The sequence below is a fragment of the Bacillus sp. SRB3LM genome, from assembly GCF_015712745.1.
Classification (GTDB): domain Bacteria; phylum Bacillota; class Bacilli; order Bacillales; family Bacillaceae_G; genus Bacillus_A; species Bacillus_A thuringiensis_K.
This window is the reverse complement of record NZ_VWVQ01000007.1, coordinates 229856-287526: the sequence shown is the minus strand read 5'-3', so window position 1 is coordinate 287526 and position 57671 is coordinate 229856. Positions and strand designations below refer to the sequence as shown.

Here is a 57671-nt window from a genome sequence, read left to right as displayed (position 1 = left end):
TACTCGTTTACGAATGGAAACATTATATTGCCCATAGACCGATTCGTCCCGTCACTAAGTTTGGAAGATGGTTAAAAAAACAACATATATTACACCATTATAAAAACGAAAAGTTTTGGTTCGGTGTTTCAAATCCAGTATTCGATTTTATATTTGGAACACTTAAAGACGGAAAAGAGGTTGAGTTAAGCGAAACAGCTCGTAATTTAGAAAAGGAAAAAAAGACAAAAGTAGTGCGTTAAGCACTGCTTTTGTCTTAATGAGGAAAAAATAAGTAAGGTGTCACTTTATGTTGAAAAAGTATATTAAAAATTTAGGGGAAATTGCCGAAAAATGTCTATCAAAAAATCTTTGCATGAATGCACGGATTGTCTACAATAAGTATAAGTTTCTGAATATTTATAAAATTTAGTCTTTAGGTATGCAAGGGGGAAGTGCATTTCAAGTAAGAGAGGGGATCGGTTAATGAAACGAGATGATACGTCAGCACGTAAGTTGCAAAATGAGGTGAATTATACAGAGGTTGTTCAGTCAGAAGAATTTCAATTGCTATTAAATACGAAAAAGAAGTTCATCGTTCCAATGAGTATTTTCTTTTTAAGTTTTTTTATTGCGTTACCTATATTAACATCGTATTCAAAGGTACTCAATACACCGGCATTCGGTGATGTTACGTGGGCATGGGTATTTGCATTTGCTCAATTTATTATGACGTGGTCATTATGTATGATTTACAGCAAAAAAGCGGAATCCTTTGATAAAATCTCACAAAACATTCTGCAAGATATGCAAAAAGGGAGGGGATGACTTTGAATGTAACCGCTTTTGCACTATTTTTAATCATCGTACTTGGTACACTCGTCATAACTTATTTTGCATCGAAGAAAACGAAAAATGCGAGTGAGTTTTATACGGCTGGAGGGGGATTAACTGGTTGGCAAAATGGTCTGGCTATTGCGGGAGATTATATGTCTGCTGCGTCCTTTCTTGGTATAGCTGGGGCGATCGCGTTAACTGGGTTTGATGGGTTCTTTTATAGCATCGGTTTTTTAGTTGCATACTTAGTTGTATTATACTTAGTTGCAGAGCCGCTTCGAAATTTAGGAAAGTACACGTTAGCAGATATGATTGCAGCGCGTTTTGATGCGAAAAAAGTTCGCGGAGTTGCAGCGCTTAATACGATGACGATTTCGATTTTTTATATGATTGCACAATTAGTTGGGGCTGGTGCACTTATTAAATTATTATTAGGAATCGAATATACGACATCTGTTTTAATCGTTGGTACATTAATGACAGTGTACGTTATTTTTGGCGGAATGACTGCGACGAGCTGGGTTCAAATTGTAAAGGCTGTATTACTTATGGCTGGTACATTTATTATTTCTGTTATCGTTTTCGCAAAATTTAATTTTAGTGTGACTGAAATGTTCGCACAAATGAAGACAGCTACACCGTTAAAAGACTCGTTTTTAAACCCAGGAGTAAAGTATAAAGATGGCCTTGATACGCTATCTTTAAATTTAGGACTAGTTCTTGGTACAGCTGGATTACCACATATTCTTGTTCGCTTCTTTACAGTTCGTGATGCAAAAACAGCACGTCAATCTGTAGTATACGCGACGTGGTTAATTGGCGCATTTTATATTATGACAATTTTCTTAGGATTTGGGGCAGCGGCATTTGTAGGGAATGAGGCAATTATTAAAGCAAATCCTGCTGGTAATATGGCAGCACCTTTATTAGCGAAAGCGTTAGGTGGAGATTTCTTATTTGCTTTCGTATCAGCCATTGCTTTTGCAACGATTTTAGCTGTAGTGGCAGGCCTTGTATTAACAGCAGCGTCAGCCTTTGCACATGATTTTTATAATGAAATTATTCGCAAGGGGAAATCAACGGAAAAAGAGCAAGTTTCAATGGCTCGCTATGCGTCTATTGGAGTAGCGGTATTATCCATTATACTAGCGTTATTTGCTCAAACATTGAACGTAGCATTTTTAGTTTCATTAGCATTTGCAGTTGCAGCGAGTGCAAACTTACCAGTTATATTATTCACAATATATTGGAAGCGTTTCAATACAGCGGGTGCCATCTCTGGTATGATTGTTGGTCTCGTATCAGCTATTGTTCTCGTAGCGTTAAGTCCGAATGTTTGGAATCCTGTAGCTGGAAAAGCTATATTTGTTGGAGAAGCGATATTCCCATATACGACACCTGGAATTATTTCGATCCCGCTCGGATTCCTTGCAGCGTATTTAGGGACCATTTTATCTAGTAAGAAAGAAGATGCGGCGAAGTTTGATGAAATTCTTGTGAAATCTAATACTGGTCATGGTATTAGTGATGCGTCTTCACATTAAAAAAGAGGGGCTTTTCGATAATAAGAAAAGCTCCTTTTTCTTTTGTCATTTTATTGTAAATAATACTGCTTTGTAAGTAGGATTTGTCTTAATTTTGTGGAATGAAAATAAGCAGGGAGAAATTTAAATCATCATGGCACCAGCGCAGCTTTTGTGAAAAATAAGTTGTTATGGAAGGTGGAAGAAATGATGAAAACGAAACAGACTGATGAATTATTAGCAAAAGATGAGCAATATGTTTGGCACGGAATGCGTCCCTTTAGTCCAAATAATACAATGGTAGGGGCAAAAGCAGAAGGGTGCTGGGTTGAAGATATACAAGGGAAAAGATATTTAGATGGTATGAGTGGTCTTTGGTGTGTGAATAGTGGATACGGCAGAAAAGAGCTCGCAGAGGCAGCTTATAAGCAATTACAAACATTATCATACTTTCCGATGTCACAATCGCATGAACCGGCTATAAAGCTTGCAGAAAAATTAAATGAGTGGCTTGGAGGAGAGTATGTTATTTTCTTCTCTAATAGTGGTTCGGAAGCGAACGAAACAGCTTTTAAAATAGCAAGGCAATACTATGCGCAAAAAGGTGAAGCACATCGTTATAAATTTATGTCACGTTACCGCGGGTATCATGGAAATACAATGGCAACGATGGCAGCGACGGGACAAGCACAGCGTAGATATCAATATGAGCCATTTGCTTCAGGCTTTTTACATGTAACGCCGCCAGATTGCTATCGTATGCCTGGAATAGAAAGAGAGAACATTTATGATGTAGAATGTGTGAAAGAAGTAGATCGCGTTATGACATGGGAATTAAGTGAAACGATTGCAGCTTTTATTATGGAACCAATTATTACGGGTGGAGGCATTTTAATGCCACCACAAGACTATATGAAAGCTGTTCATGAGACGTGTCAAAAACACGGTGCCTTGCTCATAAGCGATGAAGTGATTTGTGGTTTCGGACGTACAGGAAAAGCATTTGGATTTATGAATTATGATGTGAAGCCAGATATCATTATGATGGCAAAAGGGATTACGAGCGCATATTTACCGTTATCAGCAACAGCTGTGAAAAAAGAAATATATGAAGCATTTAAAGGGAAGGGAGAATATGAATTCTTCCGTCATATTAATACATTTGGTGGAAATCCAGCGGCTTGTGCATTAGCACTTAAAAACTTAGAAATTATAGAAAATGAAAATTTAGTTGAGCGCTCTGCACAAATGGGCTCGCTTTTATTAGAGCAATTAAAAGAAGAAATTGGAGAGCATCCACTTGTTGGGGATATTAGAGGAAAAGGTTTACTAGTTGGAATTGAGCTAGTAAATGATAAAGAGACGAAAGAGCCAATTGATAACGACAAAATTGCAAGTGTTGTAAATGCTTGTAAAGAAAAAGGGTTAATTATAGGGCGAAACGGTATGACAACAGCAGGATACAATAACGTCTTAACATTAGCACCACCGCTTGTTATTTCGAGTGAAGAAATCGCTTTTGTTGTTGGAACGTTGAAGACAGCGATGGAACGCATTTAATGAATGAAGCGAGCTGTAGATTACAGCTCGCTTTTGTTTAGTAGGAGGAGTTTTTTATGGAGAAATATGATCCTAGTCAACATTATCACATCGGATATTATGAAGATGGATATGATTTGGAAGTGACAGCGTACAAAAGAATAAATGAACCAGTTTGGGATGCTTATATTCCGCACTATGAGGCAGACGGTTTTTATAAGAAAGTGGAGGAAATGAAACTAGGCGAATATATAGATGATTATGGCATTAAGGTGTATTCATTTAGTAATGATATCGATGATGAAGAAGCTCGAACTATTTTTGAAAAATGGTTAAAAAAGCACGAGATTGTTTAAAGATAAAACAAAAAGGAGATTGCTATTTTATAAGATAGCAATCTCCTTTTATTATAGTAAACTTATTTACTTGCTTTCATTCATTGCTTTATCTTTAGCACCAAAAGTGTATTTTAACATTGGTGGTGTAATCATTGTAGTTAAAATAACGACAATAACGATTGCTGTAAAGTAATCTTGTGCTAATAGACCTGAAGAGAGTCCTGTTCCTGCGATGATAAGTGCAACTTCACCACGAGAAACCATACCAGAACCGATAATTGCAGAAGACTTTGCATCAAATCCAGTCATGCTTGCACCAACACCACAACCAATTAGTTTTGTTAATACAGCGATTACTGTTAATGCTAGGATGAACCAAATTTGATTGCCAATACCGTCAAATGTAATATTCATACCGATACTAACGAAGAATACTGGAACGAACATAGCGTAAGCAATTGGTTCTACTTTCTTTTCTACTTCATGTTTGTAGTTTGTTTGAGAAATTGCAATACCAGCAGCGAAAGCACCAATAATACCAGCAATTCCTAATAATTCGCCGAAATATGCGAATGAGAAACAGATGATAAGAGCTGCGCTCACGATAGACTCAGATACGCGTAGTGGTGATAACCAACGCATGATCGCTGGTACACCTTTCCATCCAATTAAAATAATAGAAGCGAAGAATACTACTTTCTTCAAGATAATCATTGTTAAGTTAACATCATCAGTGCCTAAGAAGCTCATTGCGAATGCTAATAAAATAACAACAAGAATATCATCAAATACAGCGGCTCCAAGCATCGTCGTACTCTCACGTGTTTTCATTTTACCTAAATCACGAAGTGTTTGAACGGAAATACTAACACTTGTCGCGCACAGAAGTAACCCTAAGAATACAGCGTTTCCTTGTTCCATTCCCATAACAAGACCGGAAACGTAACCACCTACGAATGGAAGAATGATACCCCCGAGTGCAACTGCTAAAGAAGAATTGCGATTTGCGTTTAATTCATCTAAGTCTGTTTCAAGTCCTGCCATAAACATTAAAAGAATAACACCGACATTACTTAATTGTGTTAGAAGCTCTGAATTTTCAATCCAACCTAATATAGCTGGGCCGATAACGATACCGACAATTAATTTACCTAGCACAGAAGGTTGACCTAATCTAACACTAAGATCACCAGCAAGTTTTGTACTTAATAAAATAAGTGCAATTTGAAAGAAAAATTCGAATTCCATCTGATCCTCTCCTCGTCATTTTTAGTTTTATCATACGATTTCTCGGAATTTGCCTAATGAAAATATGTAAAACCCATTAAACAAAAAGGGTCTGATTACAAGTTCTTTTGAACTCGTAATTTGAACATGTAATTAATATATAATAAAATTTATTAAAAATCAATGAAAAAATAGCAGATTTTCATGATGGAATTTGATTTAGGTATGAAGGGAATGGCTATATAATAAGAAGAAATAAGGCAACATTTTTAATGAATTGGAGAAGGAAACATGTTATTAAATAAACGTTTTACAATTGGAGAAATGGCAAAAATGCATAATATCGCAGAATCTACATTAAGGTATTATGATGAAAAAGGAATTTTTCATCCGTCCATTGTTGATCCTCAAACGAATTATCGTTATTATACAATCGATCAATTTTCACTGTTAGATACGATTAAATTTTTACGCCAGTTAAATATTCCGTTAAAGGAAATTAAGAAATATATTGATGAAAGAAATCCAGCATACGCACTCAATTTACTGGAAAAACAACAAGAGATGATGCTGAAGAAACAAAGAGAAATTGAGTATGCTTTGGCGAAAATGGAGCATAGAATTCATTTAATTAAGGAAGCAACAAAAGCAAAAGCTGAACAAATGGTAATAAAAGAGATCCCGCAGCGAAAAATAACAGCTATTGCGGTTGCCCCGAATACGACGGATGATATGTTTGAGTACTACATTCATTCGTTGCAAAAAAATATGAGGCAAATGGATGATAGCTTATTTTCTGGAGATATTGGTGTAACTGTTGCGAAAAAAGGGTTAATGCAAAATGAGTTTCAAGCATATAGCAGTGTATTTATTCTTTTGGATTATATGCCGTATGAAGTGCATACTTCAGATGAAATTAAAGAAGGTTTATATGCTTGTTCTTATCATCATGGACCGTATGAAGAAACAGATGCAACGTACAAGGAGTTACTTACATACATTGATAAAGAAGGTTACGAAGTACATGGAGATTCGATTGAGATTGGATTGATTGATTGGTCTGTAACAGAAGATCCTGAGGAGCAAGTAACAGAAATTCAAATTCCTATAATGAAAAAACAAAGCAATAAGTTATAGGACTCGTATAATTACAAATGAGCATCAAACGCGATAATTAAGTCACCTATTTTTTAATTCTCTATTGACCTTAAAGTTACTTGAAGGTTTAAACTAAGAAAAGAGAGTTGAAAAAAAGGAGCATATTAGAGTATGGAAGCAACAGAAAAATTAAGAGAAAAACCAATTAAAAGTTTATTTATTTCTTATTTAATACCAGCCGTCCTCGGAATGGTATTAATGTCAGTGAATATTGTAATTGATGCGGTTATGATTAGTAGAGGAGTTGGGGCGAACGGTTTAGCAGGAGTGAACGTGGCTATTCCAGCCTTTTCGATTTTCTTCTCTATTTCATTATGGATTGGAATGGGCGGGGCAACGTTATATTCCATTGCATTAGGTGAAAATAAACGAGAGAGAGCGAGGTCTATTTTTACTCAATCAATGACGGTAGCAGTTGTTATCGTAGGTGTTTTAGCAGCGATTTGCTTATGGAGAATAGAAGATTTAGCATACTTATTTGGTGCAAATGAAGTAATTTTACCATATGCGTTAGACTATTTACACGTATTATTAACATTTGGAATGATATACGTTTTAGAAAATATTTTAAGTACATTTATACGAAATGATGGAAATCCTAATTTAGCAATGGCTGGTCTTGTTGTAACGGCTGTATTAAATATAGTGTTTGACTATATCTTTATTTTTATCTTTGGATGGGGCGTAACAGGTGCTGCCTCAGCGACTATTCTTTCGGCAGCGATTGGTTTCCTTGTATTATTAACCCATTTCTTTAGAAAAAGTAGTATTTTAAAGTGGACGAAATTTCATTTTGAATGGGATACTGTCAAACAAATTATGGTGATTGGTTTCCCAAGTTTTACAGCAGAAAGTACGGTTGCAATCGTAACGATTGGTTTTAATATCGCATTTGTCCAATATGCAGGAGAAGTAGGAGTAGCTTCCTATGCGATGGTGAATAGTATTCATGCAATGACATTACTATTATTCTTTGGTGTTGGAGCAGCATTACAGCCAATTGCTAGTTTCCATTACGGGGCAAATTTATCAGAGAGACTTCGTGAAGGATTGAAGTTTGCTGTGAAAATTGCTGTTGTCCTCGGAGGCTTTGCGATAATTGTCGGATTATTCTTTGGGAAATATATCATTGGTTTATTTGATGTTCAATCTCCAGAATTATTGGAGTTAACCTTAACAGGTATTAGTTTATTCTTTATCCAATACGTATTTTTAGGTTATAACATTGTGTATGGAGAGTACTTCCAATCAGTGCGACAAACGAAGAAATCAGTACTTATTATAATGAGCCGAGGATTACTATTTATTATTCCATTGTTATGGATTATGCCGAAATTATTTGGTATAAATGGAATTTGGCTCGTTATGCCAGTTGCAGAAGTAATGACAGCGGTTATCGTATTTACGATGAATCGTATGAAACATCCTGTGCCATTAAATATGGCAGGAGAGAAAGAAGCGATATGATGAAGAAAATCCCCTTAAGCAATTAAGGGGATTTTCTTATTCCTTTAAACTAATCGCAAAAGATCCATCCGTTTCTTGAACAGAAGCAAAGGCAACGTTTTTAATATTTGTAATTCCTTTTTCTTTTAATTCTTTATATAACCATTTTTCATCTTTATGTATTAACTTTAAGTTATCATATTGAATTTGTGAATCGACGATAAGTGCAATTGGTAATCCAGCATACTTAACTTCTATGTTTAAATCTTTTGGAGTTAATGGTACAAGTTCTCTTTTTGGTAAAATACTAATAGCGCCGTTCGCTTCTAAAATAGCGTATTCAATTTCATGAACACTTGGATATCCTGCAACGCGAAGATTAGAAAGCAATTCTGCAATGGGGTATCTACTTTTTTGTAAGTTCTCAAAAATAATATCACCATGTTTAATTAAAATGATAGGGTGTCCGAGAATAAAACGATTTAGTTTGTTGAATAGGCTTAATTTTGTAAGGAGTAAATGTAAACATGTGATAACAACCATACCGAGAAATGCTTGTAAAGCACCAGAGACGGGTATGGCCTGGAAAGCTAAATAAGATAAAAAAATTATAGCCCCAAAATCATGAGGAGTTAGTTGTGCTAACGCGGATTTACCGAGTAACTTAAGCGATAGTAAAAATAAGATGAAAAAGAACGACACGTTACATAAAAAGAGAAGCAATAGAGACACTCCTTCGTGTAAAGTTGTACTTACTATTCCCGAAAGTAATATAAATATTACCTTTCAGAGGATAAATTAGGGTTTATTGGAATTTGTCTGTATACAAACAAATAAATGGATATTATCATGAAGGAAGTAAAAGAAAATAGGAGTATATGAATATGAGAAAGAAGAAAATAATGAAGGGCATTTTAGGTGTTATAATGATTTGCGCCGTGTATGCGGGGTTTTTACAATATCACATTTATAAGCATGGGCATATGAATGCAACCTACGATGCTGATTACATAATTGTACTAGGATCGAAAGTAAATGGGACGAAACCATCTTATTCATTGCAATATCGTATTGATAAAGCAGCTGAATATTTAAAATCACATGAGAAAACAATCGCTATCGTATCTGGAGGACAAGGAAAAGGTGAAGACATTTCAGAAGCATTAGCAATGAAACAAGGATTAATAAAACAAAACATCGTAGAAGACCGCATTATAATGGAGGACAAATCTACGAGTACAGATGAGAATATTACATTCTCAAAACCGTTAATTCCAGCCGATATGAAAAAAGGTATGATCGTAACAAACGATTTTCACATGTTTAGAGCGAAAAAAATAGCGGCCAAACAAGGTTTACAATTAGAAGGTCTTCCGGCAAAAACACCGAAACCAATCATCATTCCATCGAATGTACGAGAATATTTAGCAATTACACAGTATTGGTTTATGAATCGAATATAGTGAAAGTGATCCCGTCTGAAACTCAGACGGGATTTAGTTTGAGGAAAATCTTACAAATATGTCACGTTCGTGAAAGGTAAAGCGATAGTTTCTAGAATGATTTCCTGACATAATGAAGGTAACAAAAAATATTTAGAGGTGAATCGGATGAAAGGAAATAATATTTTATCTTCGTTATGTTATTTTAGTATCTTTTTTGCACCATTTGTACTACCAATTATCGTGTACTTTGTTGCAGAAGATGAAGTGAAGTATCACGCGAAAAAAGCATTTTGGTCACATGTTTTCCCATACGCAATCTTATTTGGAGGATTAGCAGTATCAGGCATGTACGGTTTAGAGTTCAATCAATCTGATGGTGCTGGAATTGGAATGGCTATCACATATGCAGTGTTCATTCTTGTAGGGATTTACTACTTCATTTGGAATATCGTAAAAGGTATTAAAGTTTTGAAAACGGCGTAATAAGATAAGTATAATTTCATTTACCGTATTGATAAACGTTTTAAAAAAGGGCAATTCAAAAAGAATTGCTCTTTTTGTGCTTATAAGTTGTGAAAATTGAAAAAAATATGTTAATTTTTCATTATGAAGAGAAAAAAGGAGTGATTTTCATGAATGAGATCATACATAAGATGGAGCAACATGTTTCAGTTCGTAAATATAAAGAAGAATCAATTCCGAAAGATGTAGTAGAAAAGATGGTGCATGCTGCGCAACATGCAGCTTCATCACATTTTGTACAGGCGTATTCTGTTATATATGTAACAAATCAGCAATTAAAGGCTAAACTAGCAGAGCTATCCGGAAATCGCCATGTGAAGGACTGTGCAGCATTTTTTGTTTGTTGTGCAGATTTAAAACGACTTGAAATTGCATGTGAAAAACATAGTACAGAGATAAAGCATGAGGGAGTAGAAGACTTTATCGTTGCGACGGTAGATGCTTCACTTTTTGCGCAAAACTTAGCATTAGCGGCAGAATCATTAGGATACGGTATTTGTTATATTGGTGGTATTCGCAATAATCCGAGAGAAGTGAGCGAATTGCTTCATTTACCGGATAAAGTATATCCTGTATTTGGAATGACAGTCGGTGTACCAGATGAAGAACATGGAGTTAAACCACGTTTACCAGTAGCAGCAGTTCTTCATGAAAATGGATATGATGAACAAAAATATGATGAATTACTAAACGAATATGATGAAACGATGAACGCGTATTATAAAGAAAGATCATCAAATAAGAAAAGCGTAACATGGACGGAATCCATGAGTTCATTTATGTCTAAAGAAAAAAGAATGCATATGAAAGAGTTTTTAAGTGAAAAAGGATTAAATAAGAAGTGAGTAAGAAGGAAAACCTGACGTATAGGTTTGCCTTTTTTGGAGGAGAAATACCTAAGGCCAGAAAGTTGTTTATTCTTTCTGAACTTAGGTATTTTGTTTGTTATCATATACATAGAAATAAAAATTAATAATCTTTTACAAAAGTGATAGAAAATGAGAATGAAATGCCAATAGTAAGTAAAAGCGGCATAATAGCCGCTTTTTATCGTTTTATTTAGTAATTGATTTGAAATACTTTCCTTATGAAAGAAAGATTATTGCTAATTGTAAACTGTCAATAAAGTTATTTAAGTTTTGATATGGAATACCCCGCCGGAAAATACAGCAATAATTTCGTTTGAACATATCTGTTATTGCACGATCTAAAGCATCTTCTATAACAAGTTCAAACTTTCAATAAGAAGATAACCCCCTGTACAACTTAAAAGAATGTACGTAAATATTTTAAAAATCCGTTGATTAAGCCATTTAAAAATAATTTGACCTATAAACAAACCTAAAAATACAATTGGAATGGCATAAAAACTTGATTCCCAAATGGTTTTGTTTGTGCCAGTAAAGAGTATTTGAGTTACTAGACTAATGAAATATATAAACAGATAAAAAGCTAATGTAGTTGCTCTTAACTTCTCTTTTTCAGTATTAGTTCCTGTAAAATAAAGTAACAGGGGTGGACCTGGCATACCGATACTTGTCGTTAAAAGACCAGATAATCCGCCAACTATGAAATCTCTAGATTGTGTTGATCTAACCTTAACGTTGCATATTAGCAACAATGTTAATAGTAAGAGTAGGATGCTAACTGCTAATTTAAAAGTGTTTATGTTAACGGAAATGAAAATTAAAATGCCAAAAGGAACACCAACTATACTTCCAAAAATAAACCTTTTCAGTAGAACAAAATCAACGTCCATTCTTATTTTCCAAATGAGTGAAATGGAGATAATTAAAGATAAAATAATGTTTATTTGTATAGCTTCTTGTGGTAGAAATAACATAAGTAAGAAAGGGGTTGCCATTATGGAAAAGCCAAAACCTGTACTTGCTTGCAGAATAGAAGCCACTAATATAATACATATGAAAATGAATGTGATACTCAAAACAGCCCTCCTATTTAATCAAGTTTAACTAGTTAAAGTCTATTATTTAAGTGCAATGTTTCACAAACTTATTTGTATTTTAACATAAATATCTAGTTTTTTCTCAAATAGTGTTGCCATATAAGGCTCTTTAATTAAAAAATCTGACTTGTATTTTTAAACAATTTTATTATGGGGAAACAAATAAGGAATGGGATCAAAATGTATTGATTATCATTAAATTATTCACTGAGATCCCCGCGATAAAACAAGAACAGCCATATAAAACTTACAAAAATACAGCATGTAGCTAATAAACAGCCAATCATTTGAGGAGAAAGAATTTCTAACAGCCCTCCTGTAAAAAACATCGATAACTGAATAAGAGATGCGTAAATGGAATAATGGAATGAAAAAACAGCTCAAATATGAGCTGTTTTTCTATAGTTTTTCGTTCATTTGTCAAGGATAGGATATATTAATATCCGTATCCACCGCCACCCCAACAGCTACATCCGATGATGATTAGAAGGATGAATAGTACGATAAGCAAAGCAAATCCACCGCCGAAACCAGCGCAACTTCCACCATAACTCATATGTTTTCCTCCTTTTTAGTAAGTTAATCTATATGGTTCATGGACTACTATATACAGTATGTTTTTTGTATAGAAAACGAGCCAGTCTCATTTATAATTAGACAAATGCCTGTAGATTCATTAGGATTGTATGTTAGTGATTTGTAAATAAATCTTTACGTAATCCGTAATTTAGGCATAGAAAAATAAAAAATTGTAAAAAAAACCATTTTTTTATTTTTTTATGAGAGAATATGTACTATAATTTTACAAGTAATATTATGGGAAAAGGGAGTTTTAGTATAGAGATGGAGATGGGACAATTACAAAATAAAATAGAAAACAAAAAGAAAGAGTTAATTCAACTTGTTGCGAGGCACGGATTGGATCATGATAAAGTTTTGTTATTCAGCCGAGATTTAGATATACTAATTAATAAGTTTATGAATATAAAAGACAAAGTGCATAAATAAAGAATTTATAGTTTTTTATATTAAGATGTTTAACAGAAAGGGGAGGACAGTAATTGGAACATTTACAGGAAGAATTGTATAAACAAATAAAAGAAGAAAAAGGTACAGTTACAATTTTCTTAAAGAGTGGCGTTAGAATAGTAGGAGAAGTTGTTGGAGTGGATAAATTTACAGTTTTAATCTTAGTGGATGGAAAACAACAGCTTATTTATAAGCAGGCTATATCAACAATAATGAAATAAGACACTCTTGTTGAGTGTCTTATTTCATTATTGCTTGCATGCCTCAACATCAATGCCGGCAGCAATTAACTTCTTTTCTCCATCTTGTTCAATAATTTTTTGTAATTTAGATAGGAAAGAATCAAAGTTTGTATGCTTTGCTACTTGGAACGTCATTTTATGTTCAATTGGTAGCCACGTATCAATATCAGCTTCGTTATGTTGGATTTTCACCTCAAGTTTATCGAGTGCATTAGCAACTTTTGCTTCGTACGTTTCTTTCGCTTCAAACTCCATCCATAAGTCATATAATTCCTCGCCGAGAGAACCTGTTAACGTTTGTTTAATATTTAAAATAGCCTCTAGTTCATTTTTTTGTTTTTGTAGCTGTAATTCGTGACTATTCATTGTATCAAAAGCAGGAATATCACCAGCTTCGGCTTCGACTAGGTCGTGAATAATAACCATTTTAAGTAATTTCTCAATACTTACTTTTTGATCCAAATAAGGTTCAACTAAAATGGCCATTAGAGACATACGCCATGTATGTTCGGCAACACTTTCTTGACGCCCGTTGGAAAGCCAGCTATGTCGCATTTCATATTTTAGTTTTTCTGCTAATGCAATGACTTGTAAAATGTTGTGTTCCATCGTCATCCTCCTCATTTATTCATACCATAATTCTAATATAGAAATGAAATGTGTCAATTTCATGAGTATATTGCGATAAACAGATGATAAGCGTATAATACATGTTATATGTGAAAACGTATTATTAAAATAAAAAAATGTTATATAAAAATGGAAAGGAAAGGGCAGAAATATGGGAGAGAAAAATCAAGTATTAGCTAGACCACAAAGAAGAAAAAGGAAGTTTGATATTTCTAGCCCAGTGGGCATTATAGTAGGTTTCATTATAGTGATAGCGGCAATTATGCTTGGCGGCGGTGGAATAAAAGCTTTCAAAAACTTTTTAGATGTTTCATCTATTTTAATTGTCATAGGGGGAACTACAGCGACAATTGTTGTGGCATATCGATTTGGAGAAATAAAAAAATATACGAAAAGCATTTTTACTGTTTTACATAGAAGAGAAGAAGATTTAGAACAGTTAACGGATTTGTTTGTCGATTTTTCGAAAAAGTCTAAAAAGCACGGCTTACTTTCTTTAGAGGTAGATGGGGAGCAAGTAGACAATCCTTTTATTCAAAAAGGAATTCGATTAATGTTAAGCGGTTACGATGAAGATGAATTAAAAGAAGTGTTATTGAAAGATATTGAAACGGAAGTGTATGAGTTAAGAAAAGGAGCAGCATTATTAGATAAAATTGGTGATTTTGCTCCAGCTTGGGGAATGATTGGTACGTTAATCGGTCTTATCATTATGCTCCAAAACTTACAAGATACATCGCAAATTGGTACAGGAATGGCAGTTGCGATGTTAACGACATTATATGGGTCTGTACTTGCGAATATGATTGCAATCCCTCTTGCGGAAAAAGTATATCGTGGTATTGAAGATTTATATACAGAGAAGAAGTTTGTAATAGAAGCAATTTCAGAATTGTATCGTGGACAAATCCCTTCTAAATTAAAGTTGAAACTGGATACATATGTATACGAAACAAAGGTAAAAAAGGTAAAAGGAGCAGCCTAATATTTCAAGGAGTGGTATGATGAGTAAAGGACCGCAAAAGGGATCGCCTCGTTGGATGACGACTTTTACAGATTTAACGATGTTATTATTAACTTTCTTTGTATTACTAGTTGCTACATCAAAGCAAGATGCAGTAAAATTGTCAAAGATGCTTGAAAAGTTTAGTGATACGGGGCAAGTAGATGCAAAAGTAATGGAAAATACAATACCGGATATTTCACATGAAAAAAATGATGAAAAAATGATTTCAAAAAAGAGAATGGATGAATTATATAAGAAGTTAAAAGCGTATGTAGATAATAACGGTATTAGTCAAGTGAATGTATATCGAGAGGATACAGGGGTAAGCGTCGTTATAGTAGATAATTTAATATTTGATACAGGCGATGCGAACGTTAAGCCCGAAGCGAAAGGGATAATAAGTCAATTAGTTGGATTTTTTCAATCCGTACCTAACCCCATTGTTGTAGAGGGACATACAGATAGTAGACCTATTCATAACGAGAAATTCCCCTCTAACTGGGAGTTATCTTCAGCACGAGCGGCAAATATGATTCACCATTTAATTGAAGTGTATAATGTGGACGATAAAAGGCTAGCTGCGGTAGGATATGCAGACACAAAGCCAATTGTACCAAATGATTCACCGCAAAACTGGGAAAAAAACCGTCGCGTTGTTATTTATATAAAAGAGTAGTATATTATTATTTTAATAATAAAATACTAAAAATACGAAAATTCTTTTAAAAAAATATTAAATTTTATCATTTTATTTTGTATAATGAGTGAGAATGATAAGGTGAAATATTAAGATATATTTATACATAGAAGGAGAGAATTAAAAAGAATGGCACATAAAATTTTAGTAGTAGATGATGCGATGTTTATGCGAACGATGATTAAAAACTTATTAAAAAGTAATGCTGAATTTGAAGTTATCGGCGAAGCAGAGAATGGGGTAGAAGCAATTCAAAAGTATAAAGAACTTCAACCTGATATTGTAACATTAGATATTACTATGCCAGAAATGGATGGGCTTGAAGCATTAAAAGAAATTATTAAAATTGATTCAAGTGCAAAGGTTGTTATTTGTTCTGCAATGGGACAACAAGGTATGGTATTAGATGCAATTAAGGGCGGGGCAAAAGACTTTATTGTAAAGCCATTCCAAGCGGATCGTGTAATTGAAGCTTTAACAAAAGTAGCAAATAGTTAATATAGAAGGGGTGCCACAAGGAATCAAAACAGTGATAGCGGATCGACGTGTGGCCCCCTTTTTTCTCATTGTAAAACACTAAATTGTTATACATAAATGAAATGTTTGTTAGACAGGTAGGGGATAAAAATGCAAACAGATCTATTAAATATATTTTTCGAAGAGTCAGAAGAACATTTACAGTCGCTAAATGAAAATGTGCTAGTGTTAGAACAAAATCCTGCTGATATGGATGTTGTAGGAGAAATATTCCGATCCGCTCATACATTCAAAGGTATGTCTGCGAGCATGGAATTTACGGAGATGGCTGATTTAACGCATAAGATGGAAAATGTGTTAGATGAAATTCGTCATGGAAATATAGTTGTAAATGCGGATATTATTGATGTAATTTTTGAGTGCATTGATAATTTGGAGAAGATGGTTGCAGATGTGCAACAAGGTGGAATGGGCAATATTGATGTAGTCTCAACTAAACAGAAATTAGAAGCATTATTGAACGGCAATGTAGAAACTCCTACGGAACATATAGAGCAAAATCATATAGACAACGATGATGCAGTTTCGCATGAAGTGCATATAACAGTTGAACAGCAGGCAATTTTAAAAGCAGTACGTGCCATTATGTGTATTGAAGCATTGCAAAATGTAGGGAATATACAAAAAACAGCTCCGAGTATTGAAGAAATTGAAGCAGATGCTTTCGGATTTGAATTTACAGTATTTATGGATACGGATTGTAGTATAGAAGAATTGAAACAAGTAGTACTTCATGTTTCTGAAATTGAGAAAGTGGAAGTAAAGCAAGGAGAACCTATATCGAAGGAAGTAGCTTCTAAAAAAGTCGTTACACAAGAAGTTGTGCAAGTAGAAGAAAAGCTACAACCAGCTGTGGTTACGCAAGTAAAATCACCGGTAGAGGCAACGAATCAACCTTCAAGTGCTATGCCGGCTAAAAGTACTACAAAAACGAAAAATGCTAAAGTGGAGAATCGTTCAATTCGTGTTCAATTAGAGAAAATCGAAAGATTAATGAATATGTTTGAAGAAAGTGTAATTGAACGTGGGCGCATTGATGAATTGGCTCAAACGATTCAAAACAAGGAGCTAATTGAACATTTAAATCGATTAGGCGATATTTCAAAAGATATTCAAAATGTACTATTAAATATGCGTATGGTGCCGATTGAAACTGTATTCAATCGTTTCCCACGTATGGTACGTATGTTAGCCAAAGATTTAGGGAAAAAAATCGATTTACAAATTACAGGTGAAGATACTGAAGTAGATAAAATTGTTATTGATGAAATCGGTGATCCGCTCGTTCATTTAATTCGAAATGCAATCGATCACGGTGTAGAAACTGTTGAAAAACGACGTGATGCAGGTAAAAATGAGACAGGTACGATTAAATTAGAAGCCTTTCATAGTGGAAATCATGTCGTTATTCAAATTACGGATGATGGAAACGGTATTAATAAAGGGAAAGTATTAGAAAAAGCGATTAAAAATGGCGTTGTAACTGAAGCGGATGCGAATAGATTAACAGATCGTGAAGTGTTTGATCTTATTTTCCAACCAGGATTTAGTACAGCTGAAGTTGTATCAGATCTTTCTGGACGCGGTGTTGGATTAGATGTTGTAAAACATACGATTCATAGTTTAGGTGGGCATTTAATTATTGATTCTGAGGAAGGAAAGGGAAGTACATTTAGAATTGAACTTCCATTAACGTTATCTATTATTCAATCTATGCTTATTCAAACGAATGATAAGCGTTATGCTTTACCTCTTGGAAATATCGTTGAAGCGATTCGAATTAAGAGAGAAGACATCCAATCCTTACAAGGAAAAGATGTGTTAAATTATCGTAATCAAATTATTGAAGTGAAACATTTAAGTACTGTATTTGGTGAAAAAACAGTAGATGAGGCGTTTGCGTCATATGATGGTCAAATGGTTCCTGTGTTAATTGTTCGTAACACACATCGCAGCTATGGACTTATTGTAAACACAATTATCGGTCAAAGAGAAATAGTCTTAAAGTCATTAGGTGACTTCTTTGCAGAGAGTTCTAACTATTTCTCTGGTGCGACGATTCTCGGTGATGGACGAGTGGTCCTCATTTTAAACCCAGAAGGTTTATAATAGGAATGAAGGAAAGCTCCCCACTTGTATACAATTGGGGAGCTTTTTGGCTAATCGTTACGAATCTAATAATGGGAATACATACATATTAACGTTTTATATAATAATTTTGCTAAAATAAAATAAGAGTTTATATTATTTGATAGAAAAACAGAAATGAGGAGGCAGGGAAAATGCCTGAGCAACACACAAAAGGGGATACGAGCACGATTGTGCTAGAAAAAGAAAATGAGCATTTAACGCCCCAAGAATGCGATATTCTTGGCGAAATTGCAAATATATCATTTGGTTCAGCTTCGACTGTATTATCAACAATTTTAAATAGGCAAGTAAGCATTACTGCTCCTCGTATAGAGTTGGTAGATTTATATGATTCAAGAGATGTCGAAGTTCCACATGTTGTATTAAACATTCATTTTACAAAAGGATTAGATATGGAAAACCTTCTTGTTCTTAAGCAAGATGTTGCATTGTCCATTGCTGATTTAATGATGATGGGAACAGGTGAAGTGGAGGACGGAAAAGAACTTGGTGAATTAGAGCTAAGTGCTGTACAAGAAGCGATGAATCAAATGATGGGATTCGCAGCTACATCTATGTCGGAATTCTTCCAAGATACAGTAGATATGTCTCCGCCGACGATTAAAGTTGTAAAGTTATCAGAAGAAATGGAGAAAATCTCTGAAATCGATGGGAATCATACGATTGTTAAAGTATCGTTTGATTTAAAGATAGATAATCTTGTAAACTCTAAACTTGTACAAATTGTTTCAGTTGAGCATGCGAAACAAATGGTAAATAAATTAATGCAATTATCTGGTGGAGTAGAAGAAACAGACGAACCAGCAGAAGTAGTGGAAACTGAGATTGTAGAAGAACAAGTTGAAAAAGAGCATTTAACACAAGAAGAGAAAGATGTTCTTGGTGAAATTGCAAATATTTCAATTGGTTCCGCTTCAACAGTATTGTCAACGCTTTTAAATCAACCAGTTACAATTAGTACACCAAATGTGGAAGCAATCAATGTTCGTCATTATGATGGAGTACCAGTACCATTTGTTATTTTAAATGTCGACTTTGTTGAAGGGCTAAAGAATGAGAATGTATTCGTATTTACGAAAGATGTTGCCTTAACAATGGTAGATTTAATGATGATGGGAACAGGGGAAGTTGACCCAGAAAAAGAGCTTACTGAATTAGAACTGAGCGGTATTAAAGAAATTATGAACCAAATGATGGGTCATGCTGCTACGGCGATGTCAGAAATGTTTCAAGAAAAAATGGACATGACGCCTCCAAATGTTAAATTTGTAACATTAAAAGAAGAAATGGAATATTTGGGAGAGTCAATGGAAGTGGACGAACTCGTTCAAATTACGTTCAATCTTGAAATTGGCGATCTGCTTCAATCGAAGATGTATCAAATTTTGCCAATTTCCGAAGCGAAAGAAATGGTAAGGCGACTTCTGTATCCGATGGTGGAAGAAGAAGAGATTGCCACAGAAGAAATTGAAGAAGAAAAAATTGTAGAACCAGTTGTGCAACCTATTGAATTTAAAGAAGTAAAACAAATGGAACCAGTATATATGGACACGTCCATTCTACAAAATGTAGAAATGAATGTGAAATTTGTATTTGGAAGTACAGTGAAAACGATTCAAGATATATTAAGTTTACAAGAAAATGAAGCAGTTGTACTAGATGAGGATATTGATGAACCGATTCGTATTTATGTAAATGATGTATTAGTGGCGTATGGTGAACTTGTAAATGTAGATGGATTTTTCGGAGTAAAAGTGACGAAATCACTATAAGGCATTGAAATAGGAGTTTGAACTAGTAGATGAAAAACGTAAAGTTTTTTCTAATGAGTTGGCTATGCATACATGTGTACTTGTTCTTCCCCTTGCAAAGTCAGGCTGAGGAACAAATTGAGCCAGATCAAAAAATAAATGAAGTGAATGTACAAGAAGAAAATAAGGAATCTCAAAAATCTTCAGAGCAAGTGGAAACGAAACAAGATGAAGAGAAACAAAAAGAAGCAGAACAACAAGAAGTAGTAAATAAACAATTGAATGAAAGAAAGATAGAAACAGAACAGGGAATTATTACAGTAAATAAGCCGGAGCTTAAAGTTGGCGAAGAAGTGCGAATTGCTGTAGAACCAAATGGGAAAAACATTCAAAGCATGAAAGGTATATTGCAGTTACAAAAAAATGGCGAGCAATATGCGCAAGAAAGAATACTATCTTTTGAGTATGATGAAGAAACGAAGAGCTGGGTTGCTAACTATAAAGCAGGGGATTTTGATTTGCAAGGTGATTGGAATCTTCAGCTCGTTCAAAGTTACAAAGAGAATGAGAAAGAAGAGATTGTAAAAAATGAAGTGAAAGTCCCGCTCATTCGTATTAAAAATGAAACGCCAACTATAGATAAAGAATTGCCAAAGTTACAGAAAGTTACTATTGATGAAGTAAAAGAGAACTTAGTTGAACGAAAACAGGGAGATTCTATACATCTACGAGTAAAAGCGTCAGATATAGAATCGGTTGTAAAAGAAGTGCGCGTTACATTAAAAGGGAAAGAAAATAAAGAGCTTTCGTTTTTATTAGACTACAACAAGCATGATATGGATTGGCAAAAAGTATTTGAAATAACAGAAGCATTGCCGGCTGGGCCATACGAATTACTTGTAGAGATAATAGATGCAGCAGGTAATAAACTTGTTGAAGAAAGTGAATATACCATTTCTGTTTTGGCGCCAAAAAACGAAGATGATAAAAAGATAGCAGAGAAAGAGAAAGAAGATAAATTAGATAATAAACTAGAAAATGAATTAGAAGATAAGAAAGAAAATGAGAAGCAAGAAGATTTGAAAGTCAAAAACCCGCGTCCAGAAGAAAAATTGCCAGTTGTTCAAATTCCGAAGCAAGATGAGAAAGTAAATAAGTTTATAAAAGAACCGTTGAAAGAGAAAGAGGAATTTACTTACGTTATAAAAGAGCCGTTCGAAGACAACAAGGAAGTACATAAGGCGAAGGACCAAAAAGAGAAAAATAACAAACAAGTTGCCTCTAAAAAGAAAGAACAAAAAGAAGAACCGAAAGACAAGAAAGAAGAAAAAGGTGAACAGGGAGTACAAGCTTCTGATTTGTTTACTATCATGTCAGGTTTGTTCGTACTGTTTTTAGTTTTAAAGAGTAATAAAGAATGGGGCTAATTATTTCATAGTAGTGGAGGCGCTTAAATGGAGATTAAACGTACGACAATTGAAGATAAGACGCTACAACCATTAAAACAGCCTGCAGCTATTTCGGAGCATGAAATCCAGAAAGAACGAAAGCGTAGCAATTTAGTGTTTACTGGACAGTCTAAAATTATTTCGAAAAATAATGAAATAGGTATTTTACTTGCAAGTTTAAGTGATGGAAAGATTATGAAGGAAATGCTTTCTAAAGAGATGGATACAGTGTTACAACTTTTTAAAAAGTTACATACATTATCTCAAGAAGGAAAGCAATCAGAAAAAGTGTTTGAACAAGTAATTAGAAGCCTACAAGGACTTATTAAGCAGGCGCATATAAAAGAACTTCCTTTGTTAGATGGAACATATGATTTCGCTGAAGTGCAACTATCATTTGGTAGAAAAGTACATATTCCTTTACTAGATGTAAGTGCACTCATCTCTAGAGTGGAAAGTGATTCTTCAGAAGGAAATATAAATTTGATGGTAACGGTAATTACTGCTTATATAACAAAATTGTCTAACGAAACGATTTTAATTAGCGTTACAGACCGCATTGCTAAAGATCGGGATGTAAGTGTATGGAGAGCGCTTGCGGAAATGAACATGACACAATTGTCACAGGCGTTGAAACAAACGATGCAAGAACATAAATGGTCTATGACGTTTCTTTTTCTCTTCATATGGATTGTCGGTATTATTTTAATTCGAGTTATGTAAAAAGGTCGTCACTCCATTGTGACGACCTCTTTTATATTTTTTCGTAGAAGAATGTATCAAATCGCTGAAGATTGTAACGCTCGGGTGTTAAAATTTGTTCCGTACTACCAACAAATAGTACACCGCCTTTTCGTAAAGAACGACTAAATTTTTCGTAAAGTTTTACTCTTGCTTCTTCTGTGAAATATATCATTACATTGCGACAAATAATCAAATCATAATTTGTATCGAATGACTGCATTAAAAGGTCATGTTGTTTAAACGAGACGTTTTGTTTAATGTTTTGATGCAATGAATATAAATCATTCTCTTTTGTGAAATGACGTTCTTTCAAATCATTAGGTAATTCCTTTAACGAACGTTCTGTATATTGACCGCGTTTTGCAGTTTCTAAAATATGAAAATCAAGATCTGTTGCTTGAATTTCAAAACGAAATGGAGCTAGATGCTTTGATAAAATTAAAGAGAGTGTATATGGTTCTTCACCAGCAGCGCAAGCGGCACTCCATACCTTTAATTTTCCGCTATTTTGTTCGAGTAATTTTGGTAGTGCTTTTGACTCTAAAGTTTGCCATCGTTCTTTATTTCTAAAAAACTCTGAAACGTTAATTGTAATATAGTCAATAAAATTTAAAAATAAATTTTGATCAGCGCGTAATTTGTTTAAAAAATTAGTGTAGTTTTCGAAGCCTTTTCTCGAAATGAAAGCATCGATTCTACGGCGCATTCTATCTTGTTTATATGAAGCGATGTCCATATTGAATTGTTGTTTAAAACTCGCGATAAAATGATCATAATCTTGTTCAATTATCATATTTACAATGGGCACAATAATGGTATTGTGCCTCCCCCTTTACATCATACGAATTTTTTGTTCAAAGCTTTTTTTCATTTGCTTTTCATGTAATCCTGGTAAATCATAAATGACAGCATCAATACCTGCTTCTTTTGCAACATCGACAGGGATGACAGATGTATGTTTGTCACCATTATAAAAACAGAGAACTAAATCAGTGTCTTCAATAATTTGTTTAACAAAAAACATATAATCTGATCGGTAAATGGAGTCAGAAGGATGATCAAAAGCAACATATTCGGCTCCGTGTTTTTTTAAGTAATCAACGACTTCTTGAAATTCATCTGTAATTGCTTGCAATGGTTGCAGCGTGTAAAGGCATAAATTTTGAGCGAGTCTTTCATTCTCAACGAAAAAACGAAGAACCTCATTTTCAATAGATTTATAACATAATATGTAAATTTTATGTTTGTGAGCATAGTCAGTTAAAAATTTTTTAATTTCTTCTTGATCTAATGCTGTTAATTGATTTGAACCACAAAGGAAAATATTCATAGAATTGTGCCACCTCATGCTAAATTGTAACATATCTTTTATAAAAAATAACTGCAAAATATTACTGTTCAGAGTATAATTATAAATAACTGGATTTTACGATTAAGTTTAGGAAGAAATAAAAAAATAAATAGGTGATATATATGCTACGTTCTATCTCGCATAATCCAATTTTATCGCATATACCGCCTGCTACTCAAATGCCGAAAGAAGCAAATGTCAGAACAGGACTTGCATTTTCGGATAATTTGCATGCAGATCCGAAAAAAGATAAATTACTAGAACAAATGGAAGCGTTTGTCGATAATATTGGAGAAATTAAAGAGAAAATTGAAATGGAATTAACGCTTGATAATGTAATGGAATACAAAAATACAGTAAAATCATTTTTGAATTTTTACGTGGATAATGTATTGCAGTATAAAGATGTCATGTCTCGTCACCCGCGTTACGGATATTCACAGAAAATGACGATTGTGAAACAGGCAGAAATGGGATTGAATGAATTAGAAGATGTTATGAATTTAATTAATACGAAAACAGGACATTTAGAAATGTTAAATCAAATTGGAGAAATCCATGGTTTAATTGTGAATTTAGTCTTGTAAAAGGAAGGAAGCTATATGTACATACAATTATATGAAAAACTCGTTATTATTCAAAAAGCGTATGAAAATATTCAAGCGCTTGGAGAGCAAATATATGAGAATTTAAAAAATAAAAATGTAAATGCAGTTCAAAAATTGCAAGTAGAGCAATTGCAGTACATTGATGGTTTAAAAGGGTTATCAAGCTCATTAGAAGAAATGGTTGTTCAGTTCTGTAAAGAACAAGGGGTTGAATCGTTTCGTGTAAGTGCGTTATTTTCGTATTTTTCTCAAGAAGAAATTGAAAAAATGGAAGAATTACAAAAAAACGTAACTGAATTAGAAGAGAATGTAAAAATGCTTCTTTTGAAAAATCAATATTACTTAAACGTACTATTAAAAACTACAGAAAGTATTGTGGATTCTGTTTCTGAATATAATTTAGAGCGAAACAATAATTCGCAAATCTTTATGAACGAACTATTGTAAAGGAGAAGTGAAGCTTTATGAGATTATCTGATTATAATACACCGCTATCGGGCATGTTAGCGGCTCAAATGGGGTTACAAACAACGAAACAAAACTTGTCTAACATTCATACACCGGGTTATGTTCGTCAAATGGTGAATTACGGATCTGTTGGAGCAAGCAATGGTCATACGCCAGAACAGAGAATTGGTTACGGTGTACAAACGCTAGGTGTTGACCGTATTACTGATGAGGTAAAAACGAAGCAGTTTAATGATCAATTATCTCAGCTCTCTTACTATAACTACATGAATTCAACTTTATCACGTGTAGAGTCTATGGTTGGAACGACAGGGAAGAATTCATTATCTAGTTTAATGGACGGTTTCTTTAATGCCTTTCGTGAAGTAGCAAAAAATCCAGAGCAACCAAACTACTATGATACATTAATTTCTGAAACTGGGAAGTTCACAAGTCAAGTGAATCGTCTTGCGAAAAACTTAGATACAGTGGAAGCACAGACAGCAGAAGATATTGAAGCGCATGTTAATGAATTTAATCGTCTTGCTGCTAGTTTAGCAGAAGCGAATCATAAAATTGGACAAGCGGGTACACAAGTGCCGAATCAACTTTTAGACGAACGAGATCGCATCGTTACAGAGATGTCTAAGTATGCAAACATCGAAGTATCTTATGAATCTATGAATCCTAATATTGCGAGTGTTAGAATGAATGGTATTTTAACAGTAAATGGACAAGATACATATCCACTTCAATTAAATAAAGAAAAAGACCCAATGTCAGTTGAGATTTACGGTTCAGAAATCTCTGTAACTAGCGGAGCGATAAAGTCAGCGATTGATACGAAAGCAAAGATTGTTGATTATAAAAAAAATCTCGAAGACTTAATGAGTTCAGTGAAAAATCAAGTGAATACAGTGATGGGAAAAGATTTCTTCGTTGGAGATCATGCGAAAGATATGAAGTTAAATCCAGAATTCCAAAAAGATATTTCGAAAATGAAAATATCTGCTGAAACAGCAAATAAACTAGCAGCAGTTACAGAGGACGATTATAAAGAAGGTCTTTCTTATAAACAAGCATTAGATCAATTTATAGTTCGTGTTGCATCTGATAAAAGTGCAGTAAATGGTTATCAAAAAATTCATGGCGACTTACTAGAAGGTATTCAACAAGAAAAAATGAGCGTTGAAGGTGTAAATATGGAAGAGGAAATGGTAAATTTAATGGCCTTCCAAAAATATTTCGTCGCAAACTCTAAAGCTATTACTACAATGAATGAAGTGTTTGATAGTCTATTTTCGATTATTCGATAAGTGATAATAATTGATTGGAAATATATAAGGAGGAGATAGAAATGAGAGTATCTACATTTCAAAATGCAAACTGGGCAAAGAATCAGTTAATGGATTTGAATGTGCAACAACAATACCATAGAAACCAAGTAACTTCAGGGAAGAAAAATCTTCTTATGAGTGAAGATCCACTAGCAGCGAGTAAATCATTTGCGATTCAACATTCATTGGCGAATATTGAACAAATGCAGAAAGATTTAGCTGACTCAAAAAATGTATTAACACAAACTGAAAATACTTTACAAGGTATTTTTAAATCTTTAACGAGAGCAGATCAATTAACGGTACAGGCATTAAATGAGCCAAATGGTGAAAAAGAATTGAAAGCCATCGGTGCAGAGATTGATCAAATTTTAAAACAAGTTGTATATTTAGCGAATACGAAAGAGCAAGGTCGTTATATTTTCGGTGGTGATAGTGCAGAAAAGTCACCATTTACAGAAGATGGTACGTACCAGGGCGGAAAAAATGATGTGAACTGGCAACTAAATGATGGTTATGAATTAAAAGCATTCCGTAATGGAGAAGCATTGTTATCCCCGGTAATAAAAACGTTAAAACAGATGAGCGAAGCGATGCAAAAAGGTGACCAAAAAGCGTTACAACCGTTATTAGGAGAAAACAAGAAAAACTTAGATGGCATCATTAACCGTACGACTGAAGTTGGTTCAACAATGAACACAATGGAGACGTTTAAAACAATTTTAAGTGAGCAAAACTTAGCGCTTCAAGAAAACCGTAAAGAAATTGAGGATGTTGATTTAGCGGTCGCAATTTCTGACTTGGCATATATAAATGCAACATATGAAGCGACGCTTAAAGCGGTTAGTACGATGAGTAAAACGAGTATTTTAGACTACATGTAATCTATAAGGAGTGAGAAAAATGGCAGGAACAACGATGACAGGTATTGGTGGTAGACAACAAATTTGGAACCTCGGAAATAATATGATCGATACTTCTAACTTCGTCGAATTAGAAATGAATGCTTTAGATATGAAGAAAACACCATATACGAAAGAAAAGAATGACCTTACAAATGATAAACTACTATATACAAGTTTAAAATCAGAATTTAGTTCTTTTACACAAACTTTTAAAAACTTAGCGGCTTTTAAAGGAAATGAGAAAAAAGTAACGACAACACAAGACGGTTATATTAATGTAAAAGCTGATGGTGGTGCGATTGCAGGAACTTTTAATATGACGATTACACAGCTTGCACAGCGTCATCAAATAGCTTCAAATGAAATTAAAGATATAAATGCAAAGCTTCCTAAAGATGAAACATTAAAACTAGGTGGTAAAGAACTAAAAGTAACAACTGATATGACATATAAAGATTTAATTAATAAGATTAATGATGGAGATTATGGCGTATCAGCTTATACACTTGGAAATAAAATTTTCATGACCTCGAAAAAAGAGGGAACAGATGGACAGATTAAGTTTGAGGCGAACACATCTACACTATTTCAAGATATGGGTTTAGCTAAGGCGGATGGCACAGCGCTCAATACAATCAATGAAGCACAAAATGCTATGTATACTATTAATGGTATCAAAGGGGAAGGTTCTACTAATACAATTGAAGCTCTTCCTGGTGTGAAAATTGAGTTGTTAAAGGTAACTGAGCCGAAAGTAGAAGGAGCGCCAGATGCTGGTACAACAACAGATCCAAAAGCAAAAGGTATAGATCTAAAATTTACAGTAAATGACTCAAACGTAACAGATGCATCGAATGTTATTAAAAAAATGGTAGCTGATTATAATAAAGCTGTTTCTACAGTAGATATCTTTGCTGGAAAAGGTGGAGCTTTCCAAGGTCAAGCTATTATGCAAAGTGTACGTCAGGCAATGAACAATGTCGTAACATTTTCTCAAGATGGTAATTATTTATTCACATTTGGTATTCAATTAAAGCAAGATGGAACGATGGAAGTTAATGATGAAAAATTAACACAAGCATTAAAAGAAAAACCCGATGCAGCGAAGCAATTTTTCTTTAGTTCTAACGGTTTAGGAAAAATGATGGAAGAACCGCTTGATAAACTATTCGGTGATAAAGGTGTAGTCGGCGAGAGAGTTAAAAACATTGACTCACGTGTAAGTGATTTAGATAAAAAGATTAAAGATATTGAGACGCAAAACTTGCAAAAGCAAGATGAAATCGTGAAGAAGTATCAAAAGCTAGAGAGTACATTGGCGGCGCTTGATAGCCAACTAAAAACAATTAAAGCAATGACAAAACAAAAAAGTGATGATTAATGAAAGTTGAGGAAGTGATCGTATGCAAGCATGGCAACGTTATATGCAAAATGATATTATGACGAGTAATCCGATTAAAAATACAATTTTTATTTATGAAAGATGTATTGTAGAGTTTCGTAATTTAGAAGAACTTTTACATACTTTTAAACTTCAAGAAGGGGACGCACTTCTTGAAAAATTAGAACGTATTTTTGAAGAGCTAAAGCTTCAATTAAATCCTGAAATTACGAAAGATTTATATGATAGTCTCTATGGTTTATATGATTGGATTAGCATTCAAATTCAAACGATGAAAGTAACGCGTGAAGCGAAAGATATTGATGCAATTGTGAAAGTGTTACAAGATTTAATAGACGGTTACCGCGGAGCACTTGAAAATGAACAATGATATTTATCGGACGTTTGTCAGCTGTTTTAATGAAATCGGTGAATTGCAAGTGTCAGACAGAGAGTTTGCTGAAAAGAGTGAGATGTTAAATCGCTGGATGATGACATTGGATGAAGAAACGCGTGCGCAAGTTGCAGCAGAAGTAAGCCCGTTCATTATTAAGGCAGCTCAGCATATTCGGGATAAGCAAAAGATTTTGGAAGAAATGATTATGACAAATGATGGGCGAATGAAGGCTAATTCATTTTACGGTAAATATTAATAATAACGTTTGGAAACAGATTCCCCTTTTAAAAGGGGGTCTATTCCTTCGTTTACATAAAGAACTCCGCTGATTGAGGTTTCATTTTATGACTGTGATGAAAAAATAATAGTAATCCAAATAATAGAAAAATGGAATTTAGTTTATAGTTTATATATTGAAATGTTCTATAGATTACTATGTGTATACAGTTTTTTGCATTCTTTTTTATATTTTTGTATTTTTCTAAAGACAACAATGAAAAAATGGAATAAAATATGTAAGGGTACATAATAGTAAATATTTTAATAAACGCATATAAGAAAATAAATAATGAAGTGAAACTTCTATCAGTGGATCATTACGTTAGAAAAGGAAGGGTGTGGAATATGCCAGATTTAGTGAGTGATGTAAGCCATTATATGAATTATTTAGTGACGAAACGAAATACTGTTTCTAGTAATATTGCAAATGCGAATACACCTGGCTATAAAGCACAAGATGTAACATTTGCTGAGCAGATGAATAAAAGTAGTGCCTTATATAAAAATAATGCGGCTGATTTAAAGAGCAATCCAGATTTATATCAAACGAATGAAATGCACTTACCGACAGTAAATACGAAAAATACATATGCAAAGATTCAAACAAAATCAATGCAAACGAATAAAGACGGAAATAGTGTGGATGTAACGACAGAAATGCTAGATTTAATGAAAGCAAATCAGTTATATGGTATTTCAGTTAACGCAATTAATACACAATATGCAATTAACCAAGCGGCACGCGGACGTTAAAAGTAGAAGGAGAGACAACGGATGTTTCAGGCAATTAATGCAAGTGGCTCAGGACTAACGACAGCGAGAAAGTGGATGGAAGTTACTTCTAACAATATTGTAAATGCAAATACGACGGCGGCTCCGGGGGCAGATTTATATGAGCGTCGTAGTGTGGTGCTAGAATCAAACAATAGTTTTGCAAGTATGCTAGATGGGGCTCCTACTAATGGAGTAAAAATAAAAAGTATTGAAGCAGACAAAACGGAAAATTTAGTGTATGATCCGACGCATCCGCACGCAAATGAAGAAGGATATGTACGTTATCCCAATATTGATGTAACTGCTGAAATGACGAATGTAATGGTTGCTCAAAAAATGTATGAAGCGAATACGAGTGTATTAAATGCGAATAAAAAAATGCTTGATAAAGATTTAGAAATCGGCCGAGGATAAGGGGGAAGATAGTAATATGAAAATTCAACCAATGTTACATACACAACCATTTGGAGCAATTCAGTCAATTGGTGCACCGAAAACTTCTCAAACATCTGTAGTTGAGGGGAAAAAGTTTATTGATTTATTGGAAGATATGAATCAAACGCAAAACAATGCGCAAACAGCAGTATATGATTTACTAACTAAAGGGGTAGGAGAAACACATGACGTTTTAATTCAGCAAAAGAAAGCTGAGTCTCAAATGAAAACAGCTGCTCTCGTACGTGATAATCTTATTGAAAATTATAAGTCACTAATTAATATGCAAATTTAGGAAAGTGGACGGGTGTGTTTAAATGGAAAAGATGAAAAATGTTATCCAATCGTTAAAAACGTGGCATAAGTTAGTAATTGGTGCTGCGCTTTTAGCGATTGTAACAGGAGCACTTTTATACTTCACCTTGCCAGATAAATATGTTGTTGTATATCAAAATTTAAATGATACAGATAAACAAGAGATTACAGCAGAATTATCGAAGTTAGGTGTCGATTATCAATTAGCGACCGATGGTTCGATTCGTGTGCAAAAGAATGATGCTCCATGGGTTCGAAAAGAAATGAATGGGATGGGCTTACCGTTTAATTCTAAAAGCGGTGAGGAAATTTTATTAGAAAGCTCGCTCGGTTCAAGTGAGCAAGATAAAAAAATGAAGCAAATTGTCGGTACGAAGAAGCAATTGGAGCAAGATATTGTAAGAAATTTTGCGACAGTTGAAACGGCAAATGTTCAAATTACATTGCCTGAAAAAGAGACAATTTTTGATGAAGAAAAAGCAAAAGGAACAGCGGCGATTACGGTTGGAGTGAAGCGTGGACAATTGTTAACAGCTGATCAAGTTGCGGGTATACAGCAAATGATTAGTGCAGCAGTTCCTGGTGTGAAGGCAGAAGAAGTAAGTGTTATTGATAGTAAAAAAGGTGTTATCTCAAAAGGTACAGATGAAGCACATTCTAGTAGTTCCTCTTCTTACGAGAAAGAAGTAGAGATGCAGCACCAACTTGAAGGTAAATTAAAGCAAGATATTGATGCAACGTTAATGACGATGTTTAAACCGAATGAATATAAAGTGAATACGAAAGTATCTGTAAACTACGATGAAGTTACACGTCAGTCAGAAAAGTATGGTGATAAAGGTGTACTTCGTAGTAAACAAGAGCAAGAGGAAAGCTCTACTGCGCAAGAAGGGGCAGATACGAAGCAAGGTGCTGGTATTACAGCTAACGGTGAAGTGCCAAACTACGGTACGAACAATAATCAAAATGGTAAAGTTGTCTACGATAATAAAAATGGCAACAAAATCGAAAACTATGAAATAGATAAAACAGTTGAAACAATTAAGAAACACCCAGAATTAACGAAAACGAATGTTGTTGTATGGGTAGATAATGATACGTTAGTAAAACGTAGAATTGATATGACGACTTTTAAAGAAGCAATCGGAACAGCGGCAGGACTTCAAGCTGATCCGAACGGTAACTTTATAAATGGTCAAGTTAACGTTGTAACTGTTCAGTTCGATCAGCCGAAAGCCGAAAAAGAGAAAGAGCCAGAAAAAAGTGGTATGAACTGGTGGTTATTCGGTGGAATTACAGCTGGCTTATTAGCAATCGGTGGTCTAGTATGGTTCTTATTAGCAAGACGTAAGAGAAAGAAAGAAGAAGAGGAATATGAAGAATACTTAGCAGAAGAGGAAATTGCTGCAAGTAATGAAAGTATCTTGGAAATTCCTGAAGAAAAAATAGTGCCAGAGCCAAAACCTGAACCAGAAGAACCGAAAGAACCTACGTTAGATGAACAAGTGCAGGATGCTACGAAAGAACATGTAGAAGGTACTGCAAAAGTAATTAAAAAATGGTTAAACGGACAGTAAGGGAGGAACAACGATGTTAGATGAAATCTCCTCCAAAGAAAAAGCTGCCATCCTTATTCGTACATTAGAAGAAGGGGTGGCAGCAAAAGTCATTGAATATATGACAGCTGAGGAAAAAGAAGTATTACTTCGTGAAATCGCAAAGTTTCGTGTATACAAACCAGAAACGTTAGAAAATGTACTAGGAGAGTTCTTATATGAACTAAATGTAAAAGAATTGAACTTAGTCACTCCAGATAAAGAATACATTCGTCGCATATTTAAAAACATGCCAGAAGACGAACTGGAAAAATTATTGGAAGATCTTTGGTATAACAAAGATAATCCGTTTGAGTTCTTAAATTCACTTACAGATTTAGAGCCACTTCTTACAGTGCTTAATGATGAGTCACCACAAACAATTGCAATTATCGCTTCTTATATTAAACCGCAACTTGCGTCTCAATTAATTGAGAGATTGCCAGATCATAAGCGCGTTGAAACGGTAATGGGTATAGCGAAACTAGAACAAGTTGATGGTGAATTAATTAATCAAATTGGTGAGTTGTTAAAAACGAAATTAAATAATATGGCATTTAGTGCAATTAATAAAACTGATGGCTTGAAAACAATCGTAAACATTTTAAATAACGTTTCACGAGGTGTTGAAAAAACAGTCTTTCAAAAGCTGGATGAAGTCGATTATGAGTTATCTGAGAAAATTAAAGAAAATATGTTTGTCTTTGAAGACTTACTTGGTCTTGAAGATCTTGCGCTTCGCCGTGTATTAGAAGAAATTACAGATAACGGTGTTCTTGCGAAAGCACTTAAAATTGCAAAAGAAGAAATTAAAGAGAAATTATTTACATGTATGTCTTCAAACCGTAAAGAGATGATTCTAGAAGAATTAGATGGCTTAGGACCACTTAAGATGACGGATGCTGAAAAAGCACAGCAAACGATCACTGGTACAGTGAAAAAGCTAGAGAAAGAAGGAAGAATTATCGTTCAAAGAGGTGAAGAGGATGTCCTTATTTAAAAACAGAATTCCGAAGAATTCTGTTTCTTTTTCTGAAGAAACGTATGAATTACAATTTCCAAAACCAGCTTCAGTTCAAATAGAAGAGGAAGAATTACAAGCTGATCATGCAGAGATTCGCGCCCAGCAAGAATCATTACATATGGAAATGAATCAGCTAAGGCAAGAGAAGCAAATGCTAGAACGAGAGCGTCAGCAGTTATTACAAGATAAAGAACAATTTCAAATGCATATTCATGAACAAATGGAACAGATGGAAGCAGCCCGTGTGCAATTTCAAAAAGAACAACAAGAAACAGCATATGAATGGACAGAGTTATTATGGGATCAATCATTTCATCTAGCAGAAAAAATCGTGAATCAAGCGGTAGATTCACGATTGCTTGATGTGTTACCTATTTTAACTGGCATCGTGCAAACATTGCCTACTTCGTTTGAAAAATTAATCATTACCGTACATCCAGAAACGTTTGAACGTATTCAAGAAGAGAAGGAAAATACGAAAGAATATTGGTTACTACAATTAGTAGAATGGAAATATGATTTCTCCCTGCAGTTTGGTGAATTTGTTCTGGAAGAAGAGAAAGAGTTCTTTGAATTTAAATTTGCACCTATATTTGCGAAACTTCGTCAGAAATGGGAAGAAGAGAAGTTATTTGAGGAGCAAAATGTATGAGCCGCCTGTTAATGAATGAGAACGAAAAATGGAATAAGTTCATTGAAACACCGCTGTATACGAAAGTAGGCAAAGTTCATAGTGTACAAGAACAGTTTTTCGTAGCAAAAGGGCCGAAAGCGAAGATTGGTGATGTTTGCTTCGTTGGAGAACATAACGTCTTATGTGAAGTGATTGCCATTGAAAAGGAAAATAATATGCTTCTTCCATTTGAACAGACAGAAAAAGTATGTTATGGAGATTCAGTGACATTAGTTTCAGAAGATGTTGTTGTACCACGTGGTAATCACTTGCTCGGAAAAGTGTTAAGTGCAAATGGTGAAGTGTTAAATGAGGAAGCTGAAAACATTCCATTACAGAAAATAAAACTAGATGCACCACCTATACATGCATTTGAACGTGAAGAGATTACCGATGTATTTGAAACAGGAATAAAATCAATTGATTCTATGCTAACAATTGGTATCGGTCAAAAGATTGGTATTTTTGCTGGGTCAGGTGTTGGTAAATCAACTTTACTTGGAATGATAGCAAAAAATGCAAAAGCTGATATAAACGTTATTAGTTTAGTAGGGGAACGTGGCCGGGAAGTAAAAGACTTTATTCGAAAAGGGTTAGGCGAGGAAGGTATGCGAAAAAGCGTCGTTGTTGTAGCGACGTCAGATGAAAGTCATCTTATGCAACTTCGTGCAGCGAAACTCGCAACGTCTATTGCTGAATACTTCCGTGATCAAGGTAATAACGTATTACTTATGATGGACTCTGTTACTCGTTTTGCCGATGCACGAAGAAGTGTTGATATTGCTGTTAAAGAGTTACCGATTGGTGGTAAAACACTGTTAATGGAAAGTTATATGAAGAAGTTGTTAGAGCGGTCCGGAAAAACACAAAAGGGATCTATAACAGGTATTTATACGGTGCTTGTTGATGGGGATGATTTAAATGGTCCTGTACCAGATTTAGCACGTGGTATTTTAGATGGACATATCGTATTAAAGCGTGAGCTTGCAACGCTTAGTCATTATCCTGCAATTTCAGTATTAGATTCAGTAAGTAGGATTATGGAAGAAATTGTTTCGCCACATCATTGGCAACTTGCAAATGAAATGAGAAAGATTTTATCAATTTATAAAGAAAATGAATTGTATTTTAAGCTAGGAACGATTCAAGAAAATGAAGAAAATGCTTATATTTTTGAATGTAAAAATAAAGTAGAAGGTATAAATACATTTTTAAAGCAAGGTCGATCGGATAGTTTCCAATTTGATGATATCGTTGAAGCGATACAGCATATAGTATAAGGCCTCTGCCCAAGAGGTCTTATTTTTTTGTTTTTTAATATTTCACAGATTTTTTTGGAAAAAAACTATATAATAGAAAAAGAGAACGTTATAATAGAAAGGGGCTATGAAAACAGGTGGATAAACAGCAGTACGACACAATAAAATTGCAAATAAACCAAGAAAAAGAACATATTTTAAAAGAAGTGTATGAATTAACAGCTGAAAAAAGAAAAATAGAACAAAAAAAAGAATATGATTTATATGTTGTGAAATCGCGTAGTAAAGTCGTACAAACTGGGCAACGTATTATGGCTGGCATGCTTTCTTCACATACGTTTTCACCTGAAAGAATAGAAGAATGGAATCGAAAAATTAAAAAAACGGAAGGTTTTATTCAAAAAAATGAAAGCCTTTTAGAGCAAGTAAAAGAAAAAGAACGTGTCATTGATGAGATGTATCAAGAAGATTGCAAAAAGCTTGCGAAAGCACAAGAAAAGCTGGAAGAAAAAATGCTTCTGGATTTGAAAATGTGTATGAATGGATGAGGTGAATGTAGTGATACAGTCTGTATTACCGGTGCAACAAAGTTTACCTCCGCAAAAAGAAAAAGGGCTAGAAGTACAATCAAAAAATGAAGATTCTTCATTCGATCGTACGATGAGAATGGAAAATAAAAAACAGCCGCAAACGGAGAAAACGAAACGAGAAGAAGCACCAAAAGAAGAGAGAAAAGATTATATTCTTTCTAAAAAATCGGTAACGGAAGAAGAACCTATTGTAAAGAAAGAAGAAAAAAAAGAGACAGAACAGTTGTTATTAGCTGTATCTGAGCAAATGGTTGCAATTGAGCAATTACATGTGCAGCCGGAATTGTTATATCAATACATACAAAAAATACAAGAGCTATATAAAGAATATGGCAATATTAAACTTAATGAATTACCTGCAGCTGAATTACAACAATTACAAGAACTTCTTTCAAATATGAATATCAAAAATGCTATATGTTTAGAAGATACAATGCAAATGGTATTAGACAAAATGAAGATGCCAGAGCAAACGATGCAAGCATTGAAGGTTGTAGAAACAGAAACTTGTAATATTGCAAAGGAACAAGAAGAGTTTAAAGAGGTAGATCTTCCGAAACTTGAGAGCGATGATGCAAAGGTAGAGTTGCCAGAAGTTGATGCATTAAACGATTCGAGCTCTGCAGGTGCAGAATTATTAAATAAAACGACGAGTACCGAACAAATAGGGAAATCAAATAGTGGTGCTGAGAAAGTTTCATTACCTGACTTAGGAAAGAAAATGGAAGCGCAAGTAGAAGCGCTGCAAAAATTTGTAGTGAAACAAGAACGTGTTTTATTCCAGTTAAATCCAGAAAAACTTGGTACATTAACAGTGTTTATGAAAAAACACGGAGATCAAATTGACGTTCACGTAGAAATGGAAAAACACGATGCGAAAAAACGTGTTGAAATCATTTTTGATGAATTGAGATTAAAGTTAAAAGAAAAAGAAATCAATATTCAAATTAGCTATTCAGATAAAGATGAAAATCGCAAAGAACAGCGAGAACAAGAGCAAAGGCAAAAACAGAAATTAGCAAATACAAATCATGAAAAACAACAATCAACAGAATTTGCGGGATTATTGGAGGAATAAAGCGTGCCAACAGTTGGATTAAATACAACGAGTACAAATCATATTCCGTTACAAGCAGGAGCGCAAAAAAGTAATGTACCTGTTAATGGTGTACAATCGCCAGTGCAACAAAGTAATGGAGTTTCAGCAGGAGCGCAAAAGACTCCTGGGGTAATGGGGAAAGATGATTTCTTAAAATTGTTTTTATCAAGTTTCCAACATCAAGATCCATTTAATGCGATGGATATGAATCAAATGATGAATCAGACAGCGCAGTTATCTCTTATGGAACAAGTACAGAATATGACGAAAGCAGTAGATAAGCTGCAATCAACGATGTATTCAACAGCACTTGATGGTGGAATGAAGTTTTTAGGGAAATACGTAAGAGGTGTTGACGGTGACGGAAACAAAGTAACCGGTCAAGTAGAAACGGTTCGTCTTGCGGAAAATAACGATGTACAGCTCGTTATTAATAATAAAGTTGTCTCTCTTCGTTTCGTTGAGAGAGTGTCTGATAAACCGATTGGGGAAACGAATCCAGAAGACGCAAAGAAAGACGATCAAAAAGTAACTGAAGAAGTAAAAACTACAAATTCATAAGGAGTGTCCATACGTTATGATTAAAGCGTTATATACAAGTATTACAGGGATGAATGCAACACAAAATGCATTAAGTGTAACTTCAAATAATATTGCCAATGCACAAACAGTAGGTTATAAAAAACAAAAAGCAATGTTTGATGATTTACTATATAACAATTCGATTGGTGCAAAAGCCGATGATAAATATGCTGGAACAAACCCAAAAAGTATCGGTAACGGTGTAAAATTGAGCGGAACGGTTACCGATTATAGTGATGGTACAATTACGTTAACAGGTGGTAAAACACAAGCAGCAATGGAAGGTAATGGTTTCTTCGTTGTAGGTGATTCAAAAGGCGGAAATATGGAATTTACTCGTAAAGGTACGTTTGGGATATCTTCAGATTACTATATTACGAATACTGAAGGTCAATGCGTATTTGCATACCCTGCAAATGAGGCAACTGGTGAAGTTGATTTATCTGGAATTCCAGGACCGTTGCAAATTCCAATGGGAACGGCAATTGGTGGTATTCGAACATCAAAAGGTGTAGTTGGAGGGAATATTCCAGCTGATGCAAAAGCAATCTCACAAGAGATACCTATATATGATAATGCTGGTAACACTTGGACGATGCGTGTGGAGTTTACACAAACGAGCGAACATAATTATTCATATAAAGTACAGATGCGCAATGATTCGAAAAAAGAAGGGTTTAAGGATGTTGAAGGTGCAGGCGGTAATATGGCATTTGATGCTGTTGGAAATCCAAGTCCGAAAGAGCAAGCAGCTAATATTCCATTTAATGGCGGCAATATAAAACTAGACTTAAGTAATTTAACGAATCATCCAACAGATAAAACATTATCAGTAACAGGCGTAGATGGTAGAGCGGCGGCGACTGTTAAAGATTGCTTCATTGCTGATGGTGGATATGTGATGGTAAAATATTCTGATGGAAGCATGAAAGCTGCTGGCCAATTAGCTGTTGCGATGTTCCCGAACGAAGGCGGACTAATGAAAACTGGTAATGGTAACTATACAGCGACGAATACGACGGGTATTTTAGCTCTTGGTGCATCTGGACAAAATGGAGCAGGAAAAGTACGTGGTAGTGCACAAGAAGGTGCAAACGTAGATTTATCTGTAGAATTTGTTGACTTAATGTTATACCAACGCGGATTCCAAGGAAATGCGAAAGTAATTAAAGTTTCAGATGAAGTATTAAATGAAGTTGTAAACTTAATTCGATAATATATCGCATGGAAAAAATGTAATGGAGTAGAAAGGGTTTTTTATTCGTATGACAAGACAAGAGCGAATTTTACAATTGCCTTTTTTCGAAAATAAACGTGAACTTGCCGAGCAAGTATTAAAAATAGAACGAGAAGAGCATGTATATTTACCAGATCAATTTGAAATTAAGCAAGTGCCTCCGTATTCATTTGGCGAAAAACAAGCAATCATTGGCCGTATCCATGAGTTTTATTTCATAAGTGTTGGTAGCGATAGTGTTTGGAAGTATCAACTGTTTAAGGATGAGATGAAGTGTCGTGAGTTTTTTGTTATGTTGCCAAATATTACGGATCAGCAGATAGCGTTTTGGTTTAATAACATAGAGTTATTGAAAAGTTCTTAAAAAGATCTTAAAAGCTCTTTTTAGGGTTGACGAGAGGACCCAGCGTTGTTTTGGAGCGGTTAGTGCCTAATAGGGACCCGACTGGTGTGTAAGGACAGAGGTATGGAGAGTTACTAGGGTAGTATAAGAAGAGGTAAGCAAAGTTTAGTGTGGATAAACAGTTATGGTCCAGAAGAGCTCCTAGTTGTAAGAATAGAGCTATGGAGGCGTACTGAGATAATCATTTCATAGTAGGTCAGTGCCTTTTGGATAGTATGTGACGATAGATTTTTATAAAAGGAGAGGTGAGGAGGATGGCGCAAAATAAGTATCGCGTTACATTCATTTCGCCGAGTGAGGTTGAGCAGCGGACTGTAATGGCGGCGAATAGTTTGCCAGACTTAATTCGTAAAGTAGCAAGTATTATCGCAGATCCAAACGGTTATTTTGTGAATGATAAAAAAAATAATTGTTATTTTAAAGTGATTAAAGAAAATGTTACGTTTATTCAATATGAGTTACTATTTTCGGATAAGGAAATTCATATTGAAAAATTAAAACATATAGCACCGGTAGTATTAAAACGATTATTCGAAAAAATAAATGACCCGGAATTATATGCACTCGCGCTACTTGATGTTGATATAGCAACGAAAGAATATGTGCTAGCAGAAATGAATTCTGAGCTGAGAATACGAGTAGAGACGGAGCTTTCGAAAAAATGGGAAGCAATGCCGACAGAAATTGTAGGAGCGCAAGAAGTGTTATTAGAAGCACTTGCTTCGTTTATACAAGATTAATTGTTTTTTAATAAAATGAATCGTTCGACTATCTATATTTTTTATATAGGTAGTTGACTTTTTCTCTTTTATAAAGCTTAATAATTAGATATACGGAATTAATGGAAGGGGAGCGACACCTTTATGTCACAAGCACAAAGTATTTTATTAGAAAGCGGAACAAATGAATTAGAGATTGTTACGTATACTGTTGGTGAAAACCTATTTAGTATTAATGTTATGAAAGTACGTGAAATCATTAATCCATTCCCTGTTACAACTGTGCCAGAATCTCATCATGCAGTTGAAGGTGTTGTTCAAGTACGTGGTGAAATTTTACCTGTTATTAACTTGGCAATGGCTCTTAATTTAAAGTCAACAAAGCCACTTGATCAAACGAAATTTATCATCTCAGAATTAAACCAAATGAAAGTTATTTTCCGCGTTGATGAAGTGCATCGTATTCAACGTATTTCGTGGGAACAAATTGATGAACCAGCTTCATTATCTATGGGACTAGAAGAAACGACATCTGGTATTGTAAAACTAGATGGAAAAATCATCTTACTATTAGATTATGAAAAAATTGTATGTGAAATTAGCGGCACTGGTTATGACAATAAATCAATTGCAGGATTAGAACAAAAAACAGATCGAGCTGAAAAAGTAATTTACATTGCAGAAGATTCAGCGATGCTTCGCCAAATATTAGAAGAAACATTATCATCAGCTGGATATACAAAAATGAACTTCTTCAGCAATGGTGCAGAAGCGTTAGCGCAAATTGAAAAATTAGCGAAAGAGCAAGGCGAAAAAATGTTTGAGCATATTCACTTGCTAATTACGGATATTGAAATGCCAAAAATGGATGGACATCATTTAACGAAAGTTGTTAAGGATAGTGAAGTAATGAATCGTTTACCAGTCATTATTTTCTCTTCATTAATTACAAATGAATTATTCCATAAAGGTGAAGCTGTAGGAGCAAATGCCCAAGTAAGTAAGCCAGATATTCAAGAGCTAATTGGTTTAGTTGATAAGTTAGTGCTTTAAAAGCTTCTTTTTAGCCGGAATAGAAGCTCTAGCTAAGTGTTGAGCGGTCAGTGCTTAATAGAGCCCTATGCGATGTTGAGACCAGAGATATGGAGTGGTTATAGGTAAGTAGAAGAGCTGGCGTATAACATTTTTCTATTTAGTAGGAATAGAGGAACTACTTATGTAAGGAAGTTTTCAGTGCTTAATAGAGTCTCATGCGATGTGAGTTCAGAGGTATGAAGTAGTTTTAGGTAAGAAGAAGTGAGACTTCGATTGAGGATTTGAAGACTGGGTTTATAACTCTATTCTGTTAGAGAGAGGAAGGAATTAGCCAATGCTACATATGGCTAATTCCTTTTTAGTATTCTATACTTTAAGCTGGTAGAAAAATGAAAGGTTTCTTGGGTGTTTGTCGCTGTATGTGTGAATAATCTTTATTTAGAGATTTTTGATTTAAAAATATAAGCAAACGTATTTTCGATTGTTATTTTAGTAATATTTCGTGGTAACGCAAATTTTTTCGGTGAAAAAACATCCAAAATACCATATAATATAATTAAATGTAATTAATATGCAATTTTGCATATTAATAAAAAACATTTTCCAAATTTTTATACTTTCTATACATTTTTGTATGTTTATTATTTGACAGATAATTTCGAACTGTTATAATATGGATATGTAAAAATTGCTATTTTCTTAAAAGACATGGGAGTCAGATGAGAATTGTGAAAGGATGAGGGGGAGTGGCACAGATTATGTATCACCACACAGCAATTAATGTATTAGGTCTTTTACAAAACATGTCAAATAATAAAATGAACGATATGCAACTAGAAGCGGAATTAAAAAAAATAGAAAAAGAATTCCAAATAAAGTATGAAGAGTTAGTTGATTTACATAATAGAATGGTATTATTTCAAATAGATATAGAAAAAAATGGCGGGATGCGAGCATATGAAAAATCAGCAATTACATGGCTGAAGTCTGAACTAGAGCTACTGTATGAAGTGTATCAATTTTGTCAACGTCACGGTTTAAACATTTTAAATATTTCAAAATACGTAAGTAAAAATGAACTAAATCTTTTTCCAAAAACAGAAAGTCAATTGCAAAATACGTATTATAAATTGAAAAAACGTGAAATACCATTTGAAAATATTGAAAAACAAAAACCGGGACGAAAGCGAAAATATATACCAGTAAAAGAGACAATCGTTGCAAGAAAACAAGAAAACGAGTACGAATTAAAAGAAGAAATCCAGCATAAAGAGGATGAAAAAAATCTTGTAACAGTTATATCTGGTATCGTTGATAACTTTGAAACAATTAATCAATGTAGTGAAAGGAAAGAAGACGAACTACATCAGTTTATGGAAGGTATTTATAAGCTTTCTAGCATGGCAGCAGGGCGTTCTAGAGAAGCAAAGAATACACGTAGTCTAGAAGGCGAATTGCAGTCGTTACAACTAGAAAATGAAAGGCTAAAACGAGAGAAAGAAGAGCTTGTACAAGATATTAAAGGTATGACGCAGCTTTTAATTCATTTCATTACAAGTTCTGATATCGATCAAATTCGTAAATTACCAACTTTCGTACAAGATTGTAAAATGGAATTACATAAACTCGGGCTATATAATGCACAAGACGGTAAAATGAAAATTATGGTTGATCGTAGTGGACAAGTTATGACCGTAACACAGTAAAAAAATTTGGGTACAAAATAAAAGGGAAATACATAGTTTATATGTATTTCCCTTTTATTTTGTATGGAATCGTTCCAAAGATGGAAGATGAACTTTTACGATTGTAGTAGTTTAGAAACCATTTGCGGTATTTGATTTGCTTGTGAAACCATACTAAGTGCAACTTCAGTTAACAATTTAAACTTTAAAAAATCGCTCATTTCCTGCGCCATATCCGCATCTTCAATTCGAGATGCAGCATCTGTTAACGCCATACTTTGGCTATTTAAATTTTCAATATTGAACTGTAAACGATTTATCATAGAGCCAAGGTCGGCACGATGAAGTGATACATTTTGTAAAGCCTCTTCAATTTTACGAATTGCAGCTCTTGCTTCTTGTTCTGTTGAAATCTTGATGTCATGTTGTGTAGGGGAAGGGGGAATATGTTTCGTCATATTTATTGTATGACCGATATCGTCTAATGTAACTGGGCGGTTTTGACCGTCAAATACGGATAAATCATTAAACTCAGTCGTCTCGCCAATATAGCCAATTTGTTCTGTTAAAGATTGAAACTCTTTATTAAGTGAATCACGGTTTTTATTTGAATTTGTACCGTTTGCGGATTGAACGGCTAAATCACGCATACGCTGTAAAATATTCGTCACAGTTTGAAGGGCAGCTTCGGCTGTGCGAAGCATCGATATCGCATCCTCATTATTACGAATCGCCACGCGCATACCACTTGCTCTCGCATGCATACGAGTCACAATCGCAATATTAGCTGGATTATCAGAAGCATGGTTTAACTTCTTACCAGTAGCCAAATGTTCCATCGCAACATTCATACGTTTTTCATTCTCGTATAGCGATTGCCTAGCGTTCATACTCAAAAAATTCGTACCAATACGCATAATAGACACTCCTTATAGATTAATATAGTTAGTGTTCTAAAGCTAATAAACGGTTATGAAAAGAAAAAAAGACTTATGCTTATTTGCTATTTGTGTTTTAGAATAAGAGGGGATCAAGATAAGCACTAACCGCTTCTATGCGCCGCAGATGCTCTCTTCCACATAAAAAAAGAAATCTTTTATAAATAATCTATCTATATAGAAAAAATAAACCTCTCCGCAAGCAGAGAGGTTTATTCAGGAAACTAACTCAAATGGCTTATTGTAATAATTTAGAAACCATTTGTGGAGTTTGGTTTGCTTGAGAAAGCATGCTGATACCAGCTTCGTTCAAGATTTTGAACTTAGTCATTTCAGACATTTCTTTCGCCATGTCAGCGTCTTCGATTTGAGAAGCAGCTGAAGCCATAGAAGAAGATTGGCTCTTCAGGTTGTTTACGTTAAAGTCAAGGCGGTTTAATGTAGCACCTAGAGTTGCACGGTTAGATGCAATTGTTTCAAGGGCTTTATCAATCGATTTAATTGCATCTGAAGCATTAGATTTTGTAGAACCTGCTGCAACTTCTGCAAATACTTTACCGATTTCTTGTGCGTTCTCCAAAGTATTTCCAGAACCGTCAGCTTTATTGAATTTATCAAGAGCTGCTGTAACTTTAGCTGCATCTTGTGGGTTTAGACCACCTTTGATTAAATCAAAGTCTTTTTTGAAATTATCTACAGCTGTTTGTCTATCAGTAGCAGATGCACCAGAAGTAGTATTTAAATCAATTAATGCTTTACCAGTAGTTCCAGTAGCACTAGTAACTTTAGCGCTATCAGCAGGTGTCATAGTTTTATAAAGGTCTCCAATTGCATTAGCGTTTTCAAGAGTCTTACTATTTGAGTATTTCTCAATTGCAGCTGTAACTTTTTCAGCATCCTCAGCAGTCAGGCCGTCCTTAACTTTGTCAAATTCTGTTTTGAACTTACCTACAGCAGTATCCATATCAGTTGTAGATGCACCAACAGCAAGAGCAGACAATGCTTTTTGTTCAGTAGTTGCCTTAGTAATGTCACCTGCGTCAACACCAACTAAAGCTTTACCAGCACCAGCACCAGAGATACTTAATTTATCAATTAATAGCGAAGAAGTAGAAGTATCAGCTAGGTTAATGTTAATCTGTTTAGCTGTGTCAGCACTGTCAAGAGTTTGAATAGCAATTGAAGTGTTTTCGCCATTTAATAATTTCTTATCATTAAACTCTGTGTTTTTAGAAATGTAATCGATTTGTTCTTTTAATGCAGAAAATTCTTTATCTAATGCTTTTTGGTTATCGCCAGTGTTCGTACCGTTCGCAGATTGGTTAGCGATGTCACGCATACGAAGTAAGATGTTAGATACAGAGTTTAAAGCTGAGTCAGCTGTACGGATTAAAGACATACCGTCTTGTGTGTTGTTAGCAGCAACTCCTAATCCGCTTTCACGTGCACGCATACGAGTTGCGATTGCAAGACCTGCTGCATCGTCAGAAGCGTTGTTGATACGTTTACCGCTTGATAAACGGTCCATAGCGTTACTCATTTTTGCTTGGTTTTGGCGCATGTACTCTTGAGTACGCATGCTGTTAATGTTTGTATTAATTCTCATGTTAAGAAACCCCCATTTTTTTATATTGACTTTTCTGCAAATTGAAAAACGGTAATATGCGAAAAAATCAATTTCGAGATTTATTGTAATCCTTGCCACAACGGGTGTCAACTAAAAATTCGAATTAATAAATATAAAAAAATAACAGTTTAACAATATATTCATTTTTTTATTACATAATTATTAAAAGGATTATTGCAAACTTTAAAAAAAAACTCTAATATTAGATTATCTTTGTTTACCGAAAAGGTGATATTATGATAGTTGGAAATATAGTAAAAGAAGTGCTTGCATATAAGAAAGGGCAAATTCAGCAAAAGCTAAGTAGTCCACAAGCATTCGTTAGTAGTCGTTTTCAAGAGAAGTTGCAGAGTGAACCTGCGAAGGAGACGAAGGCTACTACGCAGCCGGCAAACATAGAAGATATGAGTCAGCCGGTACAATCTACGAAAATAGAAGCGGTTGTTAATAAACCCGTAGAAACTATTAATAAAGTAGAGGAAGCGAGTAAGCCTGAAGAAAAGGCTGAAACGAAGAAAGCAGATGAAGTGCAAGTTGCGCAAAAAGAGTTTGAACGACGTTTCCCAGAAACGAAAAATGAGGCTGCTGATACGTGGGAATTAACGAAGAAGTATAATATTCAAAAAATACGTTCTTCCAATAAAGGGAAGTATGAGGATATTATTGATCGTGTAAGTCGTACATATGGAATTCCGAAAACGTTAATTCAAAAAATGATTGAAGTAGAGTCTAATTTTAATCCGAAAACGGTGTCACATGCCGGTGCGATGGGACTTATGCAGCTTATGCCAGCGAATGTGAAGGAGATGGGTGTGAAGAATCCCTTTTCACCAGCTGAAAGTATTGAAGGTGGCGTGAAAGAGTTAAGCGGTTATTTAAAGAAAAATAACGGCGACTTAGTATTGGCACTTGCTTCTTATAATGCTGGTCCTGGTAATGTGAGAAAGTACGGAGGCGTACCGCCATTTAAAGAAACGCAAGGATATATTAAAAAAATATTAAATATCGACGTTTCAAAATAAGAAGTTTCATATATAGAGAGAACATGAAATTTTCGTGAACATGATATGGGAGTTGGCTAGATTTGAAATTACAAGATGATATTCCGTTAACAATTTATTTTGAAATCGGAAATACGAAAAAGAAAATTGAAGATCTGCTTCATATTACGAAAGGTACATTGTATCGTCTTGAAAATTCAACGAAAAATACGGTGCGTCTTATGCTTGAGAATGAAGAGATTGGAACCGGAAAGATTTTGACGAAGAATGGAAAGATGTACGTTGAAATCGTTGAATTGAAAAGGTAGGGAAGGGGATTGTCATGAGTGGCGAAAAATTAAGCCAAGAGCAAATTGATGCCCTGCTGAAGGCGGTAAATGAAGGCGAGGAAATGCCAGCTTTCGCACAAGAAGCAGGAAAGCAAGAGAAATTTCAAGAGTATGATTTTAATAGACCAGAGAAGTTCGGTGTTGAGCATTTACGTAGTTTGCAAGCGATTGCTTCTACTTTTGGAAAACAGACGTCACAGACGTTATCAGCGCGTATGCGTATTCCAATTGAACTAGAGCCTTCAACGGTTGAGCAAGTTCCATTTACGAGTGAGTATGTGGAGAAAATGCCGAAAGATTATTATTTATATTGTGTAATTGATCTCGGTTTACCAGAGCTTGGAGAAATTGTTATTGAGATTGATTTAGCATTCGTTATTTATATTCATGAATGTTGGCTTGGCGGAGATAGTAAGCGTAACTTTACGATGCGCAGACCGTTAACAGCATTTGAGTTTTTAACGCTTGATAATATATTCTTGCTTCTTTGTAAAAATTTAGAGCAATCATTTGAAAGTGTTGTTGCGATTGAACCGAAATTTGTAACGACGGAAACAGATCCGAATGCATTAAAGATTACGACAGCGAGCGATATCATTTCATTACTTAACGTAAATATGAAAACAGATTTTTGGAATACGACGGTGCGTATCGGAATTCCATTCTTATCTGTTGAAGAAATTATGGATAAGTTAACGTCTGAAAATATTGTCGAACATTCTTCAGACAAGCGTAAAAAGTATACGTCTGAAGTGGAAATGAAAGTAAATCAAGTGTACAAACCTGTTCACGTTGCAATTGGTGAGCAGAAAATGACAATGAGTGAGATTGAACAAATTGAAGAAGGCGATATTATTCCGCTTCATACGAAAGTTTCGGATGAATTACTTGGTTATGTAGATGGAAAGCATAAATTTAATTGTTTTATTGGAAAAGATGGAACGCGTAAGGCGCTCCTATTTAAAAGTTTTGTAGAGTAGGAGGGTCCATATGAAGCATGAAGTATCTCCCGTGTCATTAATGGGATTAGAAGATTTTGCAGGAAAGCGAAATGAAGCAGGTAAAGCACATATCGATACTGTTTCAGATATTTCGATTGAACTTGGTGTAAAGCTTGGAAAGTCATCTATTACACTTGGTGATGTAAAGCAGTTAAAAGTTGGCGATGTTCTGGAAGTAGAGAAAAACTTAGGACATAAAGTAGATGTGTATTTAAGTAATATGAAAGTCGGCATCGGTGAAGCAATCGTAATGGACGAGAAATTCGGTATTATCATTTCTGAAATTGAAGCTGATAAGAAACAAGCGGCGCTTATGAAAGCGCAAAGTCAAATGCAAGATAAAGAGTAGAGGAGGAGTCATATGTCGTATATGACGACCTTATTTCAAGTCGTTTTACTGTTTGGTGCGCTCGGCTACGGTGCATATTATATGACGAAAAAGACGCGCAAACAGCAGTTTTTTAAGCAGGGTGAAAATGGCCATATTCAAGTAAAAGACGGTGTGTATTTAAATCATCAAACGAGTGCCTTTTTATTTGAAGTGGACGGAAAGCAAGTGTTCACTGTTATTAGTAATAACGGTGTGCAGTCTGTGCAATTAACCGGAACAGGAAATCAGTTTCAACAAGCACTAGAAGACGCGGTGAAGAGTGAAACGAAAAAAGTAGAGGATCCATCATGAGAATAAAGAAACAGTTATCATTATTAGCCGTTATTTTCGTATTTTCTATCGTTTTTTCAATTATTTTTGTAAATCCAGCGTATGCAGCCCCGAACGGTTTTATTAATTTCGAAAATGGAAAAGAGTTTACGAGTAATTCAAGTGTACAACTATTTGCGCTCGTTACCCTTTTATCATTATCTTCTTCTATCGTTCTATTATTTACACATTTTACTTATTTTATGATCGTTCTAGGGATTACACGTCAAGGACTTGGGGTAATGAATTTACCACCAAACCAAGTGCTTGTTGGACTTGCATTATTTTTATCACTCTTTACGATGCAGCCTGTACTCGGGCAACTGAAGAGTGATGTGTGGGATCCGATGACGAAAGAGAAAATAACAGTAAGTCAAGCTGCGGAAACGACAGCTCCTATTATGAAAGAATATATGTCAAAGCATACGTATAAGCATGATTTAAAAATGATGCTGAAAGTACGCGGAGAAGAGTTGCCGAAAGATTTGAAAGATCTTTCACTATTTACGCTCGTACCATCCTTTACGTTAACGCAAATTCAAAAAGGTTTACTAACAGGGATGTTCATTTATTTAGCGTTTGTATTTATAGATTTGATTATTAGTACACTTTTAATGTACCTCGGGATGATGATGGTACCGCCGATGATTTTAAGTTTACCGTTTAAAATACTCGTTTTCGTATATTTAGGTGGATATACAAAAATCGTCGACATTATGTTTAAAACGGTCGCCTGAAGCGTTTGATGCTATGTGATAGGAGTCATATAAATGAATACGTCACCAATTATAGATATTTTTCAAACCTTTTTTTATAAAGGGGTTATGATTTTAATGCCGGTTGCCGGCGTAAGTATGATTGTCGTTATTATCATCGCTGTCATTATGGCGATGATGCAAATTCAAGAGCAAACGCTGACGTTTTTACCGAAAATGGCGAGTATTGTCCTCGTTATTATCATTTTAGGTCCGTGGATGTTCCAAGAGTTAACGACACTTATTTTAGATTTATTTGATAAAATCCCATCGCTATTGCGTTCGTACTAAGATAGGTGAACTGAAATGAATATGGAATTATGGGCGGCAACGTTTTTTGCGTTTTGCCGCATTACTTCATTTTTATATTTTTTACCGTTTTTCTCAGGACGATCCATTCCAGCAATGGCGAAGGTTACAGTTGGACTTGCTCTTTCAATTACAGTGGCTGATCAAGTGGATGTCTCTCACATCAAGACAGTTTGGGACGTTGCAGCTTATGCAGGAACGCAAATTGTAATTGGATTATCACTTTCAAAAATTGTAGAAATGCTGTGGAACATTCCAAAAATGGCCGGGCATATTTTAGACTTTGATATCGGTTTATCACAAGCAAGTTTGTTTGATGTAAATGCGGGCTCACAGTCTACTTTACTATCAACCATTTTTGATATATTTTTTCTCATTATTTTTATTTCACTTGGCGGCATTAATTATTTCGTTGCCACGATTTTAAAGTCGTTTCAATATACAGAGGCGATTTCAAAATTGCTGACGACTAGTTTTTTAGATAGTCTACTCGCAACGCTATTATTTGCGATCACATCAGCGGTTGAAATTGCTCTTCCGCTTATGGGAAGTTTATTCATCATTAACTTTGTTCTAATTTTAATTGCAAAAAACGCTCCGCAATTAAACGTTTTTATGAATGCATACGTAATTAAAATTACGTGCGGTATTTTGTTTATTGCGATGAGTGTACCGATGCTCGGTTATGTGTTTAAAAATATGACGGATGTATTACTTGAAGAGTATACGAAACTATTTAACTTTTTCTTAACGAAGTAGGGGGACGCGCATGGCAAAGGATAATAAAACAGAAAAGGCCACCCCGCAGAAGCGTAAAAAATCGCGTGAAGAAGGGAATATTGCCCGGAGTAAAGATTTAAATAATTTATTTTCCATTCTCGTATTAGCAGTTGTCGTTTATTTCTTCGGAGATTGGCTAGGGTATGAGATTGCGAATTCCGTAGCGGTGCTGTTTGATCAAATTGGAAAAAATACAGATTCAACCGAGTATTTTTATTTAATGGGGATTTTATTACTGAAAGTATCGGCTCCGATATTAATACTCGTATACGCTTTTCATTTATTCAATTATATGATTCAAGTCGGGTTCCTATTTTCTTCTAAAGTCATTAAACCGAAAGCATCACGTATTAATCCGAAAAACTATTTCACGAGACTGTTTAGTCGTAAAAGTTTAGTAGATATTTTGAAATCACTGTTTTATATGGGATTAATCGGTTACGTCGCTTACGTTCTTTTTAAAAAGAATTTAGAGAAAATCGTGAGCATGATTGGATTTAACTGGACTGCATCACTTACTGAAATTATTAGGCAAATTAAATTTATTTTCTTAGCAATTTTAATTATTTTAATCGTTCTTTCTATTATTGATTTCATTTATCAAAAATGGGAGTACGAGCAAGATATTAAGATGAAAAAAGAAGAAGTAAAAAGGGAGCATAAAGATAATGAAGGGGACCCGCAAGTAAAAGGGAAACGAAAAAACTTTATGCATGCAATCTTGCAAGGAACAATTGCGAAGAAGATGGATGGCGCAACGTTTATTGTAAACAACCCGACTCATATTTCGGTCGTACTTCGTTACAATAAACACGTTGATGCAGCACCAATTGTCGTTGCAAAAGGGGAAGATGAGCTCGCGTTATATATACGAACGCTTGCCCGTGAACAAGAAATACCAATGGTGGAAAACCGTCCGCTTGCTCGTTCTTTATATTATCAAGTCGAGGAAGATATGGCGATTCCAGAAGATTTATATGTAGCTGTAATTGAAGTTATGCGCTATTTAATTCAGACGAATGAACTTGAAGTATAATAGCGCGTTTGGAGGAGATCTCTTTGTTTAAGATAGATTCTGCAAGAACCTATTTTTCTATCTTTTTAGCAGCGTCATTCGTAGTGGCGCTCTTAATTCCACTTCCACCATTTATACTTGATATTATTATCGTTTTTCTACTAAGTATGTCAGTGCTTATTTATATGCGAGCGACAAGTATTAACGAGTGGGATGAATTAAAGTCATTTCCAACGATGCTGTTATTAATCGGGATTTTCCGCGTATCGATTAACGTTTCGACGACGCGAGCGATTTTGACAGATGGAAATGCAGGTCATGTTATTGAAGAGTTCGGCCAGTTCGTAATTGGCGGAAACTTATTAATTGGTATCGTTATTTTTACAGTATTAATCATATTCCAGTTTATTGTTGCAAACGGTGCGTCTCGTACAGCTGAAGTTGCAGCTCGTTTTACACTTGATTCTTTACCAGGGAAACAAATGTCTATCGATGCTGATTTAAACCAGCGTATTATTTCAGAAAAAGATGCACAAGCAAAACGAAAAAAATTAAATATGGAAACAGAGTTTTACGGGGCGATGGATGGTGCCGGAAAGTTCATTAAAGGGGACGTTATTTTCGGGATTGTCATTTTATTCGTAAACATTATTTTCGGTTTAATTGTCGGAATGATGCAGCAAGGGATGAGCTTTGCGGATGCGGCTCTTCATTATACACAGTTAACTGTCGGTGACGGAATCGTAAACCAAATTGGATCGCTTATGCTTGCGATTTCAACTGGTATTATCGTAACGCGTGTATTTGACGGTTCACCGGATACAGTAACAGAAGGTATCTTTAAAGAGTTATTAGCGCATGAAGTCGTTGTATATGCGCTCGGTGGTTTATTTATCGCAATGGGTATTTTTACTCCGCTACCGTTTCTACCATTCGCACTCGTTGGCGGAACAATTATCTTCTTAGGAATTCGTAATAAAAATCGAATAAAGAAAGAAAAAGAAGACGAGCTTCAAAAAGAAATAGAAATGATCCAAGGCGAAGATGAGCAACTGCAACAAGTGGAAGATTCATTCGGAGTATTTACGGACAAATATCCAATTATAGTAGAACTCGGTTTAGATTTAGCAGCACTTGTAAAGCAGAAAATTAACGGGGAAACAGCCCGTGATAAAGTTGTTCTTATGAGGAAGTCAATTATTACTGACCTTGGTATTAATGTTCCTGGAATTAACTTTAAAGATAATACGAGCTTTAGGCCACGCGGACGTTACATTATTCGAATTAAAGGTGCGAAGGCGGCTGAAGGTGTTTTAAAATCAGGTTATTTATTAGCACTGAAAACACCAAATGTAATGGCTGATTTAGATGCAGAGCCAGCGAAAGATCCAATTTTCGGTGAAGATGGATATTGGATTTTAGAGCATATGGTGCAAGATGCACAAATGAAAGGCTATCAAGTGTTAGAGCCACTTAGCATATTAATTACACATTTAGATGTTGTCGTTAGACGTAATCTTCACGAATTAATTCAGCGCCAACATGTAAAAGACTTAATTAACTCGCTTGAAAATGATAATGGCGTTCTATTAGAAGAGATTAAGAAAAAAGAAATTGATTTATCACTCGTTCAAAATGTTATTAAACAACTTCTAAAAGAAGGTATTTCTATTCGTGATTTACCAACAATTATTGAAGGTATTATTGACGGCAAAGAAATTTATCAAAACCACGTGGATGGTGTAACATCATTTGTTCGTGAATGTATTTCAAAAGTTATTTGTGAAAATGCGAAAAATCCGGACGGAAAAATATATGCAGCGCTCTTCTCTGATTCAATTGAGTTAGATGCTGATGTTGTGAATAATTCATATCAAGGTTACTTATTAAACTGGGATTTAGATTTAGAGACACGTGTCGTTGAGCAAGTGCAGCGCGTCTTTAAACAAGCACGTTTAATGGGAAGAGAACCAGTGTTATTAACACGTAGAAAAGATTTTAGATTTGCGATTGTAAGACTGCTAGAACGTTATCAAGTGGAAGCACAAGTACTTTGTATTAGCGAATTAGCACCAGAAATTGTTGTGGATCAAATTGCCTATATTGAATAGTAGGGGGTGAAGTAATGGAAAGTACAGAAAAGAAAGAAGCGTTAATGCGAATAAAAGCAGCTTCGAAAAATGAATTGTATCGAAAGTTATTTGACCAATATGGTACAGATTATTATTACGTTGTCGATGAAAGTGTAAAACGAAATATACCGTTTTTTTGGAAAAAGGATTATGAAATGTTAGTTGCATTTCCAGAAGAAAAACAGGAAGAAGTGAATGAAGGTACAGCTCAATTTCATGAACAGTTAATGGATGTTGTGAATGATCCTTCAGAACAAATTGTGAAGGCGAATGGAATTCAATCAGTACTGCACAATTTAGAAAACGTAACGACTTCTATGTCATACGCGGCGATGCAAACAGGAAATAGTGAAGAATGGGCAAGAAAAAAAGAGAAACTATTAAAGCTGTTTGAAAAAGGAATCGTCGTTGTGAAACCGATGAAAGAAACGGAAGTAACGAAAAAGAAAAAAGTTGTGAAACAAGTCGTTCCAGTAAAGAAAGAAGAAGTAGCTCCAAAGAAAGAAAATCAAGAATCTGTACCGTTTATTATTCAAAAAGTAATTCGGATGCTAGAACAAAACGATGTGGAACAATATTTCATTCATGCATATGCTGAAAAGTTAAAAATAAAGTTTGAAAATGCAACGATGATTACGGAAGAAGAAGTTATCAGGTACATATTGGAAGATATGAAATCTCATTTTAATACGGAAAACGTCTTTGAAAAAGAAGTACAAACAATTGCATTAATAGGTCCAACTGGCGTTGGTAAAACGACGACACTGGCGAAAATGGCATGGCAATTTCACGGTAAGAAAAAAACAGTTGGTTTTATAACGACCGATCATTCGCGCATAGGGACAGTGCAGCAATTGCAAGATAACGTAAAGACAATTGGATCTGAAGTAATTGCTGTGCGTGATGAAGCTGCAATGACAAGAGCGCTTACGTATTTTAAAGAAGAAGCACGCGTCGATTATATTTTAATTGATACAGCCGGAAAAAATTACCGTACGTCAGAAACAGTGGAAGAAATGATTGAAACGATGGGACAAGTAGAACCAGATTATATTTGTTTAACGTTATCAGCTTCTATGAAAAGTAAAGATATGATTGAAATCATTACAAACTTTAAAGATATTCATATAGATGGTATTGTGTTTACGAAATTTGATGAAACAGCAAGTAGTGGCGAATTGTTGAAAATTCCAGCAGTATCATCAGCTCCTATTGTATTAATGACAGATGGCCAAGACATAAAGAAAAATATACATATCGCTACAGCTGAACATTTAGCAAAACAAATGTTACAAACATCGTAGAAAAGAGGTGAAGAATAAGGCGCTTGCCTTATTCAAACGAATATGAACGGTCTTTATATAGGTTCTATGGGCATGATGAATTACATGCAGCGCATTAATGTTCATTCGAATAACGTTGCAAATGCTCAAACGACAGGATTTAAAGCAGAAAATATGACGTCTAAAGTATTTGATGTACAAGACACATATCGCCGCGGAGATGGGGCAGTAACAAATATCGGTTCGGTCGATTACGCTGTAGTACCAGCTGCAACGCATGTGAATTTAGTACAAGGAAATATACAAATGACAAATAGCGCTACAGATTTCTTTTTAGATGACGGCGCGGCCGGCACAACATCATTTTTCGTTACTTCTAAAAATGATGAAACGTTTTTAACGAGAGATGGTAGTTTCACATTAAATAGTGATCGTTATTTACAAACATCTTCAGGTGCTTATGTGATGGATGTTAATAATGAGCGTATTCGTATTCCAGAAAATGTTGAATTCTTCGTATCTAATAATGGAGAAATTTATAGAGAAGTTAACGATGGAACTTTGCAAAAACCAGATATTAAGAGAATAGTAATTGCACAGTTACAAACAAAAACAGTAGATGCAGAAACGAATGCACGTCTCGTGCAACGTGAAAACAAAAGCTTTACACTAACAGAAGGAAACATTGCTAATTTACCGAACGGAACAGGAATAGTAAAAAATCATATGCTAGAAAATTCGAATGTTGATATGACGAAAGAGATGGCAGATCTTATGACAGATCAAAAGATGATTCAAGCATCACAGCGCGTTATGACGTCATTTGATAAAATTTATGAAAAAGAAGCGAATGAAATATTGAGATAGTGGACTCCTAATAAAGGAGTCTTTTATTAATTTTAAATTTCAGAATTATCAATTGACTTTACGGAGCTTCTTTTTTATATTAGTAGGTATAACTATAACTACTAAAGAGGTGAGAGTATGACAACGGCATTATATTTAGAAGATGCATACAAAACGAGTTGCGAAACAGAAGTGATAAGAGTAGAAGGGAATAAAGTATTTGTAAAAGAAACAGTTTTTTATCCAACTGGTGGAGGACAGGAATGTGATACGGGTGTCATTGTACAAGATGGGTCTGTATTTGAAGTTGAAAAAGTAAAGAAGGAGCAAGGAGAAATAGTTCACTATATAAAAGATGAAGCTCAAGTAAAGTTAGGTCCAGTTAAATTAGAGATAAATTGGGAAAGACGTCATAATTTAATGCGTCATCACTCTTTACTGCATCTTATCGGAGCTGTTGTTTATGAAAAGTATGGAGCTCTATGCACTGGAAATCAAATTTATCCTGATAAAGCACGTATCGATTTTAATGAGTTACAAGAGTTATCGAGCGTGGAAGTAGAAGAAATTGTTGAGGAAGTGAATAAACTTATTAAGCAAAATAAAGAAATTTCCACTCGTTATATGAGCCGCGAAGAAGCAGAAAATGCTGTAGGAATGATTAAAACAGCAATAAATCTCCTGCCAACTACTATCCAAGAAATCCGCATTGTTACAATTGAAAATTTAGACGAACAAGCTTGTGGAGGCACACATGTGAAAAATACGAGTGAAATAGGAACACTTGTTATTGATAAAGTAAAAAGTAAAGGAAAGCAAAATCGTCGTTTTGAAGTAAGGGCGATTTAGATTGTGAGGGGTTACCGATGGATGAAATTATAAAGGAATTACAAAAATTGGGATTTTCCCAGTATGAATGTAAAGCGTATATTGGATTGTTAAAACATTCCCCAGTAACAGGCTATGAAGTGAGTAAACAAACAGGAGTACCTCGTTCTATGATTTACGAGGTACTCGGTAAGTTAATGGATAAAGGAGCGGTGCATATTGTACCTTCTGAACCAGTGAAATATGTACCAGTACCAGCTACCGAATTAATGAATCGAATGCGAAAAGACTTTGAAAAGTCCTTTGAATTTTTAGATGAGAAATTAAATGGTTTAGAACAAGAAAGACAGATTGATGTAATTTCGCATATTCGCTCAAATGATCGTGTTTTAAAAGAGATATGCAATATAATTAATAGGGCAAAGAAAGAGTTATGGATTTCTGTATGGGAAGATCAAGTGCATGAAATTGAGCCATACATTCATCAAAAGGAAGAGGAAGGCGTACATATATTTTCAATCTTATTTGGAGCTCCAGAAACAAAAATAGGAGCGACATTTCACCATAATTATATGACGCCCCACGTTGTTGAAAAGAGAATGGGTGGTCATTTAACTGTTATTGCTCGTGATGGAGAGGAAGTATTAATTGCGAACTTCTCAAATGATAGCACTTCATGGGCCGTTACAACGTATGACCCAGCGCTAGTTCTCGTTGCTACAGAGTATGTGCGGCACGATATTATGGTTGAAGAAATCACGAAGGAATTTGGAGCTGATAAGTTAGATACGTTATGGCGTGAAAATATAGATCTAGTTCATGTCGTAACAGGAAAACGAACTTTAGAAGGAATGGAGGATGATAAGGATGAGTAAAGCTCAGGCACATGTAGCTTTGCAGAGCGATGATACATTTCAGCAAGGAGTAAAAGATTGTTTACCAACTGTATTTGGTTATTTGAGCATCGGTATAGCAGCTGGTGTAATTGCAAAAACAGCAGGTTTTTCTATCATTGAAATTGCATTCATGTCCACTTTAATTTATGCAGGTTCTGCCCAATTTATATTAGCTGGTATGTATGCAGCCGGTGCTCCTGCTTCCGCAATTATTTTCACTGTATTTTTTGTTAATTTACGCCATTTATTAATGAGCGCAGCGCTTGCACCGCAAAAAGGATATTTAGGTGAAAGATGGATGATAGGGCTTAACGTAACAGCGTATTTAAATTGGATTCTTGCTACTATCATTGGTGGGCTATTTGGTGAGTGGATACCAGATCCACATACATACGGGATGGATTATGCATTACCAGCGATGTTTATCGGATTATTTGTACTTCAGCTCATAAGTAGTAAACCAAAGCTAGCAATTCATTTAAGTGTTGCAATCGTAGCGATTATTATCGCATACGTTTCACACCTATTTATGCCAGATAGTATAGCGGTTATTATCGCAACATTACTAGCTGCGACGATTGGAGTGGTGATTGAAAAATGGAAATGAGATTAGATGTATTATTACTTTTACTAGCAGCAGGAGCTGTTACACTCGTGCCACGTATTTTACCTCTACTCGTATTTAGTAAACTACAAATTCCAGACTGGGGTTTAAAATGGTTAAATTACATACCAATTGCGATATTAGCAGCACTTTTAGCACAAGTTTTATTTATGCATGAGACGATGCAGTGGGATTATCTTATTGCAGCAATTCCAACATTTCTTGTAGCGATATATACTCGTAGTTTATTAGGTACAGTATTAACGGGAGTGGTTGTGATTA

Annotated in this window: 66 protein-coding genes and 1 pseudogene (2 of these 67 running past the window's edge); 57 read left to right on the top strand and 10 right to left on the bottom strand. The window is 34.8% G+C overall.

The features are described from left to right. The 5 genes from F3I02_RS06110 to F3I02_RS06090 all read left to right on the top strand — a co-directional run. A protein-coding gene (locus F3I02_RS06110) for a sterol desaturase family protein (RefSeq protein ID WP_000755399.1) crosses the window boundary here: on the top strand, window positions 1-242 show its final stretch. 388 nt of this gene lie to the left of the window's left edge; only the last 242 of its 630 coding nucleotides appear in the window; its start codon lies beyond the left edge, outside the window; the stop codon is at window positions 240-242. 223 nt (window positions 243-465) lie between these two features. Further along, a complete protein-coding gene (locus F3I02_RS06105) occupies window positions 466-807 on the top strand; it encodes a DUF485 domain-containing protein (RefSeq protein ID WP_000817376.1) in 342 nt (113 codons plus the stop codon). Window positions 808-809: 2 nt separating this feature from the next. Beyond that, window positions 810-2360 carry a solute symporter family protein gene (locus tag F3I02_RS06100; RefSeq protein ID WP_001103249.1) on the top strand — a complete coding sequence of 517 codons (1551 nt, stop codon included), beginning with the start codon at window positions 810-812 and terminating at the stop codon, window positions 2358-2360. Between the two features lie 189 nt (window positions 2361-2549). Continuing rightward, complete coding sequence (locus tag F3I02_RS06095; protein ID WP_196477754.1) at window positions 2550-3899, top strand: aspartate aminotransferase family protein; 1350 nt, start codon at window positions 2550-2552, stop codon at window positions 3897-3899. 56 nt (window positions 3900-3955) lie between these two features. Then, a complete protein-coding gene (locus tag F3I02_RS06090; protein WP_000417077.1) occupies window positions 3956-4234 on the top strand; it encodes a DUF3986 family protein in 279 nt (92 codons plus the stop codon). A 66-nt stretch (window positions 4235-4300) separates the two neighbouring features. On the opposite strand, the gene F3I02_RS06085 is transcribed toward F3I02_RS06090, so the two are convergent. Continuing rightward, complete coding sequence (locus tag F3I02_RS06085; protein ID WP_196477753.1) at window positions 4301-5464, bottom strand: cation:proton antiporter; 1164 nt, start codon at window positions 5462-5464, stop codon at window positions 4301-4303. Window positions 5465-5734: 270 nt separating this feature from the next. Here F3I02_RS06085 and F3I02_RS06080 point away from each other — a divergent pair, with 270 nt between their 5' ends. Continuing rightward, complete coding sequence (locus F3I02_RS06080; RefSeq protein ID WP_000925915.1) at window positions 5735-6580, top strand: MerR family transcriptional regulator; 846 nt, start codon at window positions 5735-5737, stop codon at window positions 6578-6580. A 132-nt stretch (window positions 6581-6712) separates the two neighbouring features. Beyond that, window positions 6713-8068 carry an MATE family efflux transporter gene (locus tag F3I02_RS06075; RefSeq protein ID WP_000388398.1) on the top strand — a complete coding sequence of 452 codons (1356 nt, stop codon included), beginning with the start codon at window positions 6713-6715 and terminating at the stop codon, window positions 8066-8068. Window positions 8069-8104: 36 nt separating this feature from the next. On the opposite strand, the gene F3I02_RS06070 is transcribed toward F3I02_RS06075, so the two are convergent. Next, window positions 8105-8770, bottom strand: coding sequence for a DUF421 domain-containing protein (locus tag F3I02_RS06070; RefSeq protein ID WP_000923924.1), 666 nt, complete (start codon window positions 8768-8770; stop codon window positions 8105-8107). Between the two features lie 161 nt (window positions 8771-8931). Between F3I02_RS06070 and F3I02_RS06065 the strand changes: the two genes are divergently transcribed. The 3 genes from F3I02_RS06065 (at window position 8932) to nfsA (ending at window position 10859) form a co-directional block, all read left to right on the top strand. Beyond that, window positions 8932-9510 (top strand): YdcF family protein, encoded by a 579-nt coding sequence (locus tag F3I02_RS06065; protein WP_001227672.1) that lies wholly within the window; start codon window positions 8932-8934, stop codon window positions 9508-9510. Between the two features lie 147 nt (window positions 9511-9657). Next, a complete protein-coding gene (locus tag F3I02_RS06060; protein ID WP_196477752.1) occupies window positions 9658-9975 on the top strand; it encodes a magnetosome magnetite crystal formation protein family in 318 nt (105 codons plus the stop codon). Between the two features lie 149 nt (window positions 9976-10124). Continuing rightward, the gene (gene nfsA, locus F3I02_RS06055; RefSeq protein ID WP_196477751.1) at window positions 10125-10859 is read left to right on the top strand and encodes an oxygen-insensitive NADPH nitroreductase; all 735 of its coding nucleotides are present in this window, start codon (window positions 10125-10127) and stop codon (window positions 10857-10859) included. Between the two features lie 374 nt (window positions 10860-11233). On the opposite strand, the gene F3I02_RS06050 is transcribed toward nfsA, so the two are convergent. From F3I02_RS06050 to F3I02_RS06040, 3 genes and pseudogenes are all read right to left on the bottom strand, one after another. Then, window positions 11234-11959: a sulfite exporter TauE/SafE family protein gene (locus tag F3I02_RS06050; RefSeq protein ID WP_061883952.1), complete on the bottom strand. Its 726-nt coding sequence runs from the start codon at window positions 11957-11959 to the stop codon at window positions 11234-11236. Window positions 11960-12180: 221 nt separating this feature from the next. Beyond that, window positions 12181-12357: pseudogene (locus F3I02_RS06045) on the bottom strand (MFS transporter); the annotation flags it as partial. Between the two features lie 59 nt (window positions 12358-12416). Next, a complete protein-coding gene (locus F3I02_RS06040) occupies window positions 12417-12536 on the bottom strand; it encodes a YjcZ family sporulation protein (protein ID WP_000120179.1) in 120 nt (39 codons plus the stop codon). 233 nt (window positions 12537-12769) lie between these two features. Between F3I02_RS06040 and F3I02_RS06035 the strand changes: the two genes are divergently transcribed. Both F3I02_RS06035 and hfq read left to right on the top strand, forming a co-directional pair. After that, complete coding sequence (locus tag F3I02_RS06035) at window positions 12770-12988, top strand: aspartyl-phosphate phosphatase Spo0E family protein (protein ID WP_000291691.1); 219 nt, start codon at window positions 12770-12772, stop codon at window positions 12986-12988. A gap of 53 nt (window positions 12989-13041) precedes the next feature. Then, on the top strand, window positions 13042-13230 hold the full coding sequence (gene hfq, locus F3I02_RS06030) for an RNA chaperone Hfq (protein ID WP_000400665.1): 189 nt from the start codon (window positions 13042-13044) through the stop codon (window positions 13228-13230). Between the two features lie 27 nt (window positions 13231-13257). Here hfq and F3I02_RS06025 read toward each other — a convergent pair whose 3' ends face one another. Then, entirely contained in the window at window positions 13258-13860 is a 603-nt protein-coding gene (locus tag F3I02_RS06025; protein ID WP_000400780.1) for an HD domain-containing protein, read from the bottom strand. Window positions 13861-14032: 172 nt separating this feature from the next. Between F3I02_RS06025 and F3I02_RS06020 the strand changes: the two genes are divergently transcribed. From F3I02_RS06020 to F3I02_RS05990, 7 genes are all read left to right on the top strand, one after another. Next, window positions 14033-14866, top strand: coding sequence for a flagellar motor protein MotP (locus F3I02_RS06020; RefSeq protein WP_000504191.1), 834 nt, complete (start codon window positions 14033-14035; stop codon window positions 14864-14866). 19 nt (window positions 14867-14885) lie between these two features. After that, complete coding sequence (locus F3I02_RS06015; protein ID WP_000033627.1) at window positions 14886-15563, top strand: OmpA family protein; 678 nt, start codon at window positions 14886-14888, stop codon at window positions 15561-15563. 150 nt (window positions 15564-15713) lie between these two features. Then, window positions 15714-16082: a response regulator gene (locus tag F3I02_RS06010; RefSeq protein WP_000940568.1), complete on the top strand. Its 369-nt coding sequence runs from the start codon at window positions 15714-15716 to the stop codon at window positions 16080-16082. Window positions 16083-16211: 129 nt separating this feature from the next. Beyond that, window positions 16212-18230 (top strand): chemotaxis protein CheA, encoded by a 2019-nt coding sequence (locus F3I02_RS06005; RefSeq protein ID WP_001192621.1) that lies wholly within the window; start codon window positions 16212-16214, stop codon window positions 18228-18230. Window positions 18231-18403: 173 nt separating this feature from the next. Beyond that, window positions 18404-20044, top strand: coding sequence for a flagellar motor switch protein (locus F3I02_RS06000; protein WP_001115010.1), 1641 nt, complete (start codon window positions 18404-18406; stop codon window positions 20042-20044). A gap of 29 nt (window positions 20045-20073) precedes the next feature. Next, on the top strand, window positions 20074-21450 hold the full coding sequence (locus F3I02_RS05995; protein WP_074594629.1) for a transglycosylase: 1377 nt from the start codon (window positions 20074-20076) through the stop codon (window positions 21448-21450). Between the two features lie 27 nt (window positions 21451-21477). Then, window positions 21478-22194, top strand: a complete 717-nt coding sequence (locus F3I02_RS05990) for a hypothetical protein (RefSeq protein ID WP_000403967.1) — start codon at window positions 21478-21480, stop codon at window positions 22192-22194. 31 nt (window positions 22195-22225) lie between these two features. Here F3I02_RS05990 and cheR read toward each other — a convergent pair whose 3' ends face one another. Further along, window positions 22226-23008: a protein-glutamate O-methyltransferase CheR gene (cheR, locus tag F3I02_RS05985; RefSeq protein ID WP_000582876.1), complete on the bottom strand. Its 783-nt coding sequence runs from the start codon at window positions 23006-23008 to the stop codon at window positions 22226-22228. Between the two features lie 39 nt (window positions 23009-23047). After that, the gene (locus F3I02_RS05980) at window positions 23048-23545 is read right to left on the bottom strand and encodes a flagellar motor switch protein FliG (RefSeq protein WP_001020110.1); all 498 of its coding nucleotides are present in this window, start codon (window positions 23543-23545) and stop codon (window positions 23048-23050) included. A 143-nt stretch (window positions 23546-23688) separates the two neighbouring features. Here F3I02_RS05980 and F3I02_RS05975 point away from each other — a divergent pair, with 143 nt between their 5' ends. From F3I02_RS05975 to F3I02_RS05870, 22 genes are all read left to right on the top strand, one after another. After that, complete coding sequence (locus F3I02_RS05975; RefSeq protein ID WP_000946323.1) at window positions 23689-24153, top strand: YaaR family protein; 465 nt, start codon at window positions 23689-23691, stop codon at window positions 24151-24153. Between the two features lie 15 nt (window positions 24154-24168). Then, on the top strand, window positions 24169-24621 hold the full coding sequence (locus F3I02_RS05970; protein ID WP_000275885.1) for a hypothetical protein: 453 nt from the start codon (window positions 24169-24171) through the stop codon (window positions 24619-24621). Between the two features lie 17 nt (window positions 24622-24638). Next, window positions 24639-25937: a flagellar hook-associated protein FlgK gene (gene flgK / locus F3I02_RS05965; protein WP_196477750.1), complete on the top strand. Its 1299-nt coding sequence runs from the start codon at window positions 24639-24641 to the stop codon at window positions 25935-25937. A gap of 41 nt (window positions 25938-25978) precedes the next feature. Continuing rightward, complete coding sequence (locus F3I02_RS05960) at window positions 25979-26842, top strand: flagellar hook-associated protein 3 (RefSeq protein WP_001266403.1); 864 nt, start codon at window positions 25979-25981, stop codon at window positions 26840-26842. A gap of 19 nt (window positions 26843-26861) precedes the next feature. Next, entirely contained in the window at window positions 26862-28244 is a 1383-nt protein-coding gene (locus tag F3I02_RS05955; RefSeq protein ID WP_196477749.1) for a flagellar hook-associated protein 2, read from the top strand. A gap of 22 nt (window positions 28245-28266) precedes the next feature. Continuing rightward, window positions 28267-28635: a flagellar export chaperone FliS gene (locus F3I02_RS05950; protein WP_001149516.1), complete on the top strand. Its 369-nt coding sequence runs from the start codon at window positions 28267-28269 to the stop codon at window positions 28633-28635. Beyond that, window positions 28625-28897: a hypothetical protein gene (locus F3I02_RS05945; RefSeq protein WP_001058088.1), complete on the top strand. Its 273-nt coding sequence runs from the start codon at window positions 28625-28627 to the stop codon at window positions 28895-28897. Before F3I02_RS05950 ends, F3I02_RS05945 begins: the two co-directional genes overlap by 11 nt. A 317-nt stretch (window positions 28898-29214) precedes the next feature. Beyond that, on the top strand, window positions 29215-29673 hold the full coding sequence (gene flgB / locus F3I02_RS05940) for a flagellar basal body rod protein FlgB (protein WP_372588481.1): 459 nt from the start codon (window positions 29215-29217) through the stop codon (window positions 29671-29673). 21 nt (window positions 29674-29694) lie between these two features. Further along, entirely contained in the window at window positions 29695-30108 is a 414-nt protein-coding gene (gene flgC, locus F3I02_RS05935) for a flagellar basal body rod protein FlgC (RefSeq protein WP_000484680.1), read from the top strand. 16 nt (window positions 30109-30124) lie between these two features. Next, window positions 30125-30424 (top strand): flagellar hook-basal body complex protein FliE, encoded by a 300-nt coding sequence (fliE, locus tag F3I02_RS05930; RefSeq protein WP_000701672.1) that lies wholly within the window; start codon window positions 30125-30127, stop codon window positions 30422-30424. Between the two features lie 22 nt (window positions 30425-30446). Then, entirely contained in the window at window positions 30447-32021 is a 1575-nt protein-coding gene (locus F3I02_RS05925; protein ID WP_144574761.1) for a flagellar M-ring protein FliF C-terminal domain-containing protein, read from the top strand. A 13-nt stretch (window positions 32022-32034) separates the two neighbouring features. Beyond that, window positions 32035-33039, top strand: a complete 1005-nt coding sequence (gene fliG / locus F3I02_RS05920) for a flagellar motor switch protein FliG (RefSeq protein WP_065224024.1) — start codon at window positions 32035-32037, stop codon at window positions 33037-33039. Further along, the gene (locus F3I02_RS05915; RefSeq protein WP_196477748.1) at window positions 33026-33715 is read left to right on the top strand and encodes a FliH/SctL family protein; all 690 of its coding nucleotides are present in this window, start codon (window positions 33026-33028) and stop codon (window positions 33713-33715) included. The genes fliG and F3I02_RS05915 overlap by 14 nt, the downstream gene beginning before the upstream one ends. Then, entirely contained in the window at window positions 33712-35016 is a 1305-nt protein-coding gene (locus F3I02_RS05910) for a flagellar protein export ATPase FliI (protein WP_196477747.1), read from the top strand. The genes F3I02_RS05915 and F3I02_RS05910 overlap by 4 nt, the downstream gene beginning before the upstream one ends. A 116-nt stretch (window positions 35017-35132) precedes the next feature. Then, complete coding sequence (locus F3I02_RS05905) at window positions 35133-35543, top strand: hypothetical protein (RefSeq protein WP_000360855.1); 411 nt, start codon at window positions 35133-35135, stop codon at window positions 35541-35543. Window positions 35544-35553: 10 nt separating this feature from the next. Beyond that, window positions 35554-36663 (top strand): flagellar hook-length control protein FliK, encoded by a 1110-nt coding sequence (locus tag F3I02_RS05900; protein ID WP_016117521.1) that lies wholly within the window; start codon window positions 35554-35556, stop codon window positions 36661-36663. 3 nt (window positions 36664-36666) lie between these two features. Continuing rightward, window positions 36667-37245 carry a flagellar hook assembly protein FlgD gene (locus F3I02_RS05895; RefSeq protein ID WP_001143462.1) on the top strand — a complete coding sequence of 193 codons (579 nt, stop codon included), beginning with the start codon at window positions 36667-36669 and terminating at the stop codon, window positions 37243-37245. Between the two features lie 16 nt (window positions 37246-37261). Continuing rightward, a complete protein-coding gene (locus F3I02_RS05890; protein ID WP_196477746.1) occupies window positions 37262-38482 on the top strand; it encodes a flagellar hook protein FlgE in 1221 nt (406 codons plus the stop codon). A gap of 49 nt (window positions 38483-38531) precedes the next feature. Beyond that, window positions 38532-38867 (top strand): DUF3964 family protein, encoded by a 336-nt coding sequence (locus tag F3I02_RS05885; RefSeq protein ID WP_000198167.1) that lies wholly within the window; start codon window positions 38532-38534, stop codon window positions 38865-38867. Window positions 38868-39160: 293 nt separating this feature from the next. Further along, window positions 39161-39646 (top strand): LysR family transcriptional regulator, encoded by a 486-nt coding sequence (locus F3I02_RS05880; protein ID WP_196477745.1) that lies wholly within the window; start codon window positions 39161-39163, stop codon window positions 39644-39646. Window positions 39647-39769: 123 nt separating this feature from the next. Further along, window positions 39770-40678, top strand: coding sequence for a chemotaxis protein (locus F3I02_RS05875; RefSeq protein ID WP_000075943.1), 909 nt, complete (start codon window positions 39770-39772; stop codon window positions 40676-40678). Between the two features lie 740 nt (window positions 40679-41418). Then, window positions 41419-42366 (top strand): DNA-binding domain-containing protein, encoded by a 948-nt coding sequence (locus F3I02_RS05870; RefSeq protein ID WP_140160728.1) that lies wholly within the window; start codon window positions 41419-41421, stop codon window positions 42364-42366. Window positions 42367-42461: 95 nt separating this feature from the next. On the opposite strand, the gene F3I02_RS05865 is transcribed toward F3I02_RS05870, so the two are convergent. Together F3I02_RS05865 and F3I02_RS05860 are read right to left on the bottom strand one after the other, a co-directional pair. After that, entirely contained in the window at window positions 42462-43262 is an 801-nt protein-coding gene (locus tag F3I02_RS05865; protein WP_098506778.1) for a flagellin N-terminal helical domain-containing protein, read from the bottom strand. Between the two features lie 259 nt (window positions 43263-43521). Further along, window positions 43522-44889 carry a flagellin N-terminal helical domain-containing protein gene (locus F3I02_RS05860; protein WP_016098031.1) on the bottom strand — a complete coding sequence of 456 codons (1368 nt, stop codon included), beginning with the start codon at window positions 44887-44889 and terminating at the stop codon, window positions 43522-43524. 257 nt (window positions 44890-45146) lie between these two features. Between F3I02_RS05860 and F3I02_RS05855 the strand changes: the two genes are divergently transcribed. The 16 genes from F3I02_RS05855 to F3I02_RS05780 form a co-directional block, all read left to right on the top strand. Further along, window positions 45147-45932 carry a lytic transglycosylase domain-containing protein gene (locus F3I02_RS05855; protein ID WP_086397290.1) on the top strand — a complete coding sequence of 262 codons (786 nt, stop codon included), beginning with the start codon at window positions 45147-45149 and terminating at the stop codon, window positions 45930-45932. A 62-nt stretch (window positions 45933-45994) separates the two neighbouring features. Then, window positions 45995-46219 carry a flagellar motor switch protein FliN gene (locus F3I02_RS05850; protein WP_000775712.1) on the top strand — a complete coding sequence of 75 codons (225 nt, stop codon included), beginning with the start codon at window positions 45995-45997 and terminating at the stop codon, window positions 46217-46219. Between the two features lie 14 nt (window positions 46220-46233). Continuing rightward, window positions 46234-47220, top strand: a complete 987-nt coding sequence (gene fliM, locus F3I02_RS05845; protein ID WP_000012356.1) for a flagellar motor switch protein FliM — start codon at window positions 46234-46236, stop codon at window positions 47218-47220. A 10-nt stretch (window positions 47221-47230) separates the two neighbouring features. Next, window positions 47231-47590 (top strand): flagellar motor switch protein FliN, encoded by a 360-nt coding sequence (gene fliN / locus F3I02_RS05840; protein WP_000680010.1) that lies wholly within the window; start codon window positions 47231-47233, stop codon window positions 47588-47590. Between the two features lie 12 nt (window positions 47591-47602). Then, window positions 47603-47923: a hypothetical protein gene (locus F3I02_RS05835; RefSeq protein ID WP_000121176.1), complete on the top strand. Its 321-nt coding sequence runs from the start codon at window positions 47603-47605 to the stop codon at window positions 47921-47923. Beyond that, the gene (locus F3I02_RS05830) at window positions 47920-48678 is read left to right on the top strand and encodes a flagellar type III secretion system pore protein FliP (RefSeq protein ID WP_001220582.1); all 759 of its coding nucleotides are present in this window, start codon (window positions 47920-47922) and stop codon (window positions 48676-48678) included. The genes F3I02_RS05835 and F3I02_RS05830 overlap by 4 nt, the downstream gene beginning before the upstream one ends. 33 nt (window positions 48679-48711) lie before the next feature. Then, window positions 48712-48987 (top strand): flagellar biosynthetic protein FliQ, encoded by a 276-nt coding sequence (locus F3I02_RS05825; RefSeq protein ID WP_001098085.1) that lies wholly within the window; start codon window positions 48712-48714, stop codon window positions 48985-48987. A 15-nt stretch (window positions 48988-49002) separates the two neighbouring features. Next, window positions 49003-49764, top strand: coding sequence for a flagellar biosynthetic protein FliR (locus F3I02_RS05820; RefSeq protein WP_001055718.1), 762 nt, complete (start codon window positions 49003-49005; stop codon window positions 49762-49764). 10 nt (window positions 49765-49774) lie between these two features. Next, on the top strand, window positions 49775-50821 hold the full coding sequence (flhB, locus tag F3I02_RS05815; protein ID WP_196477744.1) for a flagellar type III secretion system protein FlhB: 1047 nt from the start codon (window positions 49775-49777) through the stop codon (window positions 50819-50821). A 23-nt stretch (window positions 50822-50844) separates the two neighbouring features. Then, a complete protein-coding gene (flhA, locus tag F3I02_RS05810; protein WP_000472534.1) occupies window positions 50845-52911 on the top strand; it encodes a flagellar biosynthesis protein FlhA in 2067 nt (688 codons plus the stop codon). Between the two features lie 14 nt (window positions 52912-52925). After that, entirely contained in the window at window positions 52926-54236 is a 1311-nt protein-coding gene (gene flhF / locus F3I02_RS05805) for a flagellar biosynthesis GTPase FlhF (RefSeq protein ID WP_000446169.1), read from the top strand. 42 nt (window positions 54237-54278) lie between these two features. Continuing rightward, window positions 54279-55082, top strand: a complete 804-nt coding sequence (locus F3I02_RS05800; RefSeq protein WP_080345685.1) for a flagellar basal-body rod protein FlgG — start codon at window positions 54279-54281, stop codon at window positions 55080-55082. Window positions 55083-55199: 117 nt separating this feature from the next. Beyond that, window positions 55200-55910 (top strand): alanyl-tRNA editing protein, encoded by a 711-nt coding sequence (locus F3I02_RS05795; RefSeq protein WP_000205398.1) that lies wholly within the window; start codon window positions 55200-55202, stop codon window positions 55908-55910. A gap of 17 nt (window positions 55911-55927) precedes the next feature. Beyond that, a complete protein-coding gene (locus tag F3I02_RS05790; protein WP_000343372.1) occupies window positions 55928-56764 on the top strand; it encodes a TrmB family transcriptional regulator in 837 nt (278 codons plus the stop codon). Continuing rightward, window positions 56757-57392 (top strand): AzlC family ABC transporter permease, encoded by a 636-nt coding sequence (locus F3I02_RS05785; RefSeq protein ID WP_196477743.1) that lies wholly within the window; start codon window positions 56757-56759, stop codon window positions 57390-57392. The genes F3I02_RS05790 and F3I02_RS05785 overlap by 8 nt, the downstream gene beginning before the upstream one ends. Beyond that, window positions 57383-57671, top strand: partial view of an AzlD domain-containing protein gene (locus F3I02_RS05780; protein WP_000425944.1) — the 5' portion only. 23 nt of this gene lie beyond the right edge of the window; 289 of the gene's 312 nt are visible here — the first part of the coding sequence; the start codon lies at window positions 57383-57385; its stop codon lies off the right edge, out of view. The genes F3I02_RS05785 and F3I02_RS05780 overlap by 10 nt, the downstream gene beginning before the upstream one ends.

What these genes read in the sequence shown, in the direction of transcription:
- F3I02_RS06105 (WP_000817376.1), top strand. Translation starts at nt 466, where the DNA reads ATGAAACGAGATGATACGTCAGCACGTAAGTTGCAAAATGAGGTGAAT.
- F3I02_RS06095 (WP_196477754.1), top strand. Translation starts at nt 2,550, where the DNA reads ATGAAAACGAAACAGACTGATGAATTATTAGCAAAAGATGAGCAATAT.
- F3I02_RS06090 (WP_000417077.1), top strand. Translation starts at nt 3,956, where the DNA reads ATGGAGAAATATGATCCTAGTCAACATTATCACATCGGATATTATGAA.
- F3I02_RS06085 (WP_196477753.1), bottom strand. Translation starts at nt 5,464, where the DNA reads ATGGAATTCGAATTTTTCTTTCAAATTGCACTTATTTTATTAAGTACA.
- F3I02_RS06080 (WP_000925915.1), top strand. Translation starts at nt 5,735, where the DNA reads ATGTTATTAAATAAACGTTTTACAATTGGAGAAATGGCAAAAATGCAT.
- F3I02_RS06075 (WP_000388398.1), top strand. Translation starts at nt 6,713, where the DNA reads ATGGAAGCAACAGAAAAATTAAGAGAAAAACCAATTAAAAGTTTATTT.
- F3I02_RS06065 (WP_001227672.1), top strand. Translation starts at nt 8,932, where the DNA reads ATGAGAAAGAAGAAAATAATGAAGGGCATTTTAGGTGTTATAATGATT.
- F3I02_RS06060 (WP_196477752.1), top strand. Translation starts at nt 9,658, where the DNA reads ATGAAAGGAAATAATATTTTATCTTCGTTATGTTATTTTAGTATCTTT.
- nfsA (WP_196477751.1), top strand. Translation starts at nt 10,125, where the DNA reads ATGAATGAGATCATACATAAGATGGAGCAACATGTTTCAGTTCGTAAA.
- F3I02_RS06040 (WP_000120179.1), bottom strand. Translation starts at nt 12,536, where the DNA reads ATGAGTTATGGTGGAAGTTGCGCTGGTTTCGGCGGTGGATTTGCTTTG.
- F3I02_RS06035 (WP_000291691.1), top strand. Translation starts at nt 12,770, where the DNA reads ATGTACTATAATTTTACAAGTAATATTATGGGAAAAGGGAGTTTTAGT.
- F3I02_RS06025 (WP_000400780.1), bottom strand. Translation starts at nt 13,860, where the DNA reads ATGGAACACAACATTTTACAAGTCATTGCATTAGCAGAAAAACTAAAA.
- F3I02_RS06020 (WP_000504191.1), top strand. Translation starts at nt 14,033, where the DNA reads ATGGGAGAGAAAAATCAAGTATTAGCTAGACCACAAAGAAGAAAAAGG.
- F3I02_RS06015 (WP_000033627.1), top strand. Translation starts at nt 14,886, where the DNA reads ATGAGTAAAGGACCGCAAAAGGGATCGCCTCGTTGGATGACGACTTTT.
- F3I02_RS06010 (WP_000940568.1), top strand. Translation starts at nt 15,714, where the DNA reads ATGGCACATAAAATTTTAGTAGTAGATGATGCGATGTTTATGCGAACG.
- F3I02_RS06005 (WP_001192621.1), top strand. Translation starts at nt 16,212, where the DNA reads ATGCAAACAGATCTATTAAATATATTTTTCGAAGAGTCAGAAGAACAT.
- F3I02_RS06000 (WP_001115010.1), top strand. Translation starts at nt 18,404, where the DNA reads ATGCCTGAGCAACACACAAAAGGGGATACGAGCACGATTGTGCTAGAA.
- F3I02_RS05995 (WP_074594629.1), top strand. Translation starts at nt 20,074, where the DNA reads ATGAAAAACGTAAAGTTTTTTCTAATGAGTTGGCTATGCATACATGTG.
- F3I02_RS05990 (WP_000403967.1), top strand. Translation starts at nt 21,478, where the DNA reads ATGGAGATTAAACGTACGACAATTGAAGATAAGACGCTACAACCATTA.
- cheR (WP_000582876.1), bottom strand. Translation starts at nt 23,008, where the DNA reads ATGATAATTGAACAAGATTATGATCATTTTATCGCGAGTTTTAAACAA.
- F3I02_RS05980 (WP_001020110.1), bottom strand. Translation starts at nt 23,545, where the DNA reads ATGAATATTTTCCTTTGTGGTTCAAATCAATTAACAGCATTAGATCAA.
- F3I02_RS05975 (WP_000946323.1), top strand. Translation starts at nt 23,689, where the DNA reads ATGCTACGTTCTATCTCGCATAATCCAATTTTATCGCATATACCGCCT.
- F3I02_RS05970 (WP_000275885.1), top strand. Translation starts at nt 24,169, where the DNA reads ATGTACATACAATTATATGAAAAACTCGTTATTATTCAAAAAGCGTAT.
- flgK (WP_196477750.1), top strand. Translation starts at nt 24,639, where the DNA reads ATGAGATTATCTGATTATAATACACCGCTATCGGGCATGTTAGCGGCT.
- F3I02_RS05960 (WP_001266403.1), top strand. Translation starts at nt 25,979, where the DNA reads ATGAGAGTATCTACATTTCAAAATGCAAACTGGGCAAAGAATCAGTTA.
- F3I02_RS05955 (WP_196477749.1), top strand. Translation starts at nt 26,862, where the DNA reads ATGGCAGGAACAACGATGACAGGTATTGGTGGTAGACAACAAATTTGG.
- F3I02_RS05950 (WP_001149516.1), top strand. Translation starts at nt 28,267, where the DNA reads ATGCAAGCATGGCAACGTTATATGCAAAATGATATTATGACGAGTAAT.
- F3I02_RS05945 (WP_001058088.1), top strand. Translation starts at nt 28,625, where the DNA reads ATGAACAATGATATTTATCGGACGTTTGTCAGCTGTTTTAATGAAATC.
- flgC (WP_000484680.1), top strand. Translation starts at nt 29,695, where the DNA reads ATGTTTCAGGCAATTAATGCAAGTGGCTCAGGACTAACGACAGCGAGA.
- fliE (WP_000701672.1), top strand. Translation starts at nt 30,125, where the DNA reads ATGAAAATTCAACCAATGTTACATACACAACCATTTGGAGCAATTCAG.
- F3I02_RS05925 (WP_144574761.1), top strand. Translation starts at nt 30,447, where the DNA reads ATGGAAAAGATGAAAAATGTTATCCAATCGTTAAAAACGTGGCATAAG.
- fliG (WP_065224024.1), top strand. Translation starts at nt 32,035, where the DNA reads ATGTTAGATGAAATCTCCTCCAAAGAAAAAGCTGCCATCCTTATTCGT.
- F3I02_RS05915 (WP_196477748.1), top strand. Translation starts at nt 33,026, where the DNA reads ATGTCCTTATTTAAAAACAGAATTCCGAAGAATTCTGTTTCTTTTTCT.
- F3I02_RS05910 (WP_196477747.1), top strand. Translation starts at nt 33,712, where the DNA reads ATGAGCCGCCTGTTAATGAATGAGAACGAAAAATGGAATAAGTTCATT.
- F3I02_RS05890 (WP_196477746.1), top strand. Translation starts at nt 37,262, where the DNA reads ATGATTAAAGCGTTATATACAAGTATTACAGGGATGAATGCAACACAA.
- F3I02_RS05885 (WP_000198167.1), top strand. Translation starts at nt 38,532, where the DNA reads ATGACAAGACAAGAGCGAATTTTACAATTGCCTTTTTTCGAAAATAAA.
- F3I02_RS05880 (WP_196477745.1), top strand. Translation starts at nt 39,161, where the DNA reads ATGGCGCAAAATAAGTATCGCGTTACATTCATTTCGCCGAGTGAGGTT.
- F3I02_RS05875 (WP_000075943.1), top strand. Translation starts at nt 39,770, where the DNA reads ATGTCACAAGCACAAAGTATTTTATTAGAAAGCGGAACAAATGAATTA.
- F3I02_RS05870 (WP_140160728.1), top strand. Translation starts at nt 41,419, where the DNA reads ATGTATCACCACACAGCAATTAATGTATTAGGTCTTTTACAAAACATG.
- F3I02_RS05865 (WP_098506778.1), bottom strand. Translation starts at nt 43,262, where the DNA reads ATGCGTATTGGTACGAATTTTTTGAGTATGAACGCTAGGCAATCGCTA.
- F3I02_RS05860 (WP_016098031.1), bottom strand. Translation starts at nt 44,889, where the DNA reads ATGAGAATTAATACAAACATTAACAGCATGCGTACTCAAGAGTACATG.
- F3I02_RS05855 (WP_086397290.1), top strand. Translation starts at nt 45,147, where the DNA reads ATGATAGTTGGAAATATAGTAAAAGAAGTGCTTGCATATAAGAAAGGG.
- fliM (WP_000012356.1), top strand. Translation starts at nt 46,234, where the DNA reads ATGAGTGGCGAAAAATTAAGCCAAGAGCAAATTGATGCCCTGCTGAAG.
- fliN (WP_000680010.1), top strand. Translation starts at nt 47,231, where the DNA reads ATGAAGCATGAAGTATCTCCCGTGTCATTAATGGGATTAGAAGATTTT.
- F3I02_RS05835 (WP_000121176.1), top strand. Translation starts at nt 47,603, where the DNA reads ATGTCGTATATGACGACCTTATTTCAAGTCGTTTTACTGTTTGGTGCG.
- F3I02_RS05830 (WP_001220582.1), top strand. Translation starts at nt 47,920, where the DNA reads ATGAGAATAAAGAAACAGTTATCATTATTAGCCGTTATTTTCGTATTT.
- F3I02_RS05825 (WP_001098085.1), top strand. Translation starts at nt 48,712, where the DNA reads ATGAATACGTCACCAATTATAGATATTTTTCAAACCTTTTTTTATAAA.
- F3I02_RS05820 (WP_001055718.1), top strand. Translation starts at nt 49,003, where the DNA reads ATGAATATGGAATTATGGGCGGCAACGTTTTTTGCGTTTTGCCGCATT.
- flhB (WP_196477744.1), top strand. Translation starts at nt 49,775, where the DNA reads ATGGCAAAGGATAATAAAACAGAAAAGGCCACCCCGCAGAAGCGTAAA.
- flhF (WP_000446169.1), top strand. Translation starts at nt 52,926, where the DNA reads ATGGAAAGTACAGAAAAGAAAGAAGCGTTAATGCGAATAAAAGCAGCT.
- F3I02_RS05800 (WP_080345685.1), top strand. Translation starts at nt 54,279, where the DNA reads ATGAACGGTCTTTATATAGGTTCTATGGGCATGATGAATTACATGCAG.
- F3I02_RS05795 (WP_000205398.1), top strand. Translation starts at nt 55,200, where the DNA reads ATGACAACGGCATTATATTTAGAAGATGCATACAAAACGAGTTGCGAA.
- F3I02_RS05790 (WP_000343372.1), top strand. Translation starts at nt 55,928, where the DNA reads ATGGATGAAATTATAAAGGAATTACAAAAATTGGGATTTTCCCAGTAT.
- F3I02_RS05785 (WP_196477743.1), top strand. Translation starts at nt 56,757, where the DNA reads ATGAGTAAAGCTCAGGCACATGTAGCTTTGCAGAGCGATGATACATTT.